Here is a 57,671-nt window from a genome sequence, read left to right as displayed (position 1 = left end):
ATAGGTCGAAATGATTAAAGAATTGTGAAATAAATCAATGTACAGGGAGAAAGTTCTGTGACGCCGTGTCAGGCAGTTTGCGCAAGTTTAACGTTATTCAGGTATTGATAGAGGTCTTCAAACGGCAGAGGTTTGCTGTAAAAGTAGCCTTGGGCATAATCGCATTTGTTGATCATCAGAAAGTCTCTCTGATCGATGTCCTCAACACCTTCGGCAATCACTTTCAGGTTCAGCTTGTGTGCGACGGCAATCACGGCTGAGGTGATTTCCATATCATTCAGGTCTTCTGGAATATCGCGCACGAATTCACGGTCTACCTTGAGAATATCGACCGGGAGTTTTTTCAGATAACTCAGAGAGGAATAACCAGATCCAAAATCATCTATGGTAATGCTGACCCCGGTGGCCTTCAGGCGCTTAAGTTTCTCGATCACCAGGTCTATATCACCCATCAGCATGCTTTCGGTGACTTCAAGCTCCAACCACTTTGGATCGAGTCCGGTCTGGCAGAGTGCATCGGCAATGGTGTCTTCCAGGTCCGGGTCATCAAACTGTCTGGTTGAGAGGTTTACGGCGATCTTTAGGTCAACACCTGTTAAATCCTGCAACATCTTCATTTGCATACAGGCATTTTTCAGCACCCATCTGCCGATAGGGACAATCAGGCCCGTTTCCTCGGCAACTGGAATAAACGCATCAGGGCTGACTAGACCTTTGGTTGGATGATACCAGCGCAACAGAGCTTCCACGCTGACGACATGTTCGTTTCGCAGATTGACCTGCGGTTGGAAGTGCAGGGTGAACTCGTCATACTGGAGTGCATGTCTGAGTTCCTGCTCCAGTACCAATTGCCGTAAAGCAGAAGCGTTAAGCTCTTCGGTAAAAAAGTGATAGCAATCCCGGCCTTGTTCTTTGGCACGATAAAGTGCCAGGTCCGCGTTTTTCATTAATGAATCGGCTGTGCTTCCGTCGGTTGGGGCCAAGGTGATGCCAATGCTGGTGGACACAATAACTTCATGCTTTTTGAGCTTAACCGGTTTTTTCAGTGCTCTTAATATCTGATGAGCCACCGGTGTGACGGACAGGTTGTCTTCCACATCAGTCAACAGAACAGTGAATTCATCACCTCCCAGTCGGGCGACGGTATCCTTTTCCCGGACACACTCTTTGAGACGGTTTGAGACAGTTGTTAGCAAAATGTCCCCGGCATCGTGTCCCAGCGTGTCATTGATACGCTTAAACTGGTCCAAATCCAGAAACATCAGGGCGATTTTCTTGCGATCCCGCTTGGCTGCGCGTACTGCCTGCTCCAGGCGATCAATAAATAATCGGCGATTGGCCAGACCAGTTAAAGGGTCATAAAGCGCCATGATCTGCATTTTTGAATTAGCTTCTTTGAGCTCAGTGATATCAATGCAGGAGATCACAAAGTTGGTGACAAAGCCCTGACTATCGCAGACGGAGGAGATCGAAACGGCAGACCAGAAGCTGCTGCCACACTTGCGGCAACTCAGAACATCACCTTCCCAGCCGTCGAAGAGAAGTTCCTGTTCCCACTGCTGCTCTAAAGCGGATTTTGCTTCTTTGGGATTGAGGATGTCCAGACTTCTGCCTTTGATTTCTGTCAGGCAGTAGCCGGTGGTTTTGACAAATTTATTGTTGGCGTACTCAATATTGCCCAGTTCATCGGTGATGATGATTGAGCTGCCACTATTTGTCACAGCATTACCCAGCTTCTTTAGTTTAAAATCTCTTTCATTCAGTTCTTTGACTTTATGGGCGAGCTGACGGTTCAGTTTGATCTGGATAATGGAAAAAATGGCAAAAGCGGCCGATACGGTAACAGCAGAGAGTAGTGTCCACGGAATGTTGGCCGGTTTCCAATAGGTCAGGGCGACCACTCCGGCAGAAAACAGAAGGCCAAGGAAGAAGGAAAAGTTTACGGATTTGGCAGAATGAAAAAACTTCTTCAAATTAACCCGACCTGCATTGGATATATGGCAATGGAATAAAAAATAGTCTCTAAATGACGGTAGCAAGTTTAGTGTGAGCAAGAACCGCTCAGAAGTGACAATTTGTAACGGATGTAACGATGCGTAAGTTATGAATTGAAAAGTGCGGAAAAGTGCACAATATTGGGGTCTTTGAAATTACATAAGGTAACATGTGAAAAAGATTTTTCATTCTAAAGGCTAATTGCGCATGTCGTTTTAGTTATAAATGGCTCGGAATTACTCGGTTTGAGCGTGATTAAACCGGTATGCAAGGGTAGAATTCCGCGACTTGCCAGTTATAGAGCGTCGTCATCAATGTCAGATAAGTTAGTCATCAAGGTTAATAATACCGATAAAACCTCATCCGCAGAGCCGAAGGCCGGCTATGTCACCGTTTACCATTGGGACAGGATATTTCTGGCCGTTATTATCGTCATTGTTGTGGCGTCGTTATCGGTATGGGCATTGTCGAGGGCGGTGTCTGCGAAAGGAAGTGCGGCGGAAGCACTGGCCCGATCGAAAACAGAAACCTCCAAAGAGGTGGTGACTGTGGTGTCTGCCGACAATACACTCGAAACAGTTTCTGGCACTGGCAATAAGACGGAATCAGGCAGTGCGAATAACACAGAAAATAGGGTCGCCTCGGTCAATATAGATCCTTCAGTAAATGAAGAGCCTTCGGCGGATGGAAAGACTTCAGCAATTAATGAGCGATCAGCGGAAAGAAAGCCCTTAGCGGATAGAGAGCCCTTAGCGAGTAATGAGCTTTTAGCAAATTCAGCAAATATAGAGCCGTCAGCTGAAGAGGAGCCTTCAGTTGAAGAAAAGCCATTAGCTGAAAAAGAACCAGCAGCAGGTCACCTGGCATCGGAAGATCTGCCAGTGTTGATAAATAAAAAGCCAGCGTTGGTAACCCAGAGTGTCACAAAAGAAGTAGGTAAAACGTCTACTGAGAAAGTCAATTTAGTTTCAGGTAATGTAGCTGAGACCAATAAAGAGACTACTATTCCCGAAAGCGAAGAGACCGTCAGGAATAGGCCTGATTCAGCACAAGTATCTGCGGTTGAGCTTAAAAATATAGCCGGCGAAGCCCCCGAAGTATCAGTATATACAGATCAGTTGCGACGGGTGGTGTTGACAACAGAGCTCCGAAATTTTGAGCCGATCAATGAGATCCAAGGGGCTGTGCAGTCTCGCGAGGACCGGGCCGTAAAAGTCATCTTGTTTACTGAGATCGAAGGTATGACAGGCAAAGAGGTGTTCCATAACTGGTATCTGGGTGATAGACGTCTGGCGAGAATTCGTATCAAGCCACACCGGTCCCCCATGAGAGCCTCTTCGAGCAAGCATATTGATCAACATATGACCGGCTCCTGGACTGTCAAAGTCACGGATAATTCTGATCAGGTACTGGCGGTCGCCCGTTTTGAGGTGAAGTAGCCAAAACCTAAGGAGTTGGATCTCCATAGGGATAGCCTTCAGTGCTTCGGGCTATTCGCATTTCTGATTATTCGGTTGTCCCAATCTTGGGAAAACCTTGAGGGTGGCGCAAATGACTGGATCATTGGCGCTTAAATACAAAGCCAGTCATGGCATAACGACATACAATGACTGGTTTTGATTCAAGAATAATAAGAATGAATAAAGATGAAAGGACTGTGCACAAATGATCAGCCGTATTCCTACCTATTGGGTTGCCTTAGGTATTGTCATATTGATCACCGCCTGGGTTGCCAGCGGTAGCGTAGAAACAGCAAAAGACTCCCCGCCTGAAGCGACTGACACAGGTCAGAAAGCGTTGCCGAAGGTTGCATTTCGTGAAATTGGCGCGGTTTCTGTGGCGAAAACCATTACCGTACAGGGGCAGGTGGAACCCTGGCGGCAACTGGTGCTCGGCTCACGGTTGGATTCCTATGTGGAAGAAATCCGTGTGGAAAAGGGGCAACGGGTGAAGAAAGGGGAGGTGATACTGACTCTTAGTGAGGAAGATCTCCCGGCTCGGATGCTTGAGGCAAAGGCGGAAGCAGCAGTAGCCAAGAGCGAATTGACCGCTGCGCAATCACTGTTCAAAAGAGGCCTTTTGGCAGATACCGAACTTAAAGTGAAAGAAGCCAGTGTTGCCAGTGCCGAAGCCGCTGTGGCACGCCTGGACCAGTTACTACAGCATTCGGTAATTAAAGCCCCTTTCGATGGCGTAATTGAAACTCGTCACGTGGAAGTCGGTGCCACCGTGCAGACCGGTACTGAACTGATTGAAATTGTCGACGATACCAAACTGAAACTGGTTGGCCAGATTCCCCAGCAGTATGTGCTTCAGCTCAAAGCCGGTGATCAGATGGTGGCCAGACTTCTCAACGGTAAAGAAGTGAAAGGGCGTGTGAGCTTTATTGGTTATCAGGCTAATAGTTCGACCAGAACTTATCGGGTTGAAGCGGAGTTAAGCAATCCGGAGCACCTAAGAATTGCCGGCGCCACTGCGACACTGGCGATAGATCTTGGAGAAGTAAAAGCCCATAAGATTTCCCCTGCATTGTTGAGCCTGGATGACAAGGGCAATCTGAGTGTCGAACATTTAACTGATGATAACCATGTACAGATTACCTCTGTAGAAAGAGTCAAAGCGACCAACACTGCACTTTGGGTATCCGGTCTGCCGCAAGAAACACGTCTCATTACCCTTGGAAAGGGATTCGTCACTGAGGGACAGTTGGTCAATGCCGTACCGGAGTCTGACCTGGAAGAAGAGAGGATTGACTGATGGGAACGCTCATCCGGGCGATAATGGAGCGCAGTCGCGCCGCGATTATCGTACTGATCATGTTATGGATAGGCGGGTATACGGCATATACATCCATGCCGAAAGAATCTAATCCGGATATTACCATTCCCTATGTTTATGTCTCCGTGTCCCATGAAGGGATCGCACCTGATGATTCCGAGCGTCTCCTGGTGCGGCCTTTGGAGCAGGAGTTGCGGTCACTGGAAGGGCTGAAGGAAATGACGGCGGTGGCGGCCGAAGGGTACGCCGCGATTACGCTCGAATTCCAGGCCGGATTTGACCCGGACCAGGCATTGACTGATGTTCGGGAGAAAGTGGACACCGCAGAGGCCAAGTTGCCTGAAGAAAGCGAAGAGCCTCATGTCCAGGAGATCAACGTTTCTCAGTTTCCAGTATTGAATGTGGCCTTGGCGGGGCCCCTGTCGGAAGAGCAACTGATCTTTATTGCCAGAGAGCTTAAGCGTCATCTGGAAAGCATTCCGGAGGTGCTTGAAGTTTCGATTGGTGGTGATCGTGAAGATCTTCTGGAGCTGGTTGCGGACCCTCAGGTGCTGGAGCAATATGGCATCGACTACTCGCAACTGTTCTCCTTGGTTACCAATAACAACCAACTGGTAGCTGCTGGCAATATAGACACCGGTGCCGGGCGCCTAACGGTTAAAGTTCCGGGACTGCTTGAGAATCTGGTCGACCTGCTGGGAATGCCGATCAAGTATGTTGACGGTCAGGTCGTGACCTTTGGAGACGTTGCGACCGTGCAGCGTACTTTCAAGGACCCACAGTCTTTCGCCAGAGTAGACGGTAAGCCTGCGGTGGTTCTGGAAATTTCCAAACGGGCCGGGGCCAACATTATCTACGCCATTGAGAAGGTCAAAGCGGTCGTCAAAGTAGCCGAGAACTCCTGGCCGGACAGCCTTGATGTTACCTATATCACGGATGAGTCCAAAGAGATTCGGACGATGTTGAAGGATCTGCTGAATAACGTCCTGTTCGCCGTTATTCTGGTAATGATCGTTGTCATCTCAGCGATGGGGTTCAAACCAGCCACCTTGGTTGGGTTGACTATTCCCGGGGCCTTCTTTACTGGATTGTTAATCATCCAGAGTCTGGGATACACCTTGAACATCGTGGTGTTATTCAGTCTGATTCTGGTGGCCGGCATGTTGGTGGACGGAGCCATCGTGGTAACGGAACTGGCTGACAGAAACCTCAAGGAAGGCCTTTCCGCCAAGGAAGCATATGCCCAGGCAGCCACCCGAATGTCCTGGCCGGTTATTGCCTCAACCGCGACAACCCTGGCCGTGTTCCTGCCGTTATTGGTCTGGCCGGGAATGGTTGGGGAGTTTATGAAATATCTTCCCGCGACGGTCATTGTCTGTCTGTTGGCCTCTTTGCTAATGGCATTGGTGTTCCTGCCGGTATTGGGAGCTCTGATCAGCAAGAAGCCAAAGACTGCGGTCGATCAGGTGGAGCCGGAAGTCAGCCGTTTTACTCATATGTATGGCGCGTTGCTGGCCCGTCTGCTGGCGGCGCCCGGTAAGACCCTGCTGATGTTCGTTGCTGTGCTGGTACTGATCTATGTGAGCTACGGCCGTTATAACCACGGCATTGAGTTTTTCCCCGATGTGGAGCCGGAATCTGCCCAGCTATTGATTCATGCCCGGGGCGATTATTCCATCTATGAAAAAGACATCATGGTCAAGATGGTGGAAAAACGCTTGCAAGGCATGGCAGAGGTAAGGGCGCTCTATGCCCGGTCGATTGGACAGCCGGATGGACAATTAGGTGAGGATGTGATCGGTCAGTTGACCTTCCAGTTTCAGGATTGGCAGGAGCGACGTCCGGCTAACTTTATTCTGGAGGAAATGCGCTCAAGGGCGGCGGATCTGCCATTGTCCCTGGAGTTCCGTAAACAGGATGAAGGGCCGTCTCAGGGCAAACCGATCAAGGTGCGTGTGAGTGGTGAGGACGCCAAATTGATTGCCGGCGTCAATGAAATCAGAACCCGAATGGAAAATCTGGGTGGCCTTGTCGATATCTCTGATGACAGGCCATTGCCGGGAATCGAATGGCGCCTCGAAGTGGATCGGGAACAAGCCGCCCGGTACGGTGTAGATGTGGCCACTGTCGGAAATGCGGTTCAGCTCGTAACCACTGGTTTGAAACTGGCGGATTACCGTCCAGATGATGCAGATGAAGAGGTAGATATCCGCCTGCGGATGCCGACTGAAGTGCGTAATCTGGACACTCTCGGCCAGCAGATGCTGACCACGCCTTATGGACCGGTGCCTTTGTCTAACTTTGCCAAACTGGTGCCAGCTGACAAGACTGGCACGATTCGCCGCCTGGATGCTGAGCGTACTTATGTAGTGGAAGCGGATGTTCTGCCCGGCGAGCAGCCGGATGAACGCCTGACGGCCTTGAAAGCCTCGTTGGCTGAGAATCCGGTCGATGGTGTACGAATCACTTATGCCGGGGAAGATGAAGACCAGCAGGAGACCATGATTTTCCTGGGGCAGGCATTTATGGTCGCTATCATGCTGATGGCGTTGATCCTGGTGATTCAGTTCAATAGTGTATATCAGGCGGCTCTGGTATTGAGTGCGATTGTGTTTTCTACTGCCGGGGTTCTGTTGGGCTTGCTCGTCACCGGACGGGCGTTCGGCATTGTCATGGTAGGTCTGGGGCTGATTGCGTTGGCGGGGATTGTGGTCAACAACAATATCATACTGATCGATACTTATAATCACGTCAGAAAAAGCGGAGCCTCACCATTTGAAGCGGCGCTCTATACCGGAAAACTGCGTTTGCGACCGGTGTTACTGACGGCGATTACAACCGTATTGGGTCTGATGCCGATGGTCCTCGGAGTGAATGTGGATCTGATCGCACCGTCTTTGGGTATTGGGGCGCCTTCCACTCAATGGTGGACGCAGCTTTCCAGCGCTATTGCCGGCGGATTGACCTTTGCCACTTTCCTGACATTGCTGATAACGCCCTGTCTATTGGTGGCAGGAGATAATCTCAGCATCAAGTTACAACGTAGGAAACACAAGGGAGATGAAGCGTTCCGGACGCACAGTGAAGAGCAGTTGGTCTATCAGTCCAATCTTCGTGCTGAGGAAACGGATTACTCCTCTACGCCCGGCAGATGAAAATCTGCCGGTACCCGGTAAAAAAATGATGCATAAAAGGAATTTAGAGGGTTAAATAAGACCCATTGTTAAAAGAGGGAGTTAAGAATTGAGGTGAATATACCGTCGATTGGCTGGCGGGAGTGGTTGTGCCTGCCAGACTTGGGAATTTCTCATATCAAGGCAAAAGTGGACACTGGTGCCCGAACTTCTGCATTGCATGCCTTTAAGGTTGAACCCTTTGACCGTGACGGTCGTCAGTTTGTCCGCTTTTCGATTCATCCGTTCCAGAAAGACTCTGAGTACGTAGTGACATCCGAAGCGCCGGTTGTGGACTATCGGCAAGTCACTGATTCTGGTGGCCATAGGGAAATGCGCTATGTCATTGAGACCGCCATTCGTGCAGGAGATCACCAGTGGGTCGCCGAGTTTACCCTGACCAACAGAGAAAACATGAAGTTCCGGATGTTATTGGGGAGAACAGCCTTGCGGGGACGCTTCCTGGTAAATGCTCAGAAGTCTTATCTGGTCGGTAAAATACCTGAGTCGCAGAATTGAGATAGCGACTTGAATGATTGGTATGGTGAAACAAGGTTTACTTAACAGCTGTTTTTCTAAAGACGGCTTACTTAAAACTTTATACTTAAAAGATAATTGCGCTGAAATCGCGCTCAGGCGTTAAAATGCCCAATAAAGCTTTTGAACTGAACGGCACCACCGTTTATCCCGGAGAGCGCCAGACCATCGATTTGCAGGTGGCGCAACTATATACCCACACCCCCTTATCCATTCCCGTTCAGGTGGTTTGCGGAAAGCGGCCTGGTCCTACCTTGTTAGTATGCGCGGCAATTCATGGCGATGAAATCAATGGGGTGGAGGTGATTCGGCGTCTGTTGAAGCTTAAGACACTGAACCGTATTCGCGGCACTCTGGTTGCCGTTCCTATCGTGAATGTTTTCGGGTTTATCCACCGGTCCCGGTATCTACCCGACCGGAGGGATCTGAACCGTTGTTTCCCCGGATCCCAGGAAGGAACCCTGGGTGGAAGAATTGCGAATCTGTTTGTCTCCAATATTCTGGAACGATGTACCCATGCGATTGACTTGCATACTGCGGCAGTACACCGGGACAACCTGCCTCAAATCCGCGTCAGAATGCAGCACGAAGAGTCCGCCGAAATGGCGAGGGCTTTCGGAGTCCCTGTGATTCTCAATGCTGAACTAAGGGAAGGTTCTCTGCGTGAGACTGCAGACAAGCACGATATCCCTGTTATTACTTACGAGGCCGGGGAAGCGTTGAGGTTTAACGAAGTCTCTATTGCGCTGGGGGTCAGAGGTGTGACGAATGTCATGCGTCAGCTCGGAATGATCCCGGTTAAAACTGGCCGGCCTGAACGCAAATTCAAGCCGGCAGTGGCGAAAGGAAGCCGCTGGGTGCGAGCGGAAATCGACGGTATTCTGAGGCCGGTGGTGCAGCTGGGGGCACGAGTGGAGCAGGGGGAAACGCTGGGCGTGATCGGTTCACCTTTTGGCACTCAGGATGTCCTGGTGACTGCGCCGCATCACGGTATTGTCGTTGGACGGGTGAATCTGCCATTGGTTAATGAAGGCGAAGCGCTGTTTCATATTGCCCGGTTTGATAAAGTGGGCGAAGCCGAGAGACAAATGGAAGAGCTGGTCTCGGAAGTCACCAGTAACGCCGAATTGGATCCGGATAACCTTCCGATTGTATAAAGGTATCAGGTTACAAGGCATTTTAATCCTAACCCTCAGTCTACAGACCTCTTTAAGTGGGGCGTCCAAATAAAAAAGCCGGCAGGAATTTCCTGCCGGCTTTTTTATTTCTTCGGCAAATGAAGTTCAGATTGTCACCAAACAATCAGTTTAAGCGGCGTTCATGTCACTTCGTATCTTTGTTGGTGTATCGCTAAAAGTAAAGATAACGCCACTTCGATGTGATACTGCTAAACTGGGGGCATATTCGTAATACGAAGTGAAAAATGAGCCGACAAAAAACCGGTCAACCCGGGTCTGAATCAAACCAGGAGATGCACCTCGCAGGAGAAAAAAGCAACCTCCAGGCAACACTCAGTCTGTTGAATAATGGTGAAAATACCTTCAGCTCCCCCCAGGTAAGCCTGTTGCTCGCTATCGCAGAGTGTGGATCGATTTCCCGGGCTGCAAAGCAGGTAGGGGTCAGCTACAAGACTGCATGGGATCGGATCGATGATATGAACAATATGTCTGATCAGCCACTGGTCGTGCGCTCAGCTGGTGGGGCAAAAGGCGGGGGGAGTCGGGTTACGGCTTATGGTCACCGCATCATCGAAGGGTTTCTGGCACTTCAGAAAGAGCATGATGAGTTTATTTCGCGATTGGGACGAAAGCTACATTCTATTGATGATGTGGCTGATTTTATGAGGGCAGGGTCCGTGAAAACCAGTGCACGCAATCAATATCGGGGGGTGATTGCCAGTATTACCCGTGGCGCGGTGAATGCTGAGGTGGAGTTAAAGGTCAGTGAGTCCCAGTCCCTGTTTGCCATTATTACTCAGGACAGCGTGGAAACCCTGGGTCTTGAAGTTGGACACCATGCTCTGGCGTTGGTGAAAGCGTCATGGATACTGATCAGCAAAGATATCCATGTAGCGACCAGTGCGAGAAACAAATTGGTGGGTGAAGTCCGTCATATTGATACAGGTGCGGTTAATGCCGATGTCGTGATTGATCTGGGAGAAGGAAAATCGGTCTGTGCCAATATCACCAACGCCAGTATCCAGGAGCTGGCGCTATCCGTCGGTGACAGGGCCTGTGCTTTATTCAAGGCTTCCAGTGTAATCCTTGCAGCGGATCATAGATAATCCGCTGCGCGAGGGGGATTTTCACTGATTTATCTGACGACAGCGGCTGTTTTGATCTGCGCCCATAAACGATCGCCGGGCTTTAATCTGAGGTGATGAATGGATTTGCAGGTCAACCGGGAAATAAGGTCGTGGTCACCAATTCTGAGACGCACCAGAGCAGTGGCCTCATTCGCTTCAGGTTGAATCTGGGTAACTTCTCCGTAGAGCCGGTTCAGGATGCTGGTGTCGTCATGCAGTTGTCGTGACAGGCTGACATCTCTGGCCAGGATACGAATCCTGATCTTTTGACCGATATCGTCTCCGGTGTCCTGTACCCAGAGTTCGCCTCTGGAAAACTCGGCACGAACAAGATGCCACTGAGAATCTTTTTCAGTAATCCTTGCTTCAATGACAACGCCGGTATCCTCACCGAGTTTCACTGGCAGGTTGAGATTTGCGAGCACCTGACGCATTGAGCCTTGCGCCACCGCCTGGCCCTGATCCATAACGACCAGGTGATCAGCCAGCCTGGCTACTTCATCGGCGGAGTGGCTTACATAAAGAATTGGAATCGCCAGTCGGGACTTTAGCCGCTCAAGATATGGGAGGATTTCCTGTTTACGGGCAAAGTCCAGGGAGGCCAGAGGTTCGTCCATCAACAGGATGCGAGGCTGGATCATCAATGCCCTGGCAATCGCGACTCTCTGCCGTTCGCCGCCGGATAGCTGCGAGGGCAATCTGTCGAGCAGTTTGTCAATCCCCATCAAATTCAATGTCTGTTGATATTCCTGATCTGATATGCGTTCAGGAGAACGTTTAATGGCGTAAGCCAGGTTTTGTCCAGCAGAGAGATGCGGAAACAGGCTGGATTCCTGAAAAACATAGCCAATTGGGCGTTTGTAAGGGGGTAAAAACTGCTTTTTGTCCTGCCAGGTCGTACCGTTTATCCGCAATCTTCCGGCATCAGATTTCTGTAACCCGGCCACGCATCTTAATAATGTGGTTTTTCCGGAACCTGAGTGACCGAAGATTGCTGTCACGCCCTGGCCGGGCAGGCTGAGATCGACGTTCAGAACAAACCGGTTTTCCCTTGAGTGCTGTAAATTCAACCGGAAATGGAGTTCAAGCGGTGCAGTGTTCACAGATTACCCTCGGGCATGCGGAAGGAATGCTTTCGGTGCTGAAACATGTAAAGCCCCGCCAGAACCAGGAAAGAGAAGATAATCATTGCCCCGGAAAGCCAGTGGGCCTGGGTGTATTCCAGCGCCTCTACGTGGTCATAAATTTGTACCGAGATCACCCGGGTTTCATCCGGAATGTTGCCGCCAATCATTAAGACAACCCCGAATTCTCCCACAGTATGGGCAAAACCAAGGATTGCAGCGGTGGCGAAACCTGGTTTAGCCAGGGGGATGACTACGGTGAAGAACGTGTCCAAAGGGCCGGCACGGAGGGTGGCAGCGATTTCCAGCGGGCGCTCGCCAATGGCTTCTATGGCGTTCTGGATCGGCTGTACAACAAAAGGCATGGAGTAGAAGACTGAGGCAACAACAAGACCCCAGAACGTAAAAGGGAGCGTACCCAAACCTAATGCCTGGGTCAGTTCACCCACAGGACCATCAGGACCCATGGCAATCAGGAGGTAAAATCCCAACACCGTTGGCGGTAAAACCAGGGGCAGGGCAACAATGGCACTGATCGGCCCCTTCCACCATGATCGAGTGCGGGCAAGCCACCAGGCGATTGGGGTTCCAATCAACAGCAGCAGGCAGGTAACAGTAGTTGCCAGTTTTAACGTCAGAACGATGGCGCTAATGTCTGCTTCAGAAAATCCCATAACCGTTTTACTCAGGATTGCCGTTATTTTGTCTTGTAACCGTAAGACGCGATAATGGAACGCGCCTGCTCGGTTTTGAGGAAGCGGAAAAAGTCGATGACCGCAGCGTTACCTTTGCCCTTCGCCAGGATGACGGCATCTTGGTGGATTGGGGCGTAAAGCTCCTCTGGAACCACCCAGGATGAACCGCCTTTGAGTTGTCCCCTGGACAAAATCTGGGACAACGCCACAAAACCGAGGTCGGCATTGCCACTACCAACGAATTGATAGGTCTGGGAAATATTCTCTCCCTGTACCCATTTGGCTCTCGTCACCTGGTTGATCCCCAGGTTTGTCAGAACCTCGACAGCCGCCGCACCGTATGGGGCAAGTTTGGGATTGGCTAGAGCGAGTTTGCGATAGTTCCCTTCTTTCAATATGGTGCCACCCTGTTCGATTGGGAGACGAGTGGACCAGAGGGCTAATGCTCCGGTGGCATAGGTGAACCGGGATCCCGGCACGACAAGATTCGAGCGTTCCAATTTTTCGGGTTTGGTCTGGTCGGCTGAGAAAAAGGCATGGAAGGGAGCACCGTGAGAAATCTGCGCAAAAAACTTTCCAGAGGAGCCAAAGGCCAGTTGGAGTTTGTGACCGGACTCTGATTCAAATTGCTTCGTAAGTTCCTGCATTGCTGCGGTAAAGTTGGAGGCAACGGCGATAGTGGCTTCATCTGCACGAGACGTGGCAGCGACTAAAAACATCCCTATAAAACACAGTACGATTCTTCTCATCGACAACTTCCGATTTTCTGATAAATACCCTTGATACATCTTCGCCAGCCTGCGGGAGAGCCAACGTTGATTTGGTCTTGCAGCGCAGAGAAGGGGATGTGCACCAGTTTCGAAACCATTCCTAATGTATGCGAAATCTTGGTTATAAAGCGTTATATACTTAACTATATAACGGAGCGGGACAAGAAGCGAGTCGGGGATTAAACGAGGGGTGAAGATAAGAGCCGGTCAGTCTCTTATCTGAATATTAGCCAGACTTGTCTGAAGGTTCTTGGACCGGGTGAAGGCTTTTATGTTGAAGATAGCCTCGCCATTTACTGATGAAAATCATATTGGGAACGACGGCAAAAAGGGCAGTTTCCAGTAACAGGCCCTGTGGAAGAAGTAAGCTGATCACCGCCAATGAATAAATACTGATCCTGAAGCAGTCCCTGCACAGTATAAAGCGTTCATGTTCAGAGAGTGCTTCTCTGGATACACGCTTATAAACCCATTGCATGAAAATACTGTTTTCTCTGCGTTCAAGCTGACGCAGTTGTGCTTCGGTCAACATGATGCCTCTCTTTGGTTTGCGGATCGGGCCAGACGTTCGTATCGAGTTGCGACTTTAGTCTAATACAACGTATTAGACTAAAGTCTAAGAGAGTGATCAAATATTAATCGTTAATAAGATAAGCAAAACTCATAGCCAGAGGACGGAACAAGTTCTCTGGCTATGAGTCAGGAAGGAAAAAAGCAGTAAAAATCAGTGGTGTTGGCGTTCGTCACCGGAAAGAGGTTGAGCGACGATGAAGGTGTCAATTTCACCGGCATTTTCGAATACCAGGGTAACCGGCATACGCTCACCAGGTCTGATCTGACGCTCAATTTTCATGATCATGACATGGTAGCCGGCCGGCTGCAGCTCAACGCGCTCACCGGAGGGTAGTAAAACTCCTTGCGGCACTGGAGACATCTCCATCATCCCATTGTTATCACGGGTCTCATGAATTTCAAACTTCTTGGCCCAGTCTCCTTTCACTGCAATGAGCCTGTCCGGTTTGTCGGTGGCATTGACCAGATTCATGTAGCCGGCACCGTTCATTCCGGGGACCGGAACCATGCGCATCCAGGGGTGATCGATTTGAATGTCCCCCTCTTTAACATCGTGGCTGAATGCTGGGTTGGCAATGAAGGCGAGTAGAATCAGGGCGGTATATAAGAGTCTTTTCATGTTTGAATTGAGTCAGTTACGAGTGATTGTTAAGTTCAGGATCAGGTAGTTGATATGGAGGAGGATAATACTCGTAAACAGTAACATAGATCAAAGTGGATATTGTCACAGTCTGTCGGATCAGCTTCTGGAGGTGCCCGATGAAGCTCTATCCATATTGTATGTGGCTCGCCCTGGTGCTGGTGGCGACTGCAGAACCCAGTCCCGCTGAAGAATACGAGTCAACGATGGAACGGGAAATGATCATTGCTGTGATCCAGACTCAGATCGATGCCTTTCAATCCGGTGATGTAATTACGGCATTCATGCTGGCTTCCCCCGATGTCAAAAGAAGTCTGATCACCGCGGAAAACTTTATTAACATGGTCCGTTATCATTACTCAGCCGTCTATCGTCCGCAGTCAGTGACCTATCTGGAACTGGAAGTGGCCGAACCTTATCGGGTGCAACACCTGATGATTATCGGGCCTGAAGGGTATGGGTGGGATGCCTACTACATTATGGAGCAACAGTCCGATGGGCGCTGGACAATCGCTGGCGTCCATCTTTTCAAGCGTGAAGATATTCCCGTCTGATTCTGAATGTATTGCAACCGACGATTTTTCAGCCTTTTCTGAGAAACTGTAAGTTTTTGTTGTTGTGGAAAAAATGATCTGGAGCAAGTTTAATTCCCAGGCATTGTTCTAGAGTAGATCCTGTTCATTCGGAATAACTCCGTTAGGTGGGTTATCCACTCCCGCAGGTCTTGGATCGAGGCCTGCTTTTTTCTTCCCCGTACTTAAGTACTACCGTATTTCGTCCTAATATGCTCAAAATGCTTTTCTGTTTTGTCATGGAGACATTTTATGTCCGGAAATTGGCATACTCTGACTCAGGAAGCCGTCTGTGCTGAACTGGAGACAACTAATCAGGGGCTAGAGGTAGAGACTGCTGATAAGCGCCTTCGGCAGTTTGGTGAGAACCGCATACCGGAAGGTAGTGGTAAGACTGTATTCAGTATCTTTCTGCGCCAGTTCACTGACGTCATGATCCTGGTCTTGCTGGCTGCTGCAGCGATCTCGGGATTGGTGGGCGATATGGAGGACACGCTTGCTATCCTGTGCATAGTTCTCATCAATGCACTTATTGGCGCCACACAACAATATCGGGCGGAGAAAGCGGTAGAAGCCTTGAGAGAGATGTCTGCACCTGAGGCGCAGGTTCTGCGGGACGGAGCGCTGCGGACATTGTCGGCAACGCTATTGGTACCCGGCGACATTGTTGAGTTGGAAGCCGGTAATCAGGTACCGGCAGATCTGCGATTGTTGATGACTGAGCAACTCGAGGTGGATGAATCTGCTTTGACCGGAGAGTCCTACACCGTCAGGAAAAATACTGACGCTTTGTCGCAAGCGAATGTGCCTTTGGGGGACCGGTTAAACATGGTGTTTAAAAGCACTCTGATAACCAAAGGCAAAGCCAGAGGCGTGGTGGTTGATACCGGGCTGCAAACCCAGGTAGGGCGTATCGCGACATTGTTGAAAGAGCGTAAGGAGGCGAAGACCCCCTTACAGGTCAGGCTGGCCAGCTTCAGTCGATACCTCGCACTGGCCGTCATTGCCATCTGCGCCCTGGTATTTGTCGCGGGATTGCTCCAGGGACAACCGGTACTGTTGATGTTTCTGACCGCCATCTCACTGGCGGTGGCTGCCATTCCGGAAGCACTGCCCGCAGTAGTCACCATATCCCTGGCGCTGGGGGCTCACAAGCTTATTCGTTTCAATGCTCTGGTACGTAACCTACCGGCGGTAGAGACCTTGGGGTCCGTGACTTTTATCTGCACGGATAAAACCGGAACTCTGACGTTGAATCGGATGACGGCAGAGAAGGTCATTTCGGCAGCAGGTGAGAGTTCTGATCTCAGCGCTATGCCGCTAAACCTGCGTGATAGTTGTGGTGCCGTCCTGGCGCTGAATAATGATGTCACTGAGAAGAACGGTGAAATCACCGGTGAGCCTACTGAGCAGGCACTGTACGAATTTGCACTGACCAATGGTTATGACCGACAGGAGATGTCAGATCGTCTGCCCAGGATTCATGCCTTGCCGTTTGACAGTGATCGCAAGATGATGACGACCGTTCATCGTCAGAATGATGATCACCTTGTTCTGGTTAAGGGAGCGCCTGAAGCGGTTATTCCCAGATGTCACCAGATAATGGGCCTGGATGGTGTCAGTGACTTCCTGAACGCAGACGATTATCTCAATACGGTTAACAGGCTGGCCCGTGAAGGTTACAGGGTTTTATCCCTGGCTATGAAGAAGCAGAGTAAAGTGCTTCTCCAAAGGCGGGAACAGATGTCAGAGGAAGAAATAGAGCAAGAACTGGAGAAAGGTCTGGTATTTGTTGCTTTGGTGGCATTGGTGGACCCGCCCAGACAGGAAGCGCCGGAGGCCGTACACGATTGTCATACGGCCGGGATAGTGCCGGTCATGATCACCGGTGATCATCCCGCCACCGCGGAGGCGATTGCCAGACGGTTGGGTATCGCACAGGACACTGATCGGGTTGTCACTGGAGCTGAACTGGCTTCTTTCAGTGATGAGAGGTTGTCAGAGGAAGTAAAAGTGGTACGGATATACGCTAGGGTCAGCCCGGATCAGAAATTAAGAATTGTTAAAGCGCTCCAGGGACATGATGAGTTTGTTGCCATGACCGGTGATGGCGTGAACGATGCGCCGGCCATCAAGCACGCCAATATCGGCATTGCCATGGGGATGAAAGGCACTGACGTTGCCAGGGGCGCGGCGGACATGGTGTTGCTCGACGATAACTTCAGCACCATTGTCAACGCGGTGAGAGCAGGTCGTCGGATCTTTGATAATATTCGTAAATTCATCTGCTATACCATGAGCTCCAACGCGGGTGAGATCTGGACCCTGTTACTTGCGCCGTTTTTGGGCCTTCCTATACCATTGCTGCCCATCCACATACTCTGGATCAATATCGTGACGGATGGACTGCCAGGTCTTGCCTATACGGCTGAGCCGGCGGATGCCAATGTTATGAAACGGAGCCCACGGTCGACGACTGAAAATATCTTTGCGCATGGCATGTGGCAGCATATTATCTGGGTCGGATTGCTTATCGGTGGATTGTCCATTGGGTCCCAGGCCTGGGCGATTTCCCGCGGGGCCGAATACTGGCAGACCATTGTATTCACGGTTCTGACGCTGTCTCAGCTGTTTCACGCACTCGCGGTCCGAAGCGAATCCCAGTCACTGTATGCCCAGGGATTGTTTTCCAATCCCGCAATGCTGGCTGCGGTAGGTTTTACTGTCCTATTGCAGATGGCGGTGATCTATACACCTATGCTTAACGGGATTTTCCATACCCATCCTTTACCGCTGTTTGACCTTTTGGTCTGTTTCGCCATTTCTTCAACTGTGCTCTGGGCGGTTGAGGTTGAGAAGTGGCTGGTCAGGAGAAACAAGCTATACGGTGGCGTCAAAATTTGACTTGAGTCATTTGCAGAAAATACAGGAGAAAAGCGAGCCACCCTTATTGATCCAGGTCATAATGCGCCAACTCCTTATTACTAAACTGCATCCTATCCAAGCTTTTAATCCATTGTTTTAAATCAAGATAGCGTATTTACGTTAAGAGGTAGGTAGCAGTATGAAACAAGCAAGTAAACTGGGATTATCCGCGTTGGCCATGGGACTGATTCTCGCATCCGGATCTGCATTGGCCTATGAAAAAGGAAACATTGTGGTACGTGCCGGACTGGCTATGGTAGACCCTCAGGATGACAGCACAGAGCTGACACTGAATGGTGCCAGTCTCGACGGAACCAGTGTCACTGTGGACGACGATACTCAACTGGGCCTGACACTGACCTATATGGTGACAGATAAAGTTGGCGTCAGTCTTCTTGGAGCTACTCCTTTCAAACATACGGTAACAGCGAAAGGTGCACCGGTCGACAATCTGAAAACCGCGGAAGTGAAGCATTTGCCACCCACGATTACCGTGCAATACTTTCCTATGGATGCACAGTCTGCGTTCCAGCCATATGTGGGCATCGGGTTGAACTATACCACCTTCTTCCAGGAAGAGCTGACCTCTGATTTCAAAGACGCACTGGGCGACGGGAATATCAAACTGGATGATTCTTTCGGTTATGCGTTGCAGGTGGGAGCAGACTATAAACTGTCCAATAACGTGGTACTGAACGCTTCAATCTGGACCATCGATATTGATACCACCGCCACCATTGATCTGGAGTCCGGCTCCCAGATCAAGACTGATGTGGATATCGATCCCATGGTTTACATGGTGGGTGTCGGGTATCAGTTCTGATACCGGGTCGTTTAACTGATCCGTTAAACATGACGGTAGATGGAAGTGAAAAAGGCGGGTGATGAGATCCGCCTTTTTTGTTTTTTAGTAAAGCCTGCCTGGGTTTCAAACTTTAAAAACGTTCAAAGATCAAAGTTTAAAGCTAATTACCACACCGGAAAGATCCTGCGCCAACTCTGCCAGTTCACTACTTGCGCCGGCGGTTCTCTGAACTCCCTCAGCAGTATGATCGGCCACATCCCGGATATTGACCAGATTGCGGTCCACTTCACGAGCGACCTGTGCCTGTTCCTCCGAAGCCGTGGCGATGCTGATATTCATTTCATTGATCTGGCCAACCATCTTCATGATTTCTTCCAGAGCCGTATCGGCGGCCTCTGCCAGGGACAAGGTTTTATGAGTGTGCTCATTACTGGCAGTCATGGAGCTGACTGCTTTGCGGGAAACCGACTGAATGCTTTCTATGATCTGTGCGATTTCCTGGGTGGATTCCTGAGTCCTGTGAGCGAGGGCGCGCACCTCATCCGCCACCACTGAGAACCCTCGTCCTTGTTCGCCGGCCCGTGCTGCTTCAATGGCTGCGTTCAACGCCAGCAGATTGGTCTGTTCCGCAATACCGCCAATGACTTCCAGTACGCGGGTGATTTCGTTAATTCGCTCAGCCAGTGCCTGTATTTCTTCGGCAGTATTGCTGACAGAGCTGGTCAATTCCACCAATGACTGACGGGTCTCTTTGACCTGATGACGTCCGTCTCTCGAAATAGATTCGGTGGACTGGGAAACCTCAGAGGCATTGTTGGCATGCTGGGCGACTTCATCAACTGCCGCTGACATTTCGGTTACCGCAGTGGCCGCCATTTGAATCTCATTATTCTGTTTGGTCATTGCGCTGGTTGAATCCTGGGTCAATTCGTTCAGGTTTTCAGAGGCAGAGTTGACCTTAGTGGCAGCTGAAGTGACCTGTTGGAGCGTGTTGCGCAATCTGTCCTGCATTTCGGCAAGCGCACGTTGCAGATCTGAGATCTCATCCTGTCCTTCTACTTCGATGGTGTGGGTGAGGTCATTGCCGGCGATGTACCTTGCGGCTTTCACGACGGCGACCAGAGGTCTGTTAATACTGCGGGTGAGAAATATGGCAAAGGCAATTGTAATCACTGCAGCCAGTCCGATGGCCATGATCATGAGTGACTTGGCTTCGTTGTAGAGTACCTGGGCGCGGGATTTTGCCGCGTCTGCGCCGGCCGCGGCAAAGTCAGACAAGGACAGGTAGACATTACGCAATTGCTCCAGGCGCACATTGCTGGCGCCGGTCATCATCTCTCTGGCTTCTTCCTTGAACTTGACCCGTGACAGCTCGATCATTTCGTCGTGAGTGGTCAGGTAGTTATTCCAGGCATCCTGCAATTTCTGGTAAAGCGCGTTTTCTTCCTCAGAGGAAATCAGTTCCTTGTAGGCGGCCATCTGGTCAAGCAGTCTTTTCTGGGCGGCTTTCATGCGCTCGTCGGCGTCGATGATTTCCTGATTGAAATCAGCCATGACATGCAGGAGTTCCTGGGTTCGGAAAAAATTGATGGATGCCTGTATATCCCCAAGAGCTCTCTGGCGTGGTAACCAGTCCTCAGCGATCTCGGCCGATGACTGACTGATTTCCCCCATCTGTTTCAAAGAAAAAAGACCAAGTCCCAATATAAAGGCCAGGGCCACCACAAATCCGGCGGCTGTCCTGATTCCTATTCTGAATCGCCTGATCGACATCTGTATTACCTCCGCAAGGCTCTTTTTATTGCTGTGAGTTCCTTCCCGGCAGCTAATGAATATCATTGCCCTGTTGCTGGGATAATCGAAAAGGCCCCAGGCTCAAAAGCAGGCACGTCTTTAAGAATAGATGAGAATAGAAGGGCTTGCGACCCGGCGTCTGAATCTGTCTCTGTCAGTAAGGGAGACCCGGAGACCTAACCGGCCATGAGTGAGTCTGATACGCGGTGGTGCCAATTCCCACCACCGCAAAGAGGAATGATGAAAGACATTACGCAAGCTCATCACGAAAGCATTTACGCAAAATCATGCAGGGATCAGGCGTTATTTTCATCCTGATAAAGCTTGAGCACGCTGGAAAAATCCAAGCCACCATTGCCTTTTGCCTTATGCATACTGAACAAGGCACGGGCCTGGGAACCCATGGGGATCGGGGAGGCACTCTGTTGACTCAGGTCCATGGCCAGACCAAGGTCTTTGAACATCAGGTTTACCTGGAATCCGCCCTGGTAATCATTAGAGGACGGAACACCTTCCATTACGCCGGGGTAAGGGTTGTATACCTGTAATGCCCAGTTGCTGCCGGAGCTTTGCTTCATGATTTCGGAAAGCACTGCAGGGTCCAGACCGTTTTTAACGCCCATGTTCAATGCTTCGCAGGTGCCGGTCATCAGAATCGCCAGCAGCATATTGTTGCAGGCCTTTGCAATCTGACCCGCGCCATGGTCGCCTGCATGAAAGATATTTTTCCCCATGCCTTCAAGGATAGGCTTGGCTTTTTCAAACTGTGCCTTAGAGCCTCCCACCATAAATGCCAGAGTGCCTGCCTTGGCACCACCGACACCGCCGGAAACCGGTGCATCAATGAACTGAAGTCCACGACCGGTACCGATTTCTGAAAGGCGTTTGGCGGTGGAAGCTTCGATCGTGGATGAGTCAATAATCAGGGTGTCTCCGGAAATAATATCGAATAGCGGATGCTCGCCCGAAACATAGAGATTTTCCACGTGTCTTCCGGCAGGGAGCATACTGATGACAATTTCTGCACCAGATACCGCCTCTGCGGCTGATCCTGCGGCTGTTGCACCAGCGTCCACGACCGGGGCCAATGCTTCCTTGTATAGGTCAAATGCCTTTACCTGATGACCCGCCTTGACCAGGTTGATGGCCATAGGGCCGCCCATATTGCCGAGGCCGATAAATCCGATTGTTGCCATTGTGATCACCTTCTTGTGTTGTTTTTATATTTACGACAATTAGCCAAAATAAGTTGCCCGGCGTAAGCCAGAACGATATACCCGTGCCAGCCTTTATGATCCGAGGTCAGCCAGCGGATGGGGATGATGATTCTGATCCCAGTAAGGGGAAAAGAAGTCATCGATGTATCGCTCAGTCGAACCATCCTGAGACACCTTTTGCCATTGGGGACGCCCATCCTTGTCTATTAAGAGCGCACGCACGCCTTCTTGGAAATCCCCCTTGCGGGAAATATTCACGGCCAGAATCAATTCACTCTGAAAAACCTCCTTGAGTGAACGATGTCGGCATTCCTGCCATTGACGATAAAACAGATGCATCGCTAATGAGCTTCCTCTGGTCAGGGTTTTTTGGGCTTTCTGCATCCACGGATCTTCGGTTCTGTAATCAAGAACCTGTTGCACCAATTGCGGTAGGCTGTCTGCATCCATGAGCTCCTGGATTTCGTCGTAATAGGTACGGACTGGTGTCTCCATTGGCCGTTGGGGGCCAGACAGTGTTTCCAGCTCTCTCAGCACTTTATCAATCACGGTTGCACCCTGTGCCCAGTCTTGATTCTGCAATCGGTCAATAAGCGTGCTTTTCAGTTCTTTGGCGATAAATCTGTCTGCCAGCCCAAGAAACAGGGCATCATCGGCATTGATCGGGTTTCCGGTCAGACCTAGGAAAAGTCCGGTTTTGCCTGGCATTCGTGGAAGAAACCAACTGCCGGCCACATCCGGAATCAGGCCGATAGAAATTTCCGGCATGGCCAGATGTGAGGTTTCGGTGACGATGCGGTGACTGCATCCATTCATGATGCCCATACCACCACCCATGACAATGCCACTGCCCCAGCAGATGATCGGTTTTTCATAAGTGTGAATACAGTGATCCAGCCGATATTCGCGGGTAAAGAAGTCTTCGATAAATTCGGAAGAAGTCTCCCCGGTCATGGCTTTGTACAGGTTGATGATATCGCCGCCGGCGCAAAAGGCTTTTTCACCCTCACTGTCGAGAAAGAAGGCCACCACATTATCATCGTGCCGGGCCTCATCCAGGCGGGCCTGTATCAGATCAATCATTTCAAGGGTCAGCGCGTTGAGAGAACGCTCTGCATTGAGCTTTATTTCCACAATGAGTTTGCCGTCGCGGGTAGGGTAGTCGTTAAACAGGATTGAACTCATACTCATGCTTCACACTGGTAGAGGGGGCGCAAGTGCCCCCGGCATTGGGTTTTTTAGTCGTTCTTTATATAGCTTTGCCTGGGCTCAGGTTTACAAAGGCTAAGGTTTCAAAAGATCAGGCGTTTTTCCAGACCGGGCTGCGCTTTTCAAGAAAAGCATTCACCCCTTCTTTCTGGTCTTCTGTATGGAAAAGATCGACGAACAGTTCACGCTCAAGGATCAGCCCCTGAGTTGGATGCTGTTTTCGGTGGCTCTGAATCAGAGTTTTACAGGCGGCGACGGCTGTCGGGCTCTGCTGTTCTACCATCTTGGCCAGCTCCATGGCTTTTTCAAAAGCCTTGCCTTCCGGAACCACTTCTTCCACCAGACCAATCTCTCTGGCTAACGGTGCCTTTACGCGTTCTCCGCATAAAATGATGCGTTTTGCCCAGCCTTCACCGACCAGCATGGTCAGGTTCTGGGTACCGCCTGCACAGGGCAGCAGGCCGACCTTGGCTTCGGGAAGTGCCATTTGCGCCTGTTCTTCCGCAACCCGGATATCACAGGCCAGGGCAACTTCAAGCCCGCCACCCATGGCATAGCCATTTATCGCAGCGATGGTGACTCCGCGGAATGCCGCTAGAGTCTCAAAAGCTGCGCCGAAATCTCTGGCCATGTCCCGGGCGACAGAGCGGTCGCCATCAGCGAAAAGCTTCAAATCCGCTCCGGCGGAGAAAAACTTGTCGCTTTCGCTGCGGATGACCAGCGCATAGATCTCTCGGTCGTGCTCCAGATCTTTAACGATCGAGGTTAACAACTGGAGGCTCTCCGCCGTCCAGGTATTGGCAGGTGGATTATTAAGTGTAACGACAGCGGTGTGTCCTTGTTTTTCTAGTATCAGGCTCTCTGACATTGGATTCTCCGGTGTTTCTACTGGTCTGGACACAGATTGTTTGCGTCCGGACCCGGTTCTTGTCTGGTTTCTGAGTTTTACAGCAGGTCCGCCGCGTCTTTCATCAGAACTCGCCTGGCGATAATGACGCGCATGATTTCATTGGTACCTTCAAGGATTCGATGAACCCGGCTATCACGCAGATAACGTTCCAGGGGATATTCTTTGATATACCCGTTACCACCGAATATCTGCAGGGCTTCATCTGCAACCTTGAACCCGATGTCGGTGGCATAGCGTTTGGCCATGGCACAGTAAGTCGTTTTATCCGGGTGATGGCTGTCCAGTTTGAAAGCGGCAAGCCTGACCAGTTGGCGTGCGGCGACCAGCTCGGTCACCATATCGGCCAGTTTGAACTGCAGAGCCTGGAAATCAGCGAGATGTTTGCCGAACTGTTGGCGCTCATGCATGTAGGTACGAGCCTGGTTAATAGCTGCCTGGGCCGTCCCGAGAGAACAGGTGGCGATATTGATTCTGCCGCCGTCCAACCCCTTCATGGCGATTTTGAAACCGTCACCTTCATTGCCCAGCAGCGCGCTGGCCGGAACGATAACATTGTCAAAGGAGACCATACGTGTAGGCTGACTGTTCCATCCCATTTTGTCTTCCGGACGGCCGTAACTGATGCCTTCGGATTTGGCGTCAACTGCAAAAGCGGAAATGCCTTTGGCTCCCTCTTCTCCGGTACGAGCCATGACTACCAGCACATCGGTGCTGCCGGCCCCTGAAATAAACACCTTGCTGCCATTAAGGATGTAATGATTATTGGCGCGTTTGGCGGAGGTTTTCAGAGACGCGGCGTCGGAGCCGGCATTCGGTTCTGTCAGGCAGTATGAGCCCAGCTTTTTGCCTTCGGTCAGCGAAGGACACCAGTGGGCCTTGGTTTCCTCATTGCCAAAGGTGGCAATCATCCAGGTGGCCATGTTGTGAATGGTCAGATACGCGGTGGTTGAAGTACAGCCCATGGCCAGTTGCTCAAACACAATACTGGAATCCAGTCGGCTCAGACCGAGGCCGCCGGCGTCGGTCGGGGTATATAGACTGCAGAACCCCAGTTCACCGGCTTTACGGATAGTATCTACGGGAAAGATATGGTTTTGATCCCATTCGGCGGCGTGGGGGGCCAATTCATTTTTGGCGAAAGCCTGGGCCATATCCGCATAGGCGATCTGGTCTTCAGTAAGTTCGAAGTTCATTCATCACTCCTGTATGGAAGGCCTGGGGTGGCGGGGCCGTCCATCTTGTTATTTTTACCGTGTCCACATTGGGCAGCGTGTCGGCATTGGGTCACAATGCGATCACCTCCTGGGGGCAGATGAATTATCCACCGACCCGGGGAGTTTTATCCATTGAATCAGGAGTGAGTTTATAACTGTCACTCCTGGTTGTCTGCCTGACAGAGCAGTGCTCTTTGTCAGTTGGAACTGACCTGGTCAACGAATTGATGCTTCCTGACCAGTGTCGGTTCCATAGACATACATTATTTTAACTGGATCGTCGTGTTAACCCCGGTATCAATATCTTCTTCAAACCAACGTGCTGTGATGGTTTTGGTCTCGGTGTAAAACTTCACTGCCTGTTTTCCATAGGCGTGTTGGTCACCATAGAAAGACTTGCGCCAGCCGGTGAAGGAAAACATTGGAAGCGGCACAGGGACGGGAATGTTAATCCCAACCTGGCCGACTTTGATCTCATGCTGGTATTTGCGCGCAGCTGCACCAGATGATGTGAAAATCGAGGTGCCGTTTCCGTATGGGTTTTCATTCACCAGTTGAATGGCCTCATCAATGGAATCCACTTCCAGAGCAATCAGTACCGGACCAAAGATTTCTTCTTTGTAGATGGACATATCTGTGGTGACGTTTCGGAACATTGTTGGCCCGACCCAATTGCCGTCAGGGTAACCTTCGACCACATAGTCCGAGCCGTCGAGAATACAATCAGCGCCAGCCTCTTTGCCTTCCTGGATAAAGTTGAGTACCCGTTGCTTAGCCTGCGGGTTGATCAGCGGACCGTAGCCTGCGCCGGGGTCATTCCACGCCCCTGGACGAACTTTGGCCAATGCATCTCTGACTTCTGGAATCCACTTTCTGGACTCACCGACGAAAACGGCTACTGAGATGGCCATACAGCGCTGACCTGCGGCACCGACGGAGGCACCGGCGATATTGTTGATCACCTGAGTTTTGGAGGCATCCGGCATCACCACCATATGGTTTTTGGCGCCGGCAAAGGCCTGGACGCGCTTCAAGTGCTCAGTGCCGGTACGGTAGACGTGCTCACCAACGTTGACTGAGCCAACAAATGAAATTGCAGGAGTGCCCGGATGTTTCAACAATTGATCTACCACAGACTTGCCACCGTGTACGACTTGAAGTACGCCGTCCGGGGCTCCGGCTTCCTTAAACAATTCCGCCAGACGGGTAGGAGTCATTGGGTCCTGTTCGGAAGGCTTGAGTACAAAGGTGTTCCCGCAGGCAATTGCCATTGGAAACATCCACAGGGGAATCATTGCCGGAAAGTTAAAAGGGGTAATCCCGACGCATACACCTAACGGTTGGGTGTAGCTGTAGCAGTCAATTTTACGGGCCACATTTTCAACGGTTTCACCCATGGTCAGAGACGCAATATTGCAGGCATGTTCAACCACTTCGATGCCCCGCCAGACATCACCCTTGGCATCTTCAAATGTTTTGCCGGTTTCCTGGGACAGTAGCTCCGCCAGCTCATCATGATGTTCTTTTAACAGGGTCTGGTAGCGCAGCATTAAACGAGCCCGGTCACCAACGGAGGTTTCCTTCCAGCTTTCAAATGCGGTCTTGGCCGATTGGATTGCCTGTTCAACCTCTGCACCGGTGGCGCAAGGCACTTGGGCAATGGTTTCCTGGGTGGCAGGGTTGGTGACAGGAATCAGTTCCTGTGACTGGCTGGTGACAAATTCGCCGTTGATAAATAGGGAGATCATCCGGGACATACAGTGCATCCTCTGTTTTTTGTTTTGATAGCCAACATTTTTATCATGACTGCCAGCGGGGGAGGATTGATAATCTTGTGGTAATCATGGACTATATTGCGCTTTACAGGTTAAAAAATAGTCTGGTGTGAGGTTCGGTTCAATTGTTCATCCCTGGTTCGCCAACTATTAGCAGCACTCAGCGAAATTGCTCGTTGCAGACAGATTGCAGGCTTTTGACCTGCAGCTTTTTCGTCTGTCACAAAGGGAGGTCGTTATGAGTACCCCGTCAAGCTGGCCTTTGCCACCGGGCAGCATCCGCTTTGTGGTACCACGTCCGGTGGTTCAACAAATGGCGCATCATCCTCTGTCAATGGGGTTGTACCCCCAGGGGATCGGTTATTATCGAAAAGCGGCCGGGCACCACATGGAACGACCGGTGCATGACGACCACTTGTTGATATATTGCCTTGAAGGCAGTGCGGTGGTCGGTACAGGTAATAAGGAATCCCTCGTGCATGGTGAATCGAAAGGAAATAGTGCGGGAAAAGTCATAAGGGCGGGGGATTTTTTGATATTGCCCAGAGGGACGCCGCACTGGTATCAGGCCAACCCCCAGACTCCCTGGACCATCTACTGGGCGCATTTTGACGGGGCGGAAGCTGATGAGTTTGTCCGTCATCTGGCCCCGGAGCAGGGTGCGGCTCCCATGATTCATTTCTCGTTGGGCAGTAGTGCCAGAGTCGTGGGGGATTTTGAAACCTTACTGGAGATCAGGCAGGCGACCTATCACCTTAATGCTTTTATTAATGCAGCGAATCAACTCAGGGGAATCCTGACACATATTGCGCTATTGAAACCTCTTGCGCGACACCAGGATACCGGAGGGCGGTTTGACCTGGAACGGGTCCACAGTCTCATGCTGGAAAGTGTGCATGGCCAGCTGGATTTATTGTCTTTGGCCAATGCGGTGAATCTGTCGAAATTTCACTTCATCAAAAAATACAAGGAGGTGACCGGCACTACGCCCATTGATCACTTTATCCGATTAAAAATCGAGCGAGCCTGCCATCTGCTGGATGTTACCCATCAGAGTGTCGGGCAGGTCGCTATGGATTGTGGGTATCAGGATGCCTACTATTTTTCCCGGGCATTTAAAAAGGTGATGGGAGTGAGTCCGCGGGAATACCGAAAACTACGCACGGGGGCTTATGCCTGAGGCATTCGTAAAACCATCCACCGCGCGCACCGAGAGTCTTCTTGGCTTCTCATTAATATTCATAGCATCTTAGGTAGCTGGGCCCGTATTTCCGATACGGAATGAGTCACCAGGTTTTTCTGGACTTCTGTTTTAACGGTGTTGCCAACATTGGTGCTCAGTTTTTGCCTGAGCAAACCGAGAAATGCCGGGCTGCAAATCAAATGAAGGGATTGAAATTCCTGCTGGTTAAAGGCCTTGTCCAGGCGATCGCTCAGTTCACCAGCAAACTTTTCCTGCTCGTGTTTTTTTGCACTGGGCTGTTCGTAAGTCTCAGTGTGACTGCCGGAACCGTTTTTACCCATTCCGTTGCGGTCGGTTACCAGGTCACCCTCATGCAGTCGGTTGAAAGGATTGGTAAAGGCTTCTACTTCGTTAAATTCTTTGACTGAGTTGGAAGAAAATATCCGGGCAACACCCCCGTTGGCTACCAGAATCCAGGCTGTCATAGTGATCTCCTCAATATCGTCGGTTGAGGCTTTATGTTCAAAAAAACGGATACCACTCTTTCCGGGTTTGTCACATTAGTGTAAGCCTCAATGTAAGGCAGGGCCAATTTTCCCTTTCCTGATGATGAATTAGCTTCTGTCAGTGTCGTTGTTGATGTTTCCAGGTATTCGCCAGCAGAGCCTTTACTTCACTATCGGTGGTTTGGGTAAAGTCGTCATACCAGCGACTGATGGCGAGGAAGTCCCGTGGCGTGGCCAGGCAAATAACTTTATCGACTTTGGTGCTTATGCCGGCGACCACCGCTTCAGGGGCGACCGGAACGGCGACCAATAAACGATGCGGTTTTTGGCTGAGGACGCTGTCTATCGCAGCCATCATGGTCGCGCCGGTCGCGATACCATCATCCACCAGGATTACCGTGCGGTCTTCAATAACGGGCGTGGGACGCCCTTGCCGATAGGTGGATTCACGTCGGTGCAATTCCTCTCTTTCGCTTTGTTCCACTTGCTCAATCTCCGAATCAGTAACGCGACTCATGGCGATGACATCGTCATTCAGGACACGAATCCCCCCAGTGGTAATGGCTCCCATGGCCAGTTCCGGGTGCCAGGGAAGGCCGAGTTTTCGGACAATCATCAGGTCAAGCTCCGCGCCCAGTCGTTCAGCAATTGGCGCGGCTACCGGCAGCCCCCCGCGCGGTAGCGCCAGTACCAGTACATCAGGATTGGGTTGTGTTTTAGTGAGGTCTGCAGAAGGCTTGATTACCATATCCGAGGCGAATGGGTGAGAAGTGCTGGCCGAGGGGCCTGAAGAAACAATATCAGAGCCTGCCAGAAAGGTTGATATTGCATCAGCGAGACGCATTCCCGCATCTTTTCTGTTAGCAAAAGTCGTCATGGCAGGCACCTCCGATCATCTGCGCGCACGCTGATGAGTTCTGGTTCGCGGGTAACAGAAAACACGATACTCTCAGAATAACAGGTGTTGAATGAGATGGGGTGAGTTATCTCAAAATTAGTCCGTGTTGGTGCAGACTTGTTTTAGGCGAGGCATAGAATAAAATGGCCCGACGCATTGGTTCGGCAGAGTCGTTTTGCTTGAGCCGATTCTGGAATCCCCGATACTTTCCTCAATATCGAGTATTCCTGTTTATTTGACTACAAGGTCCTTTTTATTATGAGAATTGATCTCTCAGTAGCCCGATACTTGATTCTGGCTGGCACTCTGACGGGATGCTCCGAACCTGCACCGCGGTGGTACACCGAACACGATGTAGCATCAGGGGGAAAAGTTTATGAGAATAACTGTATTTCCTGCCATAACGCAGACGCCACGGGGACTGAGCGGTGGAAAAAACCAACAGAGCAGGGACACTACCCCCCGCCACCGTTAAATGGAACCGCACACACCTGGCATCACCCCATGCCTGCGCTGTTGCAGACTATTAATGAAGGTGGTGCACCCTATGGAGGTGTCATGCCACCCTTTAAGGATGTCCTTGGGGATTATGAGAAAAAAGCTGTTATTGCTTATGTGCAAAGCTTTTGGAGCGATGATATTTACCAGCGCTGGGAGAGCCTGCACAAAGAATAAAGTAAGGTGCACACCTGTATGTGAGTCTTTGTAGAATTTGATTCCCCCTTGAAAGACCTTTCTTGAAGCTCAACGTATAGTTGCTATAACGTTACGCGGTCATCCTGTTCTCAAAGGTTGACTATAATGGAAGTAAAAAGGGGGAATCTATGCAGGCTGAAACTCTGAGAGACGTCCTGGACTGGACCATCAACTTCCATCGGGAACTTTCCCAATGCTTGAGTCAGGGAGCCAAAATCGGTGCCGACGAACGCTCCGGCATGTTGCTGGATTATCTCGCTCAGCACGAAAATTCGCTCAAGAAAGTCGTTACGAGAATAGAGCAGGAAACCAGTAAAAACGCTCTGGATACCTGGTGCTACGAATATTTGGAAAAATACCCAGTCACCCGCAATCAACATTGTACCGTCGCTTTTGGCGACCTGAATGCCTCTCAAATCGTTGAAGTGGTTATGGAGTATCATCATCAGGTCATTGAGCTCTACCGTTTCCTTCACGCCAAAGCCCCCACCGACGACACCCGCGAACTGCTCGATGCCCTTTGCCAGCTTGAAGAACATGAGGCTATGAGCATGGCTCAGGGGGCCAATCGGCTGGAGGATATGTAGCTATTATTGTGTAAACCAGTTTATTTGAATGAAAGGCTTAATCGAATGATAGGCGTCCGGAATCAGGAGAGTTTATCGCGTCCGGACTCCGCTCTTCTCAGACGTTAAAGTACAGCCAAACATTAAAATACAGAAAGGCAACATCATATTTGCTTGACCGGTTTCGGGTGATCTGAAAAACTTCTCCGGACGATTTCTGATATAGCACAACGAAATATTGAATACATGACAATACACATGGCCCATCAATTCAGTCGCCGCCTGGTTAAGCCGTTCGTGCTTGTGTGGCTGCTGTGCCAGAGTATGTTGTTGTGTGCTGCAGGAATATCTGAATCATCTATGGCTTTCGCCGGCATCTCAAAGAATCAGGCAACTGTTTTCACTGCTTCCAGCGATGAGAAAGCTCCTGATCTTATGATCAACCACCATGCTGCCGCTCATTTCATGAATGCTTCAGACACTGGAGCAGAAGTGGAGTTGACGGCCGCCATGAATCATCATGATGTCTCCGGCCATTCTGCACAACCAGGTGAAAATTGCTGTGGTGAGGACAGTCAGTCCGCGACCATCGCCTTGGCCTCACTTGCACCTGTCGCCGTTCTATTTGCCGTCTTCTGGCTGATCAGTCTCATCACCCGTCGTATTTCAGTGTCACGCTGGTGGCAAGCACCGACGGCTGGTTGTCATTATCCTCGTTTCCACGTTATTAACTGTTCCTATCTGCACTAGATCCCGGTTGGTTTGACCAACAATCCCCCTGTTGATTAATTCGCAGACAGAGGCATAGCCCTCTATGCTGAGTTATGTCTTCAGGAAGGACAAAGCGTTTAAATTTTAAACTGTTAACCGGGATGTTTTTCAATATGTATGTCGATCAATCGGGCCCATCTCTATGGAGGATGCGTGCCGTCTGCCGTGCTCTTGCCGGTGGTCTAATGCTCGGGTTCAGTGTCGCAGGGCAAGCTGCACTGACCATTGAGCAGGCGCAAAAAATGGCAATAAGCTCAGATGCTGGTATCAGGCAGGTGCTGCAATCTGCCGAAGCCATGAAATCTGACGCCGTCGCCAAAAGCCAGTTACCGGACCCAGTGTTAATTCTGGGTGGGCAGAATCTGCCAACAGATTCATTCAAGTTCGACCAGGAACCGATGACCCAGTTAAGGGTAGGGATTCGTCAGATGTTTCCCCAGGGAGACAGCCTTTCCCTAATGGAAGACAAGATGTCACTGCAGGCTGAGGCAATGTACAGCAATGCAGAAGTCCGTTACCTGCAGGTCAACCGGAATGTAAGAGGGATCTGGCTCGAAGTCATGTACTGGCAACAGGCGCTTCAGGTGCTGGAACAGGATCAGAAGCTGTTTGAACAACTGCTTGATGTTACGCGTTCCCTCTACAGTGTTGGTCGAATTCAGCAAACAGATGTCCTGAGAGCTGAGCTTGAGCTGAGCCGGCTGAACGAAAAACTGATCAAGGCCGGTAAATCACAACAGAAGCAGAGAATACGTCTCTCTCGCTGGATAGGGGAGCAGGCGTTTGTTGACTGGCCTGAGCAAATGCCCCTCCTGAACCTCCCGGATATTATCGACAGCCGTCAGGTTTCGGCGGCTCCAAGAGCATTGCCCGAGCCTCTTGCCAGGAAATTAAGAGAACATCCTCTACTCATGACTATGGACCGTCAGGTGGCTGAGGCCGAGGTCGATGTGGCCCTGGCAGAAAACCAGTATGACCCTGCATGGGGCGTCGAGTTGAGTTACGGCTATCGGGATGGCCAAAACCCGGATGGCTCCGATCGCAGTGATTTCTTCAGCGCGGTGGTCACGGTGTCTATGCCAATTTTCAGCAGCGTAAAACAGGATCAGGGCGTTCGGAGTTCTAACTATCGCCAGAAGTCCCGAATGTATGCGGTAGATGACCAGTTTCGGCAGATGAATGGTGATGTCGCAGAGCTGCTTACCCGGCTGAACCAGACCGAAGAGCAACTGACCCTGTTCCGTTCAGAGATTATCTCCAAGTCCAGACAGCAGGCAGAGGCGGCCTTGTCAGCGTATCAGTCGGATGCTTCAGGTTTTGGGGAAGTGATGAGGTCCTATCTCAGCGAACAAAAAGATCGTCTGGATTACAGACGCCTGCTTGTGGACCGTCTTCTGGCGATATCGGAACTGCAGTACTTTTTCCCCTCACAGACCTCTGACCTCACTCAAAAGTTCTCTGAACTAAACAACCAACAAGGAGAATCTTTCAAATGAAAGCACTGGGTATATTGATCTTGGTGGTTGCTGCATTCGGCGGTGGCTTTTTAGTTCAGGGGTATCTGGCCGGAAACAGTACCGGTATGTCCGGAGCTGATACCGAAACCGCCGCCTCAGAAGAGAAGAAGCCGTTGTACTGGGTTGCGCCAATGGATAAGAACTATCGCCGTGACAAACCCGGAAAGTCGCCTATGGGCATGGATCTGGTTCCGGTGTATGAGGAGGCCGCACCTGATGACGACAGCGGTGCCGTCAAAATATCACCGGTGGTGGAGAACAACCTTGGGGTCAGAACAGAAAAAGTGACCCAAAGTGCCCTGTCACTGCCGATTCAGACAGTCGGCTATGTCACGTTTGACGAAAGCAGGCTGATGCATATTCACGGTAGGGTTGACGGCTGGATCGAGGTGTTGAATGTGACCAGCGAAGGTGACCCGGTGCGTCGTGGTCAAACGCTATACGAGCTGTATTCTCCGACGCTGGTCAATGCCCAGGAAGAGTATCTGGCAGCAGTAAGAAGTAATAACGCTTTATTGAAGCGGGCCTCCAAAGCACGGCTTGAGTCTTTGGGGTTGAGTTCATTGCAGATTTCTGCGCTGGATAAGCGTGGACGTGTGGAACAGCGCATCAAAGTAAGCGCTGAAGTGGATGGCGTAGTCAGCAAACTCAATGTGAGACAGGGAATGTTTGTTAAGCCTGCCACTGAAATTATGTCTATAGGTCCACTGGATCCGGTGTGGGTCATCGCTGAGGTGTTTGAACGTCAGGCCAGCTGGGTCAAACCGGGGCAACCTGTCGCCATGCAGGTGTCTGCCATTCCCGGGAAGGTCTGGGAGGGGAAGGTGGATTACCTTTATCCGGTATTGGACAGCAAGACCCGAACCCTGAGAGTGCGGGTTCGTTTTGATAACCCTCAAGCGTCTTTGAAACCCAATATGTTTGCGGATCTGACCATCTTCGCAGAGGTGGCGGATAATGCCATCAGCATACCCAGAGAGGCGCTGATTCGCGGAGCCCGTTACGACCGGGTTGTGATCAAGAAGGACAACGGCTCATTCAAGTCAGTACTGGTCACTGCAGGCCCGGAAGCCGATGGTCGGGTTCAGATTCTTGAGGGCCTTTCTGCCGGACAGGAGGTGGTAACTTCTGCGCAATTCCTGATTGATTCCGAATCCAACATTGATGCCGAAGTGGCGCGAATGGAATCTCGTGAGAAGGAAATGGAGATGGAAGGCGAATCTGAGCAAGTAGTGATGGCCACAGGAGTAGTGCAGTCGGTAATGACAGATATGGCCATGATTTCAGTCACCCACGATCCGATTGAAGCCTGGGACTGGCCGACCATGAAAATGGACTTCGAAGTTGATGAATCTGTTTCCCTGGAGGGACTGCAGGCAGGTCAGAAAATTGAGTTTGAGCTGGCCAAAAAAGGCGACTGGGAATATCTGATCCAAAGTATTAAAGGACAAAGTATTAAAGGGCTGGCTATTAAAGACCAGGGAGCTACTGCAACGGCCGAAGTGACGGGCGTATTGGCCACCGGCGAAATCAAAGCCCTGGTACCTGATATGGCAATGATTGATCTGGTTCATGACCCTATCCCCGAGTGGGAGTGGCCAGCCATGAGAATGTCATTTCAGGTAGAAGACCCGGCTTTAATGGACACGCTAAAAGCGGGCGAGAAAATCCGTTTCAGGCTCAGAGAAACCGAGGAGGGCGATTACATCATGTCAGATCCGGAGAGGATCAATTGACAATCACCATCCGGGGAGGATGGCGATGCTCTGTACTTGCAGGGGGCCTCAAACAATCCCGGGTGCTCAAAAAAGGGAGGGGCAAAGACGCCTGCCCAAATGATGCGAGAAATCACTCCAGTCAATAACCCAAACCCGGTGGGCAACAGGGCTTCCCGTCTACCGATGATGAAAGTGATATGAAAACCAAATGAAAAGAACGAGGAGAAATTCAATGTTCAAAGTTAAGAAAACGTCTTTTGTTTCATTCAAATCGGCTTCTGTAGCTCTGTTGTTAGGCGCCACCCTGATGGCTGGGGGGGCACATGCAGACGAGGGCAAGGGAGAACACATGATGGAGCATGGCGAGATGATGAAGAACGACCAAATGATGGAAGGGCATGGCATGTCTGAAAGCCAACACCGCGAAGTAATGGGTGTCGGTATGGTCAATAAGATTCACGCTGACCGTCACATGGTGAACATCAGTCATGAGCCGATTGCGGAACTGAAGTGGCCGAAAATGCGGATGAACTTCAAAACGGATAGCGATGTGGATCTGTCCTCTCTCAAATTGGGCCAGAAGGTACAGTTTATGCTCGAAGTGGATGGGGATAACAATTATCTGATCAGAGAAATCAAAGTTGTTGAGTAGTCAACGTTATAAAACATAAACCGGTTTTAGGCGTGACTCGGGGAGGATGTGGAGCCTTCCACCCCTCCCCGGACTCCTGAAGCGTCAACACACCCCATTTTCAAAGGTTAGGGAATCCGATGATAGCTGCGATTATTCGCTGGTCGATTGTGAATCGATTTTTTGTACTTCTGGCAGCATTTATTCTGCTGGGGGCTGGGTTTTTTACCCTGCGCAATACCCCTATAGATGCCATACCCGACTTGTCGGATGTGCAGGTCATCATAAAAACGTCATATCCCGGGCAGGCGCCACAGGTTGTGGAAGACCAGGTGACCTATCCGTTGACCACAGCCATGCTGTCGGTGCCGGGGGCGACCACGGTTCGGGGATACTCGTTCTTCGGTGATTCCTATGTTTATGTCATCTTTGAGGATGGTACCGATCTGTATTGGGCCCGCTCCCGTGTCCTGGAATATTTGAGTCAGGTGGCAGGAACTCTGCCCTCATCGGCCAAAGCTCAACTGGGGCCAGACGCCACTGGTGTCGGCTGGGTTTATGCCTATGCCCTGACAGATAAGAGTGGGAGGCATGATCTTGCGCAGTTAAGAAGTATTCAGGACTGGTTCCTGAAATACGAATTGCAGACGGTTCCGGGGGTGTCAGAAGTCGCGACCATCGGAGGAATGGTGCGCCAGTACCAGGTGGTGGTCGATCCTAATCGATTGAGAGCTTTCGGTATCCCCTTAAATCTTATTCGGATGGCTATTCAGCGGGCGAATCAGGAATCTGGTGCCTCGGTGATCGAAATGGCTGAAGCGGAATACATGGTAAGAGTGACCGGTTATCTTGAGTCAAAGGAAGATCTGGAACAGGTTCCACTGGGGCTGAATCAAAATGGTACGCCGGTATTGTTGCGTGATATTGCTGAAATTCGACTAGGCCCTCAAATGCGCCGAGGCGTTGCCGAACTGAACGGTGAGGGAGAAGTGGTCGGTGGCGTGGTCGTCATGCGTTTTGGTGAGAATGCCCAGAAAACGATTGCCGGCGTTAAGCAGAAGCTGGAAGAGCTCAAGCAGGGGCTACCTTCCGGGGTGGAGATCGTACCCACCTATGACAGGTCATCTCTGATAGAGCGGGCGGTCAACAACCTCTACGAAAAATTGATCGAAGAGTTCATTGTTGTGACTCTGATCTGTGTGCTGTTTCTGTTTCATATTCGCTCTTCTCTGGTGGTGGTGTTCAGTCTTCCGCTGGGTATTCTCGCCGCCTTTATTGTCATGTATCAGCAGGGGTTGAACGCCAATATCATGTCCCTGGGCGGAATTGCGATTGCCATTGGCGCAATGGTGGACGGTGCCATCGTCATGATAGAGAACGTTCATAAACATATGGAACGCACCGAACTGACCGACCAAAATCGGTGGCAGGTGATTGGACAGGCCGCCAGTGAAGTGGGGCCTCCCTTGTTCTTTTCACTATTGATCATCACGATGAGTTTCCTGCCGGTGTTTACTCTGGAAGCCCAGGAAGGCAAATTATTTGCCCCTCTGGCGTTCACGAAGACTTATGCCATGGCGGCCGCTGCAGGTCTTTCCATCACGCTGGTGCCGGTACTGATGGGTTACTTCATCCGGGGCAAGGTACTTCCGGAGCATAAGAATCCTCTGAACCGAGTTCTCACTGCCTGCTACCGGCCTGTAATAAACGGTATTCTGAAAGCCCCCAAAACGGTTCTGTTGTTTGCCGTTGTCGTCATGGTGCTTGGACTCTGGCCAGCGACAAAACTGGGTTGCGAATTCATGCCGCCACTGGATGAAGGCGACCTGATGTACATGCCGACCACCTATGCCGGTGTGTCTATCGGCAAGGCCCGCGAAATTCTTCAGCAGACCGATAAGCTGATTGCCACGGTACCAGAAGTGGAAACCGTCTTCGGTAAGATTGGCCGTGCTGATACCGCCACTGATCCAGCACCTTTGACCATGATCGAAACCTTCATTCAACTGAAGCCCAGGGACCAGTGGCGACCCGGTCTCACTTCGGAGGGGTTACGAAAAGAACTGGATCAACTGGTGAAATTTCCAGGGCTGACCAATGCCTGGGTAATGCCCATCAAAACCCGGATCGATATGCTGTCTACGGGAATCAAAACACCGGTGGGAATCAAGGTGGCCGGTCCTAGCCTGCAGGAAATCGAAAAAATTGGTAAGCGTCTGGAAGAAGTGTTGCCCCAGGTTGAAGGGACCGCCTCGGTTTACTCTGAGCGAGTTGCCGGTGGGCGCTACGTCAAAGTGGATATCGACCGCGAGAAGTCTGCCCGCTTCGGTTTGAATGTTGCCGATGTTCAGGACGTAGTTCGTACGGCGATCGGTGGTATGACTATCACTGAAACCGTAGAGGGCCTGGAGCGTTATCCGGTGAATCTGAGGTATCCCCAGCATTATCGTGATTCTGCTGAGCAGTTGAGGCTGCTGCCGGTAGTGACACCGTCAGGTGAAAGAATTGCCCTGAGCGATGTGGCGAATATCTACGTCAGTGATGGACCCCCCGCTATTAAATCGGAGAATGCCCGACTGAACGGTTGGACTCTGGTGGATATCGAAGGCCGGGATCTGGGCTCTTATGTGGCGGAAGCGCAACAGTTGGTTGCCGAACAGGTTGATCTGCCGGCAGGTTACTCAATCGCCTGGTCCGGTCAATATGAATACATGGTCAGAGCGAAGGAAAGATTGATATTGGTTGTCCCGTTGACGATCGGCATTATTGTCCTGTTGCTGTACATGAACTTCAGGCGTTTTGGTGACGTTCTCATCATCATGGGAACCCTGCCGTTCGCGATTATCGGTGGTCTCTGGTTGATGTACTGGATGGGTTATAACCTGTCTGTCGCCGCTGGCGTCGGATTTATCGCGCTGGCAGGTGTGGCGGTTGAAATCGGTGTCCTGATGCTGGTGTATCTGAATCAAGCTTTTGAGAAAGCCAAAGCAGAAGCCACCCATCAGGGGCATGTCATCACTGTGGAAGATCTGCATAAGGCAGTGCTGGAGGGTGCGGGTTTGAGAGTGCGGCCGATCATGATGACCGTGTGCGCGATCATCATTGGCCTCATACCGATCATGTATGGCACCGGAACAGGTTCAGAGGTCATGCAACGTATCGCCGGCCCTATGATCGGAGGAATGGTCAGCACGGTCATTCTGGCGCTATTGGTGATACCCGCCATTTATTTTGTTTCCAGGCGTTACGCATTGGTTAAGCAGGGGAGTCCTGTCAGAAATAATGAAATGTCCACGGCAAATGAGGTGAAGGCATGAGCTATGTACGTGTGAGTTTAATGGTCCCTTTACAGAAAGAGCAGGAGTTGGAAGAGGCTCTGAAACAGGTCGAACTGGTGGGCATGGCGGTTGTCCATTGTCGCGGCTATGGCAGCCATCCAAACTTTTACTTCGCAAACTGGACCATGGAATGCGCCATGTTTGAAATATTCCTGGTCCAGGAACACATGGAACAGCTCAAGCAGAAAATAAAATCTGTATGCCCTCCCGGCAGTGACAGCGAGGGAATCGCAATAGTGTCAGACGTCAGGGAGATTCAAAGAGTATCTGATATCTGATCGCAGAAAATACTTTAACTCTGAGATTGGAAAGCAAGTAAATACGGTAGGTTAAGATTAATAGTTAAAGAGAAAAGTTATGAATATGAAACACTTGATAATTGCCGCCCTGGCTCCTTGGTTAATGATATCGAACGTCCAGGCCGCAGGAAGTCACCAAGGCGGCCATCAAGGTGAAAGGCATGGGATCATTCGCATGTCAACCCTGGCTGGACAGCCCGGACACCCGGATGATGTGGACAGAACCATTATGGTTTCCGCTGAAGACGCCATGATTTTCTATGTGAACGAGCAACTCAAGGTGGAGGATGGGGAAACCATCAGGTTTGTCGTGACCAACGACGGCAGTATCGAGCATGAATTCGCCATTGGAACCAAGGAAGAGCATGCCGAGCACGGTGCCATGATGATGAAAAATCCCGGCATGGATCATGGCCCGGCCGGTAACGCGATGGCGATGCAGCCTGGAGAAACCAAAGAGTTGATCTGGACATTCGAAAAAGCCTGGCAGGTGCAGGTTGCGTGTAACATTCCCGGTCACTATGAAGCAGGTATGCATAAACAGGTCGTCTTCAGCGAATAATTTGATTTCCGTCTAAAACCGGTCAGCCTGAAATTGTCAAAATTATGCGCGAAAACAATGTGTGTTGGCGATAAAATGTACAGGTCAACTCAAGTGCAGGAGTCTGTCATGCTGGAAGTCAATCCCGAGACGGTTCGCAGGCTGATTCAACTGGCCCAGGAATTCCACGCTAAGGAGGGAGTGGCGTTTCCGGATGAAACATCTGATTCTTCGGATGACTGGGCCTTACAGGTGCTTGCCGACCATAGTGGTGATCAGAGCGTTCACGAATTTCGCTCTATCGTCAATGATCTGGACCCGGATCAACAGCAAGAAGTATTGGCCTTGATGTGGCTCGGTCGAAACGATTTTCGATCTGGAAGAGTGGCAGATAGCGCGTAAGGAGGCTGAAGAAAACTGGTCTGGCAACACCGCCGAATATCTGCTGTCTCATCCAATGCTGGCAGATCACTTATCCGGAGGTCTCTATATGCTCGGATACGTTGGAGAGTAGAGGGGGATTTTCGAAAGGCTATATCATCTTTTGTGATTGCGCAGGTTTGGATGAACGTTAGTTGGCATTTGTGTTCAAAAGGGAAAAAGTCTCAAGTTTGTAAAGAAACGTTTCCAGATTCACACTAATGTTAAGACATGTTATTTAATCAAATCGAGAGATTTTAGTTGAACTGCAACACCTGATTGCTTTATAAATAATTATTATAGAATTCAATCGTTAGAAGACGACATTAAAAGAATACAGGAATAAGTGTTGTGCTATCTGCCGCGAAGGTAAGGCACGGCCTTAAAAGAGGAAAAAGATGGATTTCACCATGGATCGAACACTCTTCAGCTCATTCCTTTCACGGACCATTAAGTCCGCTCCCCGTAAATTCGATTTATCACCATGAGACCAGAAATCCCCCTAGATTCATCATTAACCCATCGGGCTCGTTCCGTTTGGGATATTTGCTTGCCTGAAGGCCAGTTATAGAAACGGAAAAGCAGACATTCTGCAGAAGGGAGGTAAGTCAAAGGTGTTTAACTAGTGATACAATCATTCGGTATAAGAAAGACACACTTTAACCAAATCGACATAAACAGCTTTATTACAAAGGATGTCATAAGATGTGTACCCGAACACCACTCCGTGTGGTTCGCCAATCGAATCACAATGTATCTCTGCACCCAGCGAGAGGATGGGTGAATCAACTGACTATGTTTTTAGCGGTATTGGTGCTGGCGCAGTCAGCACAGGCCGAAGAATTTCCTGGCCGACGCCAGTATCCCGCAGTGGAGTATATTGAGCTACACGATTTCTATTACAAACTAAGAAGAGACGAAATCGTGGCTGTTGATGTCCGAACTGACTACGAATACAAAACTCTACACATCAAAGGTGCCGTTAATATTTCCCTGACCTCCGATAACTTTATTGAGGATATGAAAATTCTTCAGGGAATTCACAAAGGCAAAAAGATTGCTTTGTACTGCAACGGAAAAACCTGCCTGAAATCATACAAAGCCGCGACAAAATGCCGCAAATACAATCTTGAGGACATTATTGTCTACGATGCCGGTGTATTCGATTTCGCCAAGTCTTACCCCAATGATACCAATCTGTTTGGTGAGCTTCTCGGGGATCACCAGCGTTTGATCAGCAAGGACAAGTTACTTGCCCATTCCATTTCGATTCCGGAATTCGAAGACAAGATTCTCAAGACCAACGGCATCGTGCTGGATGTGAGAGACAAACAGCAGAGAGATGGCATTTCCATTTTCTATATGCGTGAAAGACGCGCATCACTGGATCGACCCGATCTGCTCGATCGTTACATAAAACAGGCTAAAGACAAAGGCGTACCTTTGCTCATCTACGATCAGGCGGGCAAACAGGTGAGGTGGCTGCAATACTATCTAGAAAAAAAGCAGGTCCCCTCCTACTACTTCATGGCCGGTGGCATCGACGAATACTTTGATACTCTCTAAGTAAACGCAGCAGGCTCCGGCAATGGTAGTCCCGAAGCCGGAGCTTGCTGCCGGTTTCGGTGCCTCTGGTCATTAAGACTAACCCTTGGGAAAAAGGGAAATAGAAGAAAAGTAAAAATAGAGAGGAACTACCATGACGGAATCTAAGAAAGAAAGAGGGCTTTATGAACTATATTCAGAGGATCCGGAACGTGCGGACTATCTGGTGTTTGGGAGGAGGGCTAATCCCAACCGCCGCGGCTTTTTAAAGGGGGCTGGATTGGGGGCAATGGGTGCGATGCTCGGCATGGCAATGCCGTTTCATCGAAACTTCCCATCAGGCCTTATTCCGGCTGCCATGGCCGAAGAGACCGAGCTAAGTCTGTTTGACGGCAAAGACGGTCTGACTCTGCTGAATGATCGTCCTATCAATGCTGAAACCCCGCCCCATCTGTTGGATGATGCGGTCACCCCGACCAACCGCCACTTTGTCCGCAATAACGGAATTGTCCCGAAAATCGCCTATACCCAGGACGCTTCAGACTGGAGTCTGACCATCGACGGTGAAGTAAACAAGAAGTTGGTGCTGACCCTGGATGATCTGAAAAACAAGTTTAAGTCAGTCACCCTGAAACTGCAGGTGGAATGTGGCGGGAACGGGCGTGCGGCATTTAACCCGCCGGCCAAGGGCAATCAATGGACTGTCGGGGCCATTGGTAACTCTGAGTGGACCGGGGTGCGCTATAAAGACCTGTTGGAAGCCGCAGGGGTCAAACCCTCTGCCGTTTATACTGCTCACTACAGCATGGACGGTCATCTATCCGGCGATCCCTCCAAGTTGCCGATCTCACGGGGCGTGCCCATTTCAAAAGCCATGGACCCGCATTCCATCATTGCCTATGCGATGAATGGTGAACCCCTGCCTGCGTTGCATGGTTTCCCGGTACGGACAATCTGTCCGGGCTGGCCGGGCTCCACGTCGCAGAAATGGCTGCAACGGATTCAGTTGCGTGATGTGGTTCATGACGGTCCGAAAATGACGGGTACCTCCTATCGGGTGCCAAAATTCCCGGTCGCACCAGGCACGGATGTGGATAAAAAGGACTTCAAGATTATTGAATCCATGCCGGTGAAATCACTGATCACCACACCGCAGACCAATCAGACTATCAGCTCAAGAACTCTGAAGGTCCATGGCCATGCCTGGGCCGGTGACAATGTGGTGAAACGAGTGGATATATCCTACGATTTCGGTGTGACCTGGGTGCAGGCGGATCTGAAAGCACCGCCTAATCCATATTCCTGGCAGGAATGGTACGCGGAAGTTAACTTCCCGTCCGCCGGCTACTATGAAATCTGGGCCAGAGCGACAGATGACAAAGGCAATATGCAGCCGTTTGCCATCAACTGGAATCCGAAAGGATACCTGAATAACAGTATGCATCGGATCGCGGTAATGGTTGCGGTCTGATTCAGGGGTTGTTATCTGTAAATCAGGACGGGCCGAATCAGGCCCGTCTTTTGTCTGTCAGGTAATTTCCTGTAGGTTAATCGCCAGCGGGTCAGTTAATGCCGGTTAATAAATCTGCACATTAATGACCAGCAGGGGGGGATAAACCACGTACAGGCACTGATATAACCCGCTTGTCAGGCGGCATTAGGCAGAGGTAGTTTTATGATCAGGAAAATGTCCCTTCAAATGGCAAATGTAAAGAAAACCTCAACAGCGTATAACACCGCTGGCCAGTTTTTTGCACTGGGAAAATATACTGCGCTGGTGGCATCCATTCTTTTTTCGATTTCAGCTCATGGCAGTGACAGCCCATTTGGGGAAGACTGGCCTTCTGGCCCGGGTTCAATGGAGACTGGCGGACTTTGTGGAGCCTGCCACTCCTTGGCGTTGGTAAAACAACAGGGGCTGAGCCGCAAAAGCTGGGATGAGACACTGACCTGGATGGTGGAAGAGCAAGGCATGCCTGATCTGGACCCGGATATGCGGAATCTGATTCTTGATTACCTGTCTGAACACTTCAATCCGGAAAGCCGTCACCGCGACTAACTAGTGAGGACTGATATCTTAAGGTCAACTTAATTAGTCTTGGTGTAGACTAGGGCGTGTTTGTCAGTCTTTTGTGTGAATCATGCAGGTTTTAATTGTTGAGGATAATGCCGAACTGGCTGCGTCCATTGCTGAATTTCTGGAACTCCAGGGCGTTTGCTGTGACTTTGCCTACAATGGCAGCACAGGGCTAAAACTCGCATCAGAGCATGATTATGACATTATTCTACTGGACTTGATGCTGCCCAAACTGAACGGTATTGAAGTCTGTCATGAATTGCGCCAGAAGGGCTGTGACAAACCGGTGTTGATGCTGACAGCCATCGATACTGAAACCGATCAATTAGCCGGGTTTCGGGCTGGCGTTGATGACTACGTCGCCAAACCCTGCCCAATGCCCCTGCTGTGGGCACGACTCGAAGCCTTGTACCGCCGAAGCAAAGGACATTCCTCGGTACTGCGGGTAGGGGCATTGGAGTTAAATCGTGACAGTCGGCGTGTCGTCCGTGAAGGCCGGGAAATCTGTCTGACCCCTACCGAGTGGAAAATACTCGAATGCCTGATGATGAATCGTGGCAAAGTGGTTTCCAGGATTGATATCGAGGACTACGTCTGGCCAGATCAGGAAGCTGACCCCGGACGCCTTAACGTGCATCTTCATGGGCTGCGAAAGGCTCTGGATAAACCATTTGATTATCCGCTGGTGCACACCAGGACAGGCGTTGGGGTCATGATTGATGATGCTTCCAGATAACCCATATCCCATACTGATTTCTTCGATACACCTAGCATTTTCTGATCCAGAGCAGAGATACTCTGAGCCAAAAAGGAGCCTCTGTGTCTGAATCTGCCGTTAAGTCAGTCAAGAAGGCAAAAAGTCTTGCCCAGCAATTGCGGTGGCAGTTAACCGTGATCGGGCTGGCGCTGTTTTTTGCTTTCATGTTGCTGATGGTGTTCTATCACCTGCGATCCGTACTCAATGCGGGTGATAATCTGATGCAACTGGAAGCACGCTCACTGATCCTTCGCCTGTCCAGAGACAGCGAGGCTCCACTGCCGCGCTCGGGAACCCTGAGTGCCTATCGGAACTGGAAGAATGTTCCTGAAGTATACAGATCACAGTTCACCCTTTCAGATATCGAAACCGGCAAGGTTTACGAGCGATATATCAGTAATGAAAGGGAGTTCGATAAAACACGAGGGGGCAGCGAAGAACAGGAAGAAGGCCGTTACATCTATCTGCTGCATCATCAGGACCCTGCCGTTGGCGAACTATTTCTGGTCAGTGTCTATGAAAGTCAATTGCTGGAGATGTACGGGATTAGTCTCTTCAAAAGCGCGGTGATCCAGTCACTGGCGGTGTCCATTCTGATCATGTTGCTGCTGTTTGGGCTGATCTTCTGGCTATTAAAGAAAACCAGTCAACCCATGCGGTTACTGACTGAATGGGCCGGGCAATTGCGAAGGGAAGAACGCGCGGGGAATATTGAGTTTCCTATTCAGGAGTTAAATGTTCTGGCTTCCCAATTGAAAGAAGGCGTGGATAAGATGGCTGAAGTCAATATGCGGGAGCAGCAGTTTCTCAAGCATGCCAGTCACGAAATGAGAACGCCGCTGGCCATTATGCAGGCCTGTCTGGATACCCTGAGCTACCAGATTAAAGGGCCTGAGCGTAAAACCATTGAGCGAGCGCTCAAAGCAAGTGACAGTTTGAATATTCTGACCACCACTCTGTTGTGGCTGGCCCGGGACTCCAGTAAGCCGGTTGCCCGGTCCAGGATCAATGTGAATGATCTGTGTGAACGGTTAATAGAAGAGCACCAGATCCTGCTGAGTGGAAGAAATATTGATATTCACTTTCAGGCCCACGCTCCAACCCTGGAGATCGAGTCGGATCTGCTGGGGATCGTGATGGCCAACCTGGTACGTAATGCCTGTCAGTACAGCTCAGATGGCGAGATTTCGATTGAAGTATTTAAAGATCACCTGGAAATTGTGAATCCGACCGATGCAGAAAGCTCAGTAGGCAGGTCGGTAGGCGGAGGAGGGTTTGGCCTCGGTTTACAGTTGGTTGAGCGGATATGTGACAAACTGGGTTGGAAGTTTCTTTATCAGGCGGAACAAGTGCCGGAACGGGTCAGGGTCGTTGTTTCCTGGAATTGATCTGTCTCTTTTTTCGTTTACGTCACGTTGTTATTCATGCCTCTTTGTTAATCATAGCCTTCAGTTAACCATGACTCTCAGTTAAACATGAACGCTGTTCTACATGCTCGAGAAGTGGTCCTTGATAAGGATCTGTGGTTGATTTAATCGTTCTCTTTAGTCAGTTTTCCCTCTGAGTCTTTTACCTTAAGCCATCCTTAATGCCGCCTTTCGTATGATCGCTCTATTGGTATGTTTGAGTGGCAAAATAATGATCAAAGTGTTTCGTAAAAGCCTGGTGAAGGCTAGCCTGATTGGCTCTGTTATTCTGTTTCTGGGTGTCCTGGTGTATTTGGATGACATGGAAAGTCAGGCACTTATATTGCCGAATAAGGCCGCCCCGGCACTTCCCAGTGTTTCTTACATTCCCGTCAGTCCGGGCATTTATCAAGGCTCGATCCGCGTTATGGGTGAGGTGAGTCCCAGGTGGCGAGTCACCATCAAGTCCCAGGTCAGCGGTGAGATTGTCGATATTCACTCCGCGTCTGAACCAGGGGGAGAGGTGGCTAAAGGGCAGTGGTTGATGGCCGTGGAATCAAGTCGTTATGAAGCAGCCGTCACGGCCGCTGAGCTGGCGTTGGCGAGTGCGCGGGTTGCTCTGCGTCAGGCCGAAGTTCGAACCGAACTGGCTGTCAGTGATTGGAATAATTCGGGAATGACCGGTCAGCCCGGCGAACTGGCACTGTATAAGCCGCAACTGGCACTGGCCAGAAAAGAAGTGGCCAATGCAGAGAAGCAGCTGGAAGCGGCAAAAGTGGCATTGGATTACACCCGAATTCGAGCACCTTTCGACGGTATTGTTGTCGACAGAATTGCCGGACTGGGACAGACGGTTACAGAAGGTGAAGCACTATTGACGTTGCTGGATCATCGGCATCTGGAGATGGTGGTGTCCCTGAGCAGGGAGCAGTGGGGGCGGCTGGCACCCAAGTGGGAGAAAGCCATTGTTCCATTGCACGATATTTCCGGAGAGCTTAGGGGACAGGCTAGAATCAGCCGGGGCGGAGCGTATCTCGATCAGGATACCCGACAATACCGGCTCCACCTTGACGTCGTAAGCTCTGTTTCGGATAAAAATATCCTGCCGGGTGACTTTGTCAGCGCAACATTACCCGGAAGCGTTTATGAAGACGCCATGCTGATACCAGAAGGGGCGCTCACCCGGGATGGTCTGGTCTGGTATATCGACAAAGACAACCTGTTACGCTCATTTCGAGTCACCAATCCGGTACCAGTAGATGGCCATGTGATTGTCGGATTACCTGAGTCTGGAACTGATCTCGGGCATGTTCCTGAAGCAGCATCATCATGGCGGATCGCTGCGTTTCCACTTGCGTCATTTATGCCGGGCCTACCCGTGAAGCCGGTGGCTGAAAGCAACACCTCCGATACGATTGATATGGGCGTGGCGAATTTGGCAGAGACAGGTGACGAATCATGAATGGCCTAACCAGTTGGTTTATTCGTAATCCGGTTGCAGCTAATCTGATCATGGTGCTGATCCTGGCTGGGGGCTGGTTTACGGCTTCGTCCATACGCATTGAGGGCTTTCCCAAGCTGCCGGCTGACGAGCTGCAGATTGATACCGTGTTCACCGACGCTTATGCCACCCAGGTGGATGAGCAGATTACCCAAAGAATTGAGCGCGCCATTCAGGGGGTTCCAGGCATCAATAAGGTTCGCTCATTTTCCAGTGAAGGGCTGTCGAGTGTCATTGTGCAGAAACAGCCGGGATATGATCTGGATCGATTGTCGGATGATCTCCGTGCCCGAATTGATGGTATATACGGTCTTCCGATCAAGGCGGAAAAACCGGTTATCAGCCGGAATGACTTTGATTTGCCCGCTCAGATCGTTCAGGTCTGTGGCGATACAGATCCCCGCACTTTACAGCGCATCGGTAAGCGGGTGCGCGAAGCCCTGTTATCAAAACCAGAGATTTCCAAGATCAATACCTGGGGGCAGCGGGAGGCTGAAATTTGGATTGAGGTAAATCCGGAAAAGCTTGAAGAGTACCAACTGACACTGGATATGGTGTCCGAACGTATTCGACAGGCTTCTCTTACCTACAAAGCGGGTGAGCTGAAAACCCGCGGTGGGACTATCCAGTTACGTGCCGATAATCAGGCTTACCATTACCAGGATTTTGCAGATATCCCGATCAAGGTAAAAGCCAATGGCAGCCAGGTACTTCTGAGCGATCTGGCCCAGGTGACAGATGGTTACGCCGGGGAGGACTCTTTTGTTAGGTTCAACGGTCAACCGGCAATCGGACTTGAGGTGTTGATTGGCCGAAAGGAGAACCTCCTGGTCATTGCAGAGGTCATCAGTACCACCGTTGAGGAGCTCAAACCTGTATTACCTCCCGAGGTAAAAGTGGTGACCTGGGCGGATAGCAGTCGTTATATTTCAGATCGTCTGCAATTGCTCCAGGATAATGCAATTCAGGGGTTGATACTGGTGTTCATCCTCTTGGCGGTATTCCTGAATCTGAAATTGGCATTCTGGGTGGCCATGGGAATTCCTATCTCTGTGGCGGGGGCTTTGGCGGTCATGGGGAGCGATTGGGTCGGGTATTCGCTAAACGACATTACCACTTTTGGCCTTATCATTGCCCTGGGAATACTGGTTGATGATGCTGTTGTGGTTGGTGAAAGCGTATTTTCTGAGCGACGGCGAATATCTGATCCGGTGGCCGGAACGGAATCCGGCGTGAAGAAAGTCGCCATGGCAACCATTTTTGGTGTCATGACCACGGTCGCGGCTTTTTACCCCATGCTGTTAATCGATAACGCTCTGGGTAAGGTGCTGGCGAGCTTTTCCGGGGTGGTCATTATGGCACTGCTTTTTTCGCTGTTTGAAAGCAAGTTCATCCTGCCCGCGCACCTTGCGTCGATAAGAATGGAGACCGCAAAAAATCGTGGCGAAGGATCTGAGTCTCAAACTCATTGGGTAGGGGCTTTAATTCGTCCGGTCAACCGGGGGTGGGACAGTGTGCAACGGGGAGCGCAGTATTTACTGCAGGGATTCAATAACCGAATCTATGCACCAGTGTTAAAATTTGCCCTCAAAACACGCTATGCGGTGCTGATCCTGTTTTTTTCCATGGCGACATTAGGCCTGGGATGGATTGAGGCCGGGAAAATCCGTACGGTCTTCTTCCCGGATATCCCAGGCCAAGTGATCAATATCAAGATGGAGATGGATCAGCGTGCTCCCCATCGCCTGACTGTGAAGAATGCCGATCGAATAGAGGCGGCAGGACGACTGGTCAGCGACAGGTTCGCCAATGAGTACCAGCTTGAGGTCCCACCACTGAATCATCTGCTGCTGGTAGTGAATGACGCTTCCAGTGTGGAAATTTATGCAGAGCTGACGGTTCCAGAGCGTCGGTCCGATGTGTCCACCCTTGACCTGATGAAGGAATGGCAGAAAGAAGTGGGTAGGCTGGAAGGCACAACTGAGCTGACATTCAGCGCGACAGAAGAAACCGGCGGTGGTTTTGCCTTACAGCTATACAGTAAAGATCGTGAGGCCTTGGTGGCGGCCAGTGGCGAGATGATCCGCTACCTTGCAACCATAGAAGGTGTCAGCAATCTTCGGGATAACCTGAAACAAGGCAAGCCTGAACTGTATTTGAAGCTGAAACCAGAGGCGGAGCATCTCGGTTTTAATCAGGAGTTGCTGGCCAGCCAGATCGGCGCCCGGTACGGCGGGTTAGAAAACCAGCGGTTGCAAAGACAGGGAGAGGAGGTGAAGGTTATCCTCAAGGATAGTGCTGAATATCGAGACAGCCTGGAGGACGTGCTGTCAGCCAGAGTCGTCAATGAGCAGGGAGTCTGGTTTCCTGTTGCCGCGGTTGCTACTGTAGAGTCTTCATACTCTACGGAGTATATCGCCAGACGTGACGGGCAACAGGTCAACACCATTCGGGCCTCGGTTGACAAGTCGACCATTTCACCGACTGAGATACAGATGATGTTGACGTCGTTTGTCGAAGAGCTCAAACAGCGCTACCCGCAGGTGAGTATCAAGGCGGCAGGTGAGTTGGAGGAAATCGGAGTCATCAAAGGCGGGCTGATCAAGGCGCTGATCCTCACCTGTATTCTGATCTATGCTTTATTGGCGATTCCATTAAAGTCCTACGGACAGCCGTTCATCATCATGTCGGTCATTCCATTCGGCTTTATCGGTGCGGCACTGGGCCACCTGATCATGGACGTGCCACTCAGTATCCTGTCTTTCTTCGGTATGTTGGCATTGGCAGGTGTTGTGGTAAATGACTCCCTGGTGATGCTGACCCGATACAACCAGGCTCGGGAAGAGGGAGAGGATGTTCATGAATCCCTGAATCAGGCAGGAATGGGGCGCTTCCAAGCCATCTTCCTGACCACCACCACAACTGTGGCGGGCCTGACGCCACTGATGATGGAGACCTCGGAGCAGGCCCAATACCTGATACCTGCGGCAATATCGCTGGCCTATGGAGAAATCTTTGCGACTGCTATTACGCTGATTCTGATTCCTGTGTTGATTGCTATCAGCCATGATGTGAAATCATGGTTTGGAATTAGCAGGAGAGAGGTCAAAGCAGATGTTGTCTAATAATTGAAGTCTGCGGCTAGGTGTGCACCTTCTGGTCCGGACGTAGCGCCGGACCTGGAACGGATGATTGCCTGGGGTGAATACACATAGGGCAAAATTGGGAAAACTAACCATTAGGGAGAGTCTGTGGGGAGAACTGATTTGCTAAGGTTTGTCTACAGAATCGTTAGGTATATCAATGGGTGAGCTAACATATAACATTTTCGATGTGTTGGATAAAATCAGAAAACGTCCTGGCATGTATACTGGCGAAGTATCACTGGCAAGCTTGAATACATTCTTGTGTGGCTATCAAATGGCAATGGATGGTGTTGGAGCGGTAGATATAGCTTCACCTGGTTTTGGCGGTTTTTTTGAATGGGCCGCCCGGAAACATGGTTGCCGACCTTCCTCCTTTGGCTGGGGAAACTTAGTGTTAGCTATCTCAGTGGGGGATAATCCTCATGAAGTGAAGTGGGAAGGTTATGCCGAGAGTATATCTTTTGAACAGCACAAAGAATCAGTTGAATTATTCTATAAACTGCTTGATGAGTATCGAAGCAATCAAGATGTCTAACCAGACGTTGCAGAATATTCAGGCAAGGCGCGTTTGAATTCATGAACTAGGTGTTAACTGTGAAATACCTGCTCCATTAAGTGATATGCCTGGAATTATTAGCTTTGGAATGTATAAAGCTCTAACGATATTGAATTTGGAAAAAGATGATGGTGAACGGAAAATCGCAGAAGGTTAAAGGTCACTGCCGTTGCGGGCAGGTAGAATTTGAAGTTAGTGCAACCCCCCTGATCACAATGGCCTGTCACTGCACCGGGTGTCAGCAGATGACATCAAGCGCGTTTAGCCTGAGTTCGCTATTTCCGAGTACAGCCTTCTCGATCATTTCAGGAGCCCCTGTGATTGGTGGGCTGCATGGGCGGACGCGCCACTATTTCTGTGCGCATTGTATGAGTTGGTTATTCACGCGCCCCGAAGGCATGGATGATTTTGTCAATGTACGCTCAATGATGCTAGAGGATTCTCAAACCTACAAGCCATTTATAGAGACTTACACGGATGAAAAGCTGGCCTGGGCGACTACTGGTGCAGAGCATAGTTTTTGCAAATTTCCACCGCAGGAGACGTTTCCGGAATTACTCCAGAAATATGCACAGAAACAAGAATAAAATTAACACTGGTGAATAGGCGAATAAGGTGACTAGGACATCCAAAAACGGAACTTGATGGATGTCCCAAATTCCGTCTGTTTGACCGTTAAAATGACAAGAACTCGTACGGTTTTTGGTAAATGAGTTCTTCAACTTTCCTGGACTTTTATACTGTAGTCAGAGGGGGAAGGTCATGAGAGGGTATTTTCGAAGTCTTGAAATTGATATACGTGCAGGTGCAATGCACAAAGGTTAGGCAGAAAAATGTTTTCGTTCTTTAAAGAGAAAAGCTTTAAGCCAAAGTTTCCAGTTATCGAACTGGATGCTTCACCTGAAGATGTCTTAAAAGCTCTTTCGGCGTTTTCCTCTGTAGAAAAGATCGAAGCTTCGGATGAAAAAAAAGTGGATTTTACCTACGTATCTGAAAACAAAGAAACACGTATTCATGTTGGCTTTACTGGTGAGAAAATTTCCTACGTAAACTATTTGACAGATCAGTTTAATCGGAACGAGAAACAGAAAGCAGAGAAGCTCGATTGGTTTATTAATCACTACGGTAGACCTGAGGAGTTTGAGGAGCCTTATTACACTGGTTATATGATTTTTTTTCGCAACTATAAAAGGAATTTTTCAATTGTTTTCGGCCTTCACATGGCGCCAATTAGGATTAATAATCATGCGGATAGCCATTCGGCTTCAGCCCAACTAATTGAAGGCCGCGGTTAGGCGTGTGTGGACAGTTGGCAACTGTGTACGCACGGCTTTTCGTTAAAGAAAGTTTTTATTTCTGGGGCTTTGTTCAGTGGAATTGGTGGGAGGAGGGTATCTTCGAAGTCTTCACATTGGGAAGTGCGCGCCTCTGAGATATGAAATTGTTAGATTAAGTGGCTTTCTATGAAATATTTTACATTGGATTGGTGGAATGGAATTCAGGAGCTAGAGGGACAAGACCCATTAGACACCTATGATGCTTATGTAAAGGAATATGCCGGTCAGATCCCTGAGGCATATATGAAGCTATATAATGAGATATACATTCATGATGGTGAGCTAAGGGAAGTAGATTTAGATATTAAGAATAGATTGTTGCATTTGTTGATTTATGCAGGCGACGATAAAGGTAGTCTACGTGAAGTCATTATAAAGTATTTAGGTGTTACCTCTTATAAAAGTATATCAGACGCTAAAAAAGGTCTCCCAGGGACGTTTGGATACGGAGACTTGGGTTATCACGAAATTGAAGTAATGGAATCTGAATTTGAGCATCGAATGTTATTTTCTAGCGGCATTGAGCTCCAGGTTCAATTTGAAAGTATGCAGCTTAAGTACACTTAGTGTGTGGTAAACACTAAAAAGAATTTTAAAGGGGGCTTGTTTACGCCCTTTACCTACGTGACGGCAATTAGTGAGTATGTGGAAAACATTTGCAGTAAAAACTATCTATCGTACCCGAACAAAGGGAGAGCCCTATTCGAGGAGTGGGGGGGATTCAGACGAATTTGATATGGTTGAGGAGAGGGTTGTTACCTTTAAGGCAAGATCATTCGATGAAGCAATTGAGCGAGCAGAAAAGGAAGCCGAAGAATACGTTTCTGACGTTTATATCAATCCATTTGGGCAAGAGGTAAGCTGGTATTTCACAGGAGAAAGTGTTGCCTATGAGCCATGTGATTCAGTGCCAGTAAATATAGAAGTTTTTTCAAACACCTATCTGGTTTTAAAAGTATTAAAAGATGAAGAACTTGCTGACAACATACTGGGTAAGTGCTTCGAAAACGAAAGTGATCTAAGGATTAATTTTCTTAATTCTGAATTGGCAGGGTTTAGGTGAAATACTGACAATGCTGGGCTGTATCGCCCCAAAATGTTGGGGCGGACCTTGTTCCGCTCGCCAGCTAGGAATTAGGACATCCAAAACATATTGGCGGATCATAGCTCCAAAGTCTTGAGGCCGTTTAACAATCCAGTATCAGGGCTCAAGGATAACTCACGCCGGAGAGTTGCATATCTCGCACTCTGACCACCGTTACTATACTGTCTGCAGTGGCCAGGCGTTTCGGTAGAGTAATGACGATTGTTGCTATCAGAGCACTCGAATAGTGGCGTCAAAGGGATATGGTATCAAGGTTGGTTGAATTGTTTGTGAATGATTTGGCACTTGTGCTGTCATGTGAAAACATAACCATATAGTACGTAAGTCAATTTTCGAGAACCCAGATACAGCCGATAAAAGGAATGTTCCTAGTGAATTTTTTTAGCGTGTTACTCAGAAAACGAGCGATCAAAAAGCATGTGACATCGCTTGGCCCTGTGCTGAGGGAAAGGTACGGTAAGAAGAGGGTCTATACGTCGAAGGAAGTTACCGATACAGCAAATTTGTTAAAGCTAAATGACAAATATCTTTTTTACGCCATTGCGCTGTATTGTACTAAAGACGAGTATGAAAAGAGCACTACTAATCGTCCTCAATCGATGGTCGTGGACTACGCAACGGCCAGAGCAGTAAGCTTCAATATAGCAATCGTAACAGCTGCAAGTGGTGGTGCAATAGATGGCGGACTGTCTTCAGGTAACGATTTTGGGGACGGATTTAGCGGTGGTGACGGAACTTGAAGCGTATTTTATCTACCTAATTCCAGGGCTAACTAGTGAAATAAGTCGGTTTATCTCAGAATTGAAAGAAGTGAGGCTTGAATCTTCTATCAAGTTTCCTGATGAATTTGATGGAGTGGTAAATGGGTCCCTCAAAAACGGAACTTAATGGATGTTCCAAATTCCGTCTTTTCATTTTGTCCAAATGAACCATACGACGATGATTGGTATCAGCATTGGTATGCCAAGAAAAATAGTTAACATGTCGCAGATGCAGGTAAACTGTAAAGCTGGGCGTTAGAAGTAAGAACTTGCGATGGAAGAGAAATGGCATTTGTTTATCGGGTTGATGTAGAGATCACCCATATGGAAGGTACTCAGTTACCCTCAGATTGCGGGGGAGCATTTGTAAGCGTCTACCTTCGCGAGAGGGATATCAAGTCAGCGATTGAAAGTACCGAAAGGCATCTGATTTCGAATCTGTACAAGCCGGTTGATGTAAGTGCAGCGTACAAGATTGAAGAAGATGAATTTTCAGAGCTACAGCCTGAAGAGGGATACCCTGAGGAAAAGGACCTTAATAATCTTCTGAGCGATGGCGGTTATTGATATGGTCCATTTCATCTTTATCCAATTGATTTAGAGGAACTAAATTAGTTGGGGCTGCAAACAATATATGGCGATGAGTCTAATGTGTGTTTCTAACTCGAAGCGCTATGTTTCTTGATCGGGGTAGTTATGGATAAAAAGGATGCAAAAATAAAAATTCTTGCACAGGCTGTTTATGAATTGCGCCTATTGCTAAGTGATCATCTCGGCAGTACTGATAAAAATATGTTGTGCGAGGCCATCTCTGCACATTTGGCGAACGCATTGCACAATGAGGCATTAGCAATAATTGAGAATCGTCCAGACGATTTCGATATAGATAAAGCTATTGAAAGTATAAAAAAGGTCGATGAGAGGTATGGTGAAAAATTTGGGGATCGATTTGAGAAGCTAGTTAATGCCGATAACACCTAACAAGCGTAGGTTGTTGGAACGCCTTTTGGATTGTAATACGGCATTTAAATTGTTGCCATGTATAAAACTACGGAGAAGAAATTGAAAAAGTTGGTGGTTATAATAATTATTGCTGGCGCAGCATACTATTACTATGACGCAAAGGGAAGCAATGAATACACACTTCAAGACTCGGCTTCAAATCCAATTCCAAAAGAGCGCTTCTATGATTTGTGGACTGAAGTTGCTATTAATTCCTGTAAACACGCTGAAGACAGTTATAATACTACTGAGAAACGTTGTAAAGACGATATATATGTAAAATCAAATAGTTGCAGCAGAAAGTTTTATAGCGAATTACCTGACTTTATCGACAACAAGGAAGCATCCAAGCAATATGGCCGTAAGTATCTCGATTGCATAATGCCCTACTATTACTGCAATGGAGTTGAAGTAAGATCCGAGCAAGAAGCTAGAGAGCATTGTGGTTAGCTATATTAAAATTTCAAACACGCGAATCGAATCTTCGCGGAGCTTCACTTTAACGAGTATTGCTGGTGTTATTTGAATATAAAGAAACACCTGGATACAAGATTGAAGACGAGATGAGGCTATGAAAATCAGAAAACCCCTAGATTAATCGACGAAGTCGTTATCAAACGGTTTAATTTAAAATGGGGATTAAGTTGGTAAATAGGACATCCAAAAACTGAACATTGATGAATGTCCCAACTTCCGATAATTGTAGCTTATAAAAGCCCAGAAATATCTGAGGCAAGTAAGCGAGGAGATATACTCTGAACTTGAATATGAGTGATAACTGACAGTGAATAAGAATAGGTTACAGGTGAAAGCAAACTTTTCGCTAATGCAAAAAATGACTCCTGTTTGGCGGGCGTTAGGATTTACAACGAGTGGACGAGTGGACGAGTGAAATTTGCTGATTTTTCCCATTATGATGAGCCTGCTTCGGAAGTGTTCAATGTATGCCTTGAAATTGTCTTCGCTGGTAGCGATGGCAATACCGTATACCTGGAAAGACTAGGACCAGACGCTAGACTGGTCTACCTTTTGTGGTGTTTTGACGGTGAAGTTCATAATGGAGGGTTTGATCAACTATTTTTTAACTCATTAGGAGATCATTGTTTAGAAATCCTTGAAAGTCTAAAGAAGATTGGGGCTGACAAGTCTGCCATATTGCTTGAAAAGGCCATGCGTTGGTTTCCAGAATCAAGACCCTCTGCTAACCGGGAAAAAAGATGGAAGCAACTTGAACCTTTTGAAAACGATGAAAATTACCAATCCGATTTAGACCAGCTGGATGCGGAGTTTTATAAATATGAAGATAATCTGGGCGAGCTTTTACAGCAATTTGTAAGAGCTAATAGAAACTCACTACTATATTCAAATCATCATCAGTATCAGCGATATGGAAAGAATATTAATTGGTAAGGTTAAGCTTTCGCGAGTGTTGAAAGGCCAAGAGATATTAAAGTTAGGACGGGTGCTACCCCGTTAATACCGGCACTCAAAGTCTGATTTTAAATGTATAGAGGAACATGAAAAGTAAGCGAGACAAGAAACTAGAAGGCGATATTGGAGCGTTCATAAAGCAATATCGGCGCAAAGCCCAAGCAGGCTGGGATCCTAACGACCGTAGCTATGACAGAAAGCTCGAAGAGAGAATAAAGCACATGAGCCCGGAAGAGTTGAGTGACCTCCTGTACGGCAGCGAGGAAGACGATAAGCAGGAATAATTCGCTCCGGGTAAAGAAAAATTGATCGTTATCAAGAAAAGCTGAAATAGTAAGCATACTATGAAGATGAGCACGTCTGTACCAATATATAGAATAGAAGGGTATATAGAATAGAATGGCGCTCAACTTGAAATTGATTTTTAAATGTATAGTGGCTGTCTCTATTGTACTGATTTCTCAGTTTGCATCAGCGCATTTGGTATTAAAATCAATTCACCACGCCAATATTGGTTCTTCACAGACTCCCATCACCCAAGATGTCAGAAGTGACGTATTCTGGGGTATCGACTGTCTGCAAAACAAATCGATAATTGTTTTTTCACAAGTCGATTGCCTGCAAGCCAAAAAAGAAGCGCGCCATTTCTCAGACTGCCAACAAGACCATTGCACAAATGGAGGGTAAGCGTCCGGCTATCACAGGTTGACCGGACCGCTCCAGTTGTGAGGCAGTAATTCAGCAATGGCACTGTTCTTCTGCGTCGGCAGACGCGCCAGCACATCTTTCAGATAAGCATAGGGATCATGTCCGTTCAGTTTGGCCGATTGGATCAGACTCATTACTGCCGCTGCCCGCTGACCACTGCGCAGCGATCCGGCAAACAACCAGTTGGAACGACCCAGCGCCCAAGGCCGGATCTGGTTTTCCACCCAATTATTGTCGATGGGCA

The 57,671-nt window shown here is 49.5% G+C and carries 54 protein-coding genes; 39 read left to right on the top strand and 15 right to left on the bottom strand.

The features are described 5' to 3' along the window. Window positions 1-68: 68 nt before the first annotated feature. Window positions 69-1,973 carry a GGDEF and EAL domain-containing protein gene (locus F566_RS0112110; RefSeq protein ID WP_020407255.1) on the bottom strand — a complete coding sequence of 635 codons (1,905 nt, stop codon included), beginning with the start codon at window positions 1,971-1,973 and terminating at the stop codon, window positions 69-71. Window positions 1,974-2,309: 336 nt separating this feature from the next. Between F566_RS0112110 and F566_RS0112105 the strand changes: the two genes are divergently transcribed. The 6 genes from F566_RS0112105 to F566_RS0112080 all read left to right on the top strand — a co-directional run bounded on the left by F566_RS0112105 (window position 2,310) and on the right by F566_RS0112080 (window position 10,767). After that, window positions 2,310-3,434 (top strand): DUF2914 domain-containing protein, encoded by a 1,125-nt coding sequence (locus tag F566_RS0112105; protein WP_020407254.1) that lies wholly within the window; start codon window positions 2,310-2,312, stop codon window positions 3,432-3,434. 226 nt (window positions 3,435-3,660) lie between these two features. Further along, the gene (locus tag F566_RS0112100; RefSeq protein ID WP_020407253.1) at window positions 3,661-4,752 is read left to right on the top strand and encodes an efflux RND transporter periplasmic adaptor subunit; all 1,092 of its coding nucleotides are present in this window, start codon (window positions 3,661-3,663) and stop codon (window positions 4,750-4,752) included. Continuing rightward, window positions 4,752-7,928 (top strand): efflux RND transporter permease subunit, encoded by a 3,177-nt coding sequence (locus tag F566_RS0112095; RefSeq protein WP_020407252.1) that lies wholly within the window; start codon window positions 4,752-4,754, stop codon window positions 7,926-7,928. The genes F566_RS0112100 and F566_RS0112095 overlap by 1 nt, the downstream gene beginning before the upstream one ends. Before the next feature lie 93 nt (window positions 7,929-8,021). After that, window positions 8,022-8,465 (top strand): ATP-dependent zinc protease family protein, encoded by a 444-nt coding sequence (locus tag F566_RS0112090; protein WP_020407251.1) that lies wholly within the window; start codon window positions 8,022-8,024, stop codon window positions 8,463-8,465. A gap of 125 nt (window positions 8,466-8,590) precedes the next feature. After that, window positions 8,591-9,640 (top strand): succinylglutamate desuccinylase/aspartoacylase family protein, encoded by a 1,050-nt coding sequence (locus F566_RS0112085; RefSeq protein WP_020407250.1) that lies wholly within the window; start codon window positions 8,591-8,593, stop codon window positions 9,638-9,640. 266 nt (window positions 9,641-9,906) lie between these two features. Continuing rightward, on the top strand, window positions 9,907-10,767 hold the full coding sequence (locus tag F566_RS0112080; protein ID WP_020407249.1) for a TOBE domain-containing protein: 861 nt from the start codon (window positions 9,907-9,909) through the stop codon (window positions 10,765-10,767). A gap of 29 nt (window positions 10,768-10,796) precedes the next feature. On the opposite strand, the gene modC is transcribed toward F566_RS0112080, so the two are convergent. From modC to F566_RS0112055, 5 genes are all read right to left on the bottom strand, one after another. Next, window positions 10,797-11,891 carry a molybdenum ABC transporter ATP-binding protein gene (gene modC / locus F566_RS0112075; RefSeq protein ID WP_020407248.1) on the bottom strand — a complete coding sequence of 365 codons (1,095 nt, stop codon included), beginning with the start codon at window positions 11,889-11,891 and terminating at the stop codon, window positions 10,797-10,799. After that, window positions 11,888-12,586, bottom strand: coding sequence for a molybdate ABC transporter permease subunit (gene modB / locus F566_RS0112070; RefSeq protein WP_020407247.1), 699 nt, complete (start codon window positions 12,584-12,586; stop codon window positions 11,888-11,890). The genes modC and modB overlap by 4 nt, the downstream gene beginning before the upstream one ends. Before the next feature lie 23 nt (window positions 12,587-12,609). Further along, entirely contained in the window at window positions 12,610-13,356 is a 747-nt protein-coding gene (gene modA, locus F566_RS0112065; protein WP_026179951.1) for a molybdate ABC transporter substrate-binding protein, read from the bottom strand. Window positions 13,357-13,603: 247 nt separating this feature from the next. Further along, entirely contained in the window at window positions 13,604-13,909 is a 306-nt protein-coding gene (locus F566_RS0112060; RefSeq protein WP_020407245.1) for a hypothetical protein, read from the bottom strand. A gap of 192 nt (window positions 13,910-14,101) precedes the next feature. Continuing rightward, window positions 14,102-14,569 (bottom strand): copper chaperone PCu(A)C, encoded by a 468-nt coding sequence (locus F566_RS0112055; RefSeq protein ID WP_020407244.1) that lies wholly within the window; start codon window positions 14,567-14,569, stop codon window positions 14,102-14,104. 140 nt (window positions 14,570-14,709) lie between these two features. On the opposite strand from F566_RS0112055, the gene F566_RS0112050 reads away from it, so the two are divergent. The 3 genes from F566_RS0112050 to F566_RS0112040 all read left to right on the top strand — a co-directional run bounded on the left by F566_RS0112050 (window position 14,710) and on the right by F566_RS0112040 (window position 18,910). Continuing rightward, a complete protein-coding gene (locus F566_RS0112050) occupies window positions 14,710-15,144 on the top strand; it encodes a DUF4864 domain-containing protein (RefSeq protein ID WP_051085316.1) in 435 nt (144 codons plus the stop codon). Between the two features lie 270 nt (window positions 15,145-15,414). Then, window positions 15,415-18,066, top strand: coding sequence for a cation-translocating P-type ATPase (locus tag F566_RS0112045; protein ID WP_020407242.1), 2,652 nt, complete (start codon window positions 15,415-15,417; stop codon window positions 18,064-18,066). Between the two features lie 160 nt (window positions 18,067-18,226). Next, on the top strand, window positions 18,227-18,910 hold the full coding sequence (locus tag F566_RS0112040) for an OmpW/AlkL family protein (RefSeq protein ID WP_020407241.1): 684 nt from the start codon (window positions 18,227-18,229) through the stop codon (window positions 18,908-18,910). Window positions 18,911-19,039: 129 nt separating this feature from the next. On the opposite strand, the gene F566_RS0112035 is transcribed toward F566_RS0112040, so the two are convergent. The 6 genes from F566_RS0112035 to F566_RS0112010 all read right to left on the bottom strand — a co-directional run bounded on the left by F566_RS0112035 (window position 19,040) and on the right by F566_RS0112010 (window position 26,993). After that, a complete protein-coding gene (locus F566_RS0112035; protein WP_026179949.1) occupies window positions 19,040-20,665 on the bottom strand; it encodes a methyl-accepting chemotaxis protein in 1,626 nt (541 codons plus the stop codon). Between the two features lie 317 nt (window positions 20,666-20,982). After that, a complete protein-coding gene (mmsB, locus tag F566_RS0112030) occupies window positions 20,983-21,882 on the bottom strand; it encodes a 3-hydroxyisobutyrate dehydrogenase (protein WP_020407239.1) in 900 nt (299 codons plus the stop codon). A 93-nt stretch (window positions 21,883-21,975) separates the two neighbouring features. Next, window positions 21,976-23,088, bottom strand: a complete 1,113-nt coding sequence (locus F566_RS0112025) for an enoyl-CoA hydratase/isomerase family protein (RefSeq protein ID WP_020407238.1) — start codon at window positions 23,086-23,088, stop codon at window positions 21,976-21,978. 115 nt (window positions 23,089-23,203) lie between these two features. Beyond that, a complete protein-coding gene (locus tag F566_RS0112020; RefSeq protein WP_020407237.1) occupies window positions 23,204-23,980 on the bottom strand; it encodes an enoyl-CoA hydratase in 777 nt (258 codons plus the stop codon). Window positions 23,981-24,057: 77 nt separating this feature from the next. Continuing rightward, entirely contained in the window at window positions 24,058-25,215 is a 1,158-nt protein-coding gene (locus tag F566_RS0112015) for an acyl-CoA dehydrogenase family protein (RefSeq protein ID WP_020407236.1), read from the bottom strand. 284 nt (window positions 25,216-25,499) lie between these two features. Further along, a complete protein-coding gene (locus F566_RS0112010; RefSeq protein WP_020407235.1) occupies window positions 25,500-26,993 on the bottom strand; it encodes a CoA-acylating methylmalonate-semialdehyde dehydrogenase in 1,494 nt (497 codons plus the stop codon). Window positions 26,994-27,249: 256 nt separating this feature from the next. On the opposite strand from F566_RS0112010, the gene F566_RS0112005 reads away from it, so the two are divergent. Next, window positions 27,250-28,191, top strand: coding sequence for an AraC family transcriptional regulator (locus F566_RS0112005; RefSeq protein WP_020407234.1), 942 nt, complete (start codon window positions 27,250-27,252; stop codon window positions 28,189-28,191). A 59-nt stretch (window positions 28,192-28,250) separates the two neighbouring features. On the opposite strand, the gene F566_RS0112000 is transcribed toward F566_RS0112005, so the two are convergent. Both F566_RS0112000 and F566_RS0111995 read right to left on the bottom strand, forming a co-directional pair. Beyond that, complete coding sequence (locus tag F566_RS0112000; protein ID WP_020407233.1) at window positions 28,251-28,679, bottom strand: host attachment protein; 429 nt, start codon at window positions 28,677-28,679, stop codon at window positions 28,251-28,253. Between the two features lie 139 nt (window positions 28,680-28,818). Beyond that, a complete protein-coding gene (locus F566_RS0111995; RefSeq protein ID WP_020407232.1) occupies window positions 28,819-29,577 on the bottom strand; it encodes a phosphoribosyltransferase in 759 nt (252 codons plus the stop codon). 279 nt (window positions 29,578-29,856) lie between these two features. Here F566_RS0111995 and F566_RS36310 point away from each other — a divergent pair, with 279 nt between their 5' ends. The 29 genes from F566_RS36310 (at window position 29,857) to F566_RS0111855 (ending at window position 57,003) form a co-directional block, all read left to right on the top strand. After that, window positions 29,857-30,273 (top strand): c-type cytochrome, encoded by a 417-nt coding sequence (locus F566_RS36310; protein ID WP_033416161.1) that lies wholly within the window; start codon window positions 29,857-29,859, stop codon window positions 30,271-30,273. Between the two features lie 149 nt (window positions 30,274-30,422). Further along, a complete protein-coding gene (locus F566_RS0111985; protein WP_020407230.1) occupies window positions 30,423-30,881 on the top strand; it encodes a hypothetical protein in 459 nt (152 codons plus the stop codon). 225 nt (window positions 30,882-31,106) lie between these two features. Beyond that, window positions 31,107-31,610, top strand: a complete 504-nt coding sequence (locus F566_RS0111980) for a hypothetical protein (protein ID WP_157496755.1) — start codon at window positions 31,107-31,109, stop codon at window positions 31,608-31,610. Between the two features lie 134 nt (window positions 31,611-31,744). Further along, on the top strand, window positions 31,745-33,127 hold the full coding sequence (locus F566_RS0111975) for a TolC family protein (RefSeq protein ID WP_169334443.1): 1,383 nt from the start codon (window positions 31,745-31,747) through the stop codon (window positions 33,125-33,127). Then, entirely contained in the window at window positions 33,124-34,884 is a 1,761-nt protein-coding gene (locus F566_RS0111970; protein ID WP_020407227.1) for an efflux RND transporter periplasmic adaptor subunit, read from the top strand. The genes F566_RS0111975 and F566_RS0111970 overlap by 4 nt, the downstream gene beginning before the upstream one ends. Before the next feature lie 214 nt (window positions 34,885-35,098). Next, the gene (locus F566_RS32675; protein ID WP_020407226.1) at window positions 35,099-35,518 is read left to right on the top strand and encodes a copper-binding protein; all 420 of its coding nucleotides are present in this window, start codon (window positions 35,099-35,101) and stop codon (window positions 35,516-35,518) included. A 119-nt stretch (window positions 35,519-35,637) separates the two neighbouring features. Beyond that, window positions 35,638-38,814, top strand: coding sequence for an efflux RND transporter permease subunit (locus F566_RS0111960; RefSeq protein WP_020407225.1), 3,177 nt, complete (start codon window positions 35,638-35,640; stop codon window positions 38,812-38,814). Next, window positions 38,811-39,113, top strand: a complete 303-nt coding sequence (locus F566_RS0111955) for a P-II family nitrogen regulator (RefSeq protein WP_020407224.1) — start codon at window positions 38,811-38,813, stop codon at window positions 39,111-39,113. The genes F566_RS0111960 and F566_RS0111955 overlap by 4 nt, the downstream gene beginning before the upstream one ends. A gap of 79 nt (window positions 39,114-39,192) precedes the next feature. After that, window positions 39,193-39,696 carry a cupredoxin domain-containing protein gene (locus F566_RS0111950; RefSeq protein ID WP_020407223.1) on the top strand — a complete coding sequence of 168 codons (504 nt, stop codon included), beginning with the start codon at window positions 39,193-39,195 and terminating at the stop codon, window positions 39,694-39,696. 75 nt (window positions 39,697-39,771) lie between these two features. Then, on the top strand, window positions 39,772-40,077 hold the full coding sequence (locus F566_RS37320) for a DUF3775 domain-containing protein (protein WP_211210655.1): 306 nt from the start codon (window positions 39,772-39,774) through the stop codon (window positions 40,075-40,077). Beyond that, complete coding sequence (locus F566_RS38325) at window positions 40,043-40,189, top strand: DUF3775 domain-containing protein (RefSeq protein WP_211210657.1); 147 nt, start codon at window positions 40,043-40,045, stop codon at window positions 40,187-40,189. The genes F566_RS37320 and F566_RS38325 overlap by 35 nt, the downstream gene beginning before the upstream one ends. 686 nt (window positions 40,190-40,875) lie before the next feature. Then, the gene (locus F566_RS0111940) at window positions 40,876-41,661 is read left to right on the top strand and encodes a rhodanese-like domain-containing protein (RefSeq protein WP_245555234.1); all 786 of its coding nucleotides are present in this window, start codon (window positions 40,876-40,878) and stop codon (window positions 41,659-41,661) included. A 133-nt stretch (window positions 41,662-41,794) separates the two neighbouring features. Then, on the top strand, window positions 41,795-43,111 hold the full coding sequence (locus F566_RS0111935; protein WP_020407221.1) for a molybdopterin-dependent oxidoreductase: 1,317 nt from the start codon (window positions 41,795-41,797) through the stop codon (window positions 43,109-43,111). A 228-nt stretch (window positions 43,112-43,339) separates the two neighbouring features. Further along, a complete protein-coding gene (locus F566_RS32665) occupies window positions 43,340-43,699 on the top strand; it encodes a hypothetical protein (protein WP_245555233.1) in 360 nt (119 codons plus the stop codon). A gap of 82 nt (window positions 43,700-43,781) precedes the next feature. After that, window positions 43,782-44,453 (top strand): response regulator transcription factor, encoded by a 672-nt coding sequence (locus tag F566_RS0111925; RefSeq protein ID WP_020407219.1) that lies wholly within the window; start codon window positions 43,782-43,784, stop codon window positions 44,451-44,453. A gap of 83 nt (window positions 44,454-44,536) precedes the next feature. Beyond that, the gene (locus F566_RS0111920; protein ID WP_020407218.1) at window positions 44,537-45,862 is read left to right on the top strand and encodes a sensor histidine kinase; all 1,326 of its coding nucleotides are present in this window, start codon (window positions 44,537-44,539) and stop codon (window positions 45,860-45,862) included. Window positions 45,863-46,112: 250 nt separating this feature from the next. Beyond that, on the top strand, window positions 46,113-47,342 hold the full coding sequence (locus F566_RS0111915; RefSeq protein ID WP_020407217.1) for an efflux RND transporter periplasmic adaptor subunit: 1,230 nt from the start codon (window positions 46,113-46,115) through the stop codon (window positions 47,340-47,342). Beyond that, on the top strand, window positions 47,339-50,506 hold the full coding sequence (locus F566_RS0111910) for an efflux RND transporter permease subunit (protein WP_020407216.1): 3,168 nt from the start codon (window positions 47,339-47,341) through the stop codon (window positions 50,504-50,506). Before F566_RS0111915 ends, F566_RS0111910 begins: the two co-directional genes overlap by 4 nt. A gap of 178 nt (window positions 50,507-50,684) precedes the next feature. Beyond that, on the top strand, window positions 50,685-51,062 hold the full coding sequence (locus F566_RS0111905) for a hypothetical protein (RefSeq protein ID WP_020407215.1): 378 nt from the start codon (window positions 50,685-50,687) through the stop codon (window positions 51,060-51,062). Window positions 51,063-51,208: 146 nt separating this feature from the next. Beyond that, the gene (locus F566_RS0111900) at window positions 51,209-51,670 is read left to right on the top strand and encodes a GFA family protein (protein WP_245555231.1); all 462 of its coding nucleotides are present in this window, start codon (window positions 51,209-51,211) and stop codon (window positions 51,668-51,670) included. 246 nt (window positions 51,671-51,916) lie between these two features. Continuing rightward, entirely contained in the window at window positions 51,917-52,378 is a 462-nt protein-coding gene (locus F566_RS0111895) for a hypothetical protein (protein ID WP_020407213.1), read from the top strand. 168 nt (window positions 52,379-52,546) lie between these two features. After that, entirely contained in the window at window positions 52,547-52,987 is a 441-nt protein-coding gene (locus F566_RS0111890; protein ID WP_020407212.1) for a hypothetical protein, read from the top strand. A 76-nt stretch (window positions 52,988-53,063) separates the two neighbouring features. Continuing rightward, window positions 53,064-53,483, top strand: a complete 420-nt coding sequence (locus F566_RS0111885; protein ID WP_083921069.1) for a DUF4288 domain-containing protein — start codon at window positions 53,064-53,066, stop codon at window positions 53,481-53,483. A 413-nt stretch (window positions 53,484-53,896) separates the two neighbouring features. Next, window positions 53,897-54,265, top strand: a complete 369-nt coding sequence (locus F566_RS32660; RefSeq protein ID WP_020407210.1) for a DUF6559 family protein — start codon at window positions 53,897-53,899, stop codon at window positions 54,263-54,265. 306 nt (window positions 54,266-54,571) lie between these two features. Further along, the gene (locus tag F566_RS0111875) at window positions 54,572-54,853 is read left to right on the top strand and encodes a hypothetical protein (RefSeq protein WP_020407209.1); all 282 of its coding nucleotides are present in this window, start codon (window positions 54,572-54,574) and stop codon (window positions 54,851-54,853) included. Between the two features lie 129 nt (window positions 54,854-54,982). Beyond that, a complete protein-coding gene (locus tag F566_RS0111870; protein WP_020407208.1) occupies window positions 54,983-55,267 on the top strand; it encodes a hypothetical protein in 285 nt (94 codons plus the stop codon). 81 nt (window positions 55,268-55,348) lie between these two features. Then, window positions 55,349-55,738: a hypothetical protein gene (locus F566_RS0111865; protein ID WP_157496754.1), complete on the top strand. Its 390-nt coding sequence runs from the start codon at window positions 55,349-55,351 to the stop codon at window positions 55,736-55,738. 438 nt (window positions 55,739-56,176) lie between these two features. Next, window positions 56,177-56,698 carry a DMP19 family protein gene (locus tag F566_RS0111860; RefSeq protein WP_020407206.1) on the top strand — a complete coding sequence of 174 codons (522 nt, stop codon included), beginning with the start codon at window positions 56,177-56,179 and terminating at the stop codon, window positions 56,696-56,698. A gap of 107 nt (window positions 56,699-56,805) precedes the next feature. Further along, a complete protein-coding gene (locus F566_RS0111855) occupies window positions 56,806-57,003 on the top strand; it encodes a hypothetical protein (RefSeq protein WP_020407205.1) in 198 nt (65 codons plus the stop codon). A gap of 414 nt (window positions 57,004-57,417) precedes the next feature. On the opposite strand, the gene F566_RS0111845 is transcribed toward F566_RS0111855, so the two are convergent. Beyond that, window positions 57,418-57,671 (bottom strand): IS66 family transposase (locus F566_RS0111845; RefSeq protein WP_020405614.1); only part of this gene is annotated, 254 nt, incomplete at its 5' end.

The sequence above is a fragment of the Hahella ganghwensis DSM 17046 genome, from assembly GCF_000376785.1.
Lineage (GTDB): Bacteria > Pseudomonadota > Gammaproteobacteria > Pseudomonadales > Oleiphilaceae > Hahella > Hahella ganghwensis.
Note: the sequence above shows the minus strand (reverse complement) of the source record. Positions and strands in the feature narration are given on the sequence as shown.

What these genes read in the sequence shown, in the direction of transcription:
- F566_RS32675 (WP_020407226.1), top strand. Translation starts at nt 35,099, where the DNA reads ATGTTCAAAGTTAAGAAAACGTCTTTTGTTTCATTCAAATCGGCTTCT.
- F566_RS0111905 (WP_020407215.1), top strand. Translation starts at nt 50,685, where the DNA reads ATGGGTGAGCTAACATATAACATTTTCGATGTGTTGGATAAAATCAGA.
- F566_RS0111910 (WP_020407216.1), top strand. Translation starts at nt 47,339, where the DNA reads ATGAATGGCCTAACCAGTTGGTTTATTCGTAATCCGGTTGCAGCTAAT.
- F566_RS0111980 (WP_157496755.1), top strand. Translation starts at nt 31,107, where the DNA reads ATGACAATACACATGGCCCATCAATTCAGTCGCCGCCTGGTTAAGCCG.
- F566_RS0111885 (WP_083921069.1), top strand. Translation starts at nt 53,064, where the DNA reads ATGTGGAAAACATTTGCAGTAAAAACTATCTATCGTACCCGAACAAAG.
- F566_RS0111870 (WP_020407208.1), top strand. Translation starts at nt 54,983, where the DNA reads ATGGATAAAAAGGATGCAAAAATAAAAATTCTTGCACAGGCTGTTTAT.
- F566_RS0112100 (WP_020407253.1), top strand. Translation starts at nt 3,661, where the DNA reads ATGATCAGCCGTATTCCTACCTATTGGGTTGCCTTAGGTATTGTCATA.
- F566_RS32665 (WP_245555233.1), top strand. Translation starts at nt 43,340, where the DNA reads ATGGCAAATGTAAAGAAAACCTCAACAGCGTATAACACCGCTGGCCAG.
- F566_RS0111975 (WP_169334443.1), top strand. Translation starts at nt 31,745, where the DNA reads ATGTATGTCGATCAATCGGGCCCATCTCTATGGAGGATGCGTGCCGTC.
- F566_RS0112015 (WP_020407236.1), bottom strand. Translation starts at nt 25,215, where the DNA reads ATGAACTTCGAACTTACTGAAGACCAGATCGCCTATGCGGATATGGCC.
- F566_RS0111955 (WP_020407224.1), top strand. Translation starts at nt 38,811, where the DNA reads ATGAGCTATGTACGTGTGAGTTTAATGGTCCCTTTACAGAAAGAGCAG.
- F566_RS0111925 (WP_020407219.1), top strand. Translation starts at nt 43,782, where the DNA reads ATGCAGGTTTTAATTGTTGAGGATAATGCCGAACTGGCTGCGTCCATT.
- F566_RS0111970 (WP_020407227.1), top strand. Translation starts at nt 33,124, where the DNA reads ATGAAAGCACTGGGTATATTGATCTTGGTGGTTGCTGCATTCGGCGGT.
- F566_RS0112050 (WP_051085316.1), top strand. Translation starts at nt 14,710, where the DNA reads ATGAAGCTCTATCCATATTGTATGTGGCTCGCCCTGGTGCTGGTGGCG.
- F566_RS37320 (WP_211210655.1), top strand. Translation starts at nt 39,772, where the DNA reads ATGTACAGGTCAACTCAAGTGCAGGAGTCTGTCATGCTGGAAGTCAAT.
- mmsB (WP_020407239.1), bottom strand. Translation starts at nt 21,882, where the DNA reads ATGGCAACAATCGGATTTATCGGCCTCGGCAATATGGGCGGCCCTATG.
- F566_RS0112095 (WP_020407252.1), top strand. Translation starts at nt 4,752, where the DNA reads ATGGGAACGCTCATCCGGGCGATAATGGAGCGCAGTCGCGCCGCGATT.
- F566_RS0112025 (WP_020407238.1), bottom strand. Translation starts at nt 23,088, where the DNA reads ATGAGTTCAATCCTGTTTAACGACTACCCTACCCGCGACGGCAAACTC.
- F566_RS0111855 (WP_020407205.1), top strand. Translation starts at nt 56,806, where the DNA reads ATGAAAAGTAAGCGAGACAAGAAACTAGAAGGCGATATTGGAGCGTTC.
- F566_RS0112045 (WP_020407242.1), top strand. Translation starts at nt 15,415, where the DNA reads ATGTCCGGAAATTGGCATACTCTGACTCAGGAAGCCGTCTGTGCTGAA.
- F566_RS0111935 (WP_020407221.1), top strand. Translation starts at nt 41,795, where the DNA reads ATGACGGAATCTAAGAAAGAAAGAGGGCTTTATGAACTATATTCAGAG.
- F566_RS36310 (WP_033416161.1), top strand. Translation starts at nt 29,857, where the DNA reads ATGAGAATTGATCTCTCAGTAGCCCGATACTTGATTCTGGCTGGCACT.
- F566_RS0111890 (WP_020407212.1), top strand. Translation starts at nt 52,547, where the DNA reads ATGAAATATTTTACATTGGATTGGTGGAATGGAATTCAGGAGCTAGAG.
- F566_RS0112010 (WP_020407235.1), bottom strand. Translation starts at nt 26,993, where the DNA reads ATGTCCCGGATGATCTCCCTATTTATCAACGGCGAATTTGTCACCAGC.
- F566_RS0111960 (WP_020407225.1), top strand. Translation starts at nt 35,638, where the DNA reads ATGATAGCTGCGATTATTCGCTGGTCGATTGTGAATCGATTTTTTGTA.
- F566_RS0111895 (WP_020407213.1), top strand. Translation starts at nt 51,917, where the DNA reads ATGTTTTCGTTCTTTAAAGAGAAAAGCTTTAAGCCAAAGTTTCCAGTT.
- F566_RS0112035 (WP_026179949.1), bottom strand. Translation starts at nt 20,665, where the DNA reads ATGTCGATCAGGCGATTCAGAATAGGAATCAGGACAGCCGCCGGATTT.
- F566_RS0112040 (WP_020407241.1), top strand. Translation starts at nt 18,227, where the DNA reads ATGAAACAAGCAAGTAAACTGGGATTATCCGCGTTGGCCATGGGACTG.
- F566_RS0112080 (WP_020407249.1), top strand. Translation starts at nt 9,907, where the DNA reads ATGAGCCGACAAAAAACCGGTCAACCCGGGTCTGAATCAAACCAGGAG.
- F566_RS0111950 (WP_020407223.1), top strand. Translation starts at nt 39,193, where the DNA reads ATGAATATGAAACACTTGATAATTGCCGCCCTGGCTCCTTGGTTAATG.
- F566_RS0112060 (WP_020407245.1), bottom strand. Translation starts at nt 13,909, where the DNA reads ATGTTGACCGAAGCACAACTGCGTCAGCTTGAACGCAGAGAAAACAGT.
- F566_RS0111995 (WP_020407232.1), bottom strand. Translation starts at nt 29,577, where the DNA reads ATGACGACTTTTGCTAACAGAAAAGATGCGGGAATGCGTCTCGCTGAT.
- F566_RS0112005 (WP_020407234.1), top strand. Translation starts at nt 27,250, where the DNA reads ATGAGTACCCCGTCAAGCTGGCCTTTGCCACCGGGCAGCATCCGCTTT.
- F566_RS0112020 (WP_020407237.1), bottom strand. Translation starts at nt 23,980, where the DNA reads ATGTCAGAGAGCCTGATACTAGAAAAACAAGGACACACCGCTGTCGTT.
- F566_RS0112105 (WP_020407254.1), top strand. Translation starts at nt 2,310, where the DNA reads ATGTCAGATAAGTTAGTCATCAAGGTTAATAATACCGATAAAACCTCA.
- F566_RS0111900 (WP_245555231.1), top strand. Translation starts at nt 51,209, where the DNA reads ATGATGGTGAACGGAAAATCGCAGAAGGTTAAAGGTCACTGCCGTTGC.
- F566_RS0112085 (WP_020407250.1), top strand. Translation starts at nt 8,591, where the DNA reads ATGCCCAATAAAGCTTTTGAACTGAACGGCACCACCGTTTATCCCGGA.
- modB (WP_020407247.1), bottom strand. Translation starts at nt 12,586, where the DNA reads ATGGGATTTTCTGAAGCAGACATTAGCGCCATCGTTCTGACGTTAAAA.
- F566_RS0111875 (WP_020407209.1), top strand. Translation starts at nt 54,572, where the DNA reads ATGGCATTTGTTTATCGGGTTGATGTAGAGATCACCCATATGGAAGGT.
- F566_RS0112000 (WP_020407233.1), bottom strand. Translation starts at nt 28,679, where the DNA reads ATGACAGCCTGGATTCTGGTAGCCAACGGGGGTGTTGCCCGGATATTT.
- F566_RS0111985 (WP_020407230.1), top strand. Translation starts at nt 30,423, where the DNA reads ATGCAGGCTGAAACTCTGAGAGACGTCCTGGACTGGACCATCAACTTC.
- modA (WP_026179951.1), bottom strand. Translation starts at nt 13,356, where the DNA reads ATGAGAAGAATCGTACTGTGTTTTATAGGGATGTTTTTAGTCGCTGCC.
- F566_RS0112055 (WP_020407244.1), bottom strand. Translation starts at nt 14,569, where the DNA reads ATGAAAAGACTCTTATATACCGCCCTGATTCTACTCGCCTTCATTGCC.
- F566_RS0111915 (WP_020407217.1), top strand. Translation starts at nt 46,113, where the DNA reads ATGATCAAAGTGTTTCGTAAAAGCCTGGTGAAGGCTAGCCTGATTGGC.